Origin of the sequence: Streptomyces sp. NBC_01549 (genome assembly GCF_026339955.1) — a bacterium.
Classification (GTDB): domain Bacteria; phylum Actinomycetota; class Actinomycetes; order Streptomycetales; family Streptomycetaceae; genus Streptomyces.
This window is the reverse complement of sequence record NZ_JAPEPW010000006.1, coordinates 1-55,575: the sequence shown is the minus strand read 5'-3', so window position 1 is coordinate 55,575 and position 55,575 is coordinate 1. Positions and strand designations below refer to the sequence as shown.

Here is a 55,575-nt window from a genome sequence, read left to right as displayed (position 1 = left end):
CTCATCGAGGTCGGCGTCGGCGATCTCCTCGATGTGCGGCTCGACACTGGTGAGCGTGGCCCGGAGAGTCCCGCTTTCCTCGGCCACCTCCACCGGCACGGTGCCCGCGCGCGTCGCGAACAACAACTCTCCGGTTCCTATCCGCTCGGCGAGCGCGACGGCGGTCGCGACGGTGGCGTGTCCGCAGAACGGCACCTCGGCCTTGGGACTGAAGTAGCGGATGGTGTATGCCCGCCCTTCCCGGCCGCCGAGACCCTCCGGGGGTGCGGTCAGGAACGCGGACTCCGAGTATCCGAGGTCGGCGGCGATGGCCAGCATGTCGCTGTCGTCCAGGGTGGTGGCGTCCAGAACAACGCCGGCGGGGTTTCCGCCGTCGGGGGCGCTGGAGAAGGCGGTGTATCGCAGTACCTCGGGCCGGGGCGCATTCGTCGTCATGCTCGTGGCAACGTGGGGTGGCCCCCGGCCATTCCCGGACGCGGGTGGAGGCGGGGACGGGCGCTTGCGACGGGCCCACGCGGCGGAGCCGCACAGCGATACATACCTACCTCGCTCCTCACCGACCTACCTCGCTCCTTCCCGAACTGGGCCTCCTTCGCCGGAAGATGGATGGTTCACGGGTCGACCGGGGATCGTCCGGTGACCTCGCCGCAGCCGGGTGCCTTGGTGATGGAACTGTCGACGGCGATCCGGTCCAGTAGGGCGCTGATGGTGTGGTCACACAGGGGCGATCCGCGGGCCAGCGCGACCGCTCGGGCAGCAGCGCCGCAAAGCGGTCCCACAGCGATTCGTTCAGCCATGATGACAGAGCAGACACAGGTTTTCCCGGTGATCACAGCGCCGCGCAACTCCGTGATTACCACTGGCCTGCCAGGTGTTCTGACTGGTGAGCTGCGGTGACGGTGGACCTGGCCATCCGTTGGTTTGTTGAGCCCCGGCTCAGGAGGGGGTGCGCGCAGTGGTAGACGCCTCGGACGATGCCGTCTCGTTGCCTGGGGGTCGCATCACCAAGAAGGTCGTCCGCATCGCCGACACGGTCCGAAGACCGGCCTCTGCCGCCTCGCCGTTCGTCGCCGACCTTCTGGGCTTGCTGGAGAAGCGGGGATTCACTGGTGCGCCGCGATGTCTCGGTCGGGACGATACGGGCGGGGACATCTTCAGTTATGTGCCGGGCTGGGTGCCGCCAAGGTTCCAACAGTGGACCGACACGCAGGTCGCCGCAGCCGGCGCTCTGGTGCGGGACATGCACGACGCCACCCGGGGCAGCCTCCTCGCCGGGCGACATCAGGTCGTCTGCCACAACGATTTGGGGCCGAACAACACGGTCTTTCAGGACGGCCACCCGGTCGCCTTCATCGATTTCGACACCGCTGCGCCCGGCAGTCCATTGGAGGATCTCGGGTATATGGCCTGGGTGTGGTGCGTCTCCTCAAAGGCCGAGGCGCCGCCAGTGGAGGTCCAGGCCGCTCAGGTGCGTGTGCTCGTCGATGCCTATGGCCTGGGCGGGCCGGAGCGGGAGGTACTGGTGGATGCCATGTTGGAGCGCCAGTCCCGCAACGCCCGCTTCTGGGCAGAAGTGCAGGCCGATCCGGGGGATGTCGAAGTCAGCCGTGAACAGGTCGCCGAGCGCATCGCCTGGTCCCGGCGAGAGCACGCACACACCGTCGGCAATCGCGGCGTTTTCGAGTCGGCCCTGAGCTGAGGCTCCGCGGCATCGTTGCTGAGGCTCGTTTGTTGCGGACGGGCTGTGTGGTCAGCGTTTTGGGTCACCTCCTTCCGTGACTTCGAACAGCCGGCAGCGAGTGGACTGTGTGGGAACGTGGAACGGGCAGCGTGCACAGGTCAGCCGGTGGGGGTACTTGGCGAAGAAGTCGTAGCTGCAGCAGCCGTCTCGCCTGGGTCGTAGTACTTTGAGGGCTGATCGCCACTGGCGGTGCCGCTGGAGCGTCCGGCTCGCTCCCTCTCTGTCAAAGTAGATCGAGTCAGGCATACTGGATGATTCATTGAGTCGAGGGCGGAGAAGGAGTAGTGCCCGGGTGGCCAGCACGAATGACCACGGGACCCCTGATCCGCAGGTAGAAGCCCGTTCGGCCGGTCCGCGCCGGTATACCGCGGAGTACAAGGCGAGGATCCTCGCGGAGTACGAGACGTTGGACAAGAAGGGCAAGGGTGCTCTGCTGCGGCGGGAGGGCCTGTATTCGTCGCTGATCACGACGTGGCGGCAACAGCGGGACAAGGGTGCCCTGGACGCGCTCGCCGCGTCGGCCGGACGGCCGAAGGCGGACCCCAGGGACAAGGAGATCGAGAAGCTCAAGGCGGAGAAAGCCCGCCTGGAAGCCGACCTCGCGAAGGCCCGCACCGTCATCGAGGTCCAGGAAAACTCTCCGCGCTGCTCGACCAGTTCGCCACGGACAGCGCCCCGACCCGGAACGGCGAGAAGAACCAGTGACCGAAGCCCAGCTCGCGGCCGTGGCGTTCAACACCGCCCGCAATCAGGCCCTTGAAGAGCTCAGCGGGCTGGTCGGACGCGTCCAGGCATGCGCCGCTCTCGGCGTGAGCCGTGCCACCTACTACCGCCAACACCGCCGAAGCCCCGCCCCGGCCAAGCCGCGGCCAGAACGGCGCCGACACGCCCGCGCTCTCACACCCGAGGAGGAGATACGGGTCCTCGACGTGCTCCATTCCCTGGAGTTCGCCGACATGGCGCCCGCCGAGATCTACGCGGTGCTCCTGGACCGGGGTGTCTACCTGTGCTCGGAGTCGACGATGTACCGGCTCCTGCGACGGCATGGCGAGGTCCGTGAACGCCGCCGCCAGGCCGTCCACCCGCCCCGGACCGTTCCCGAGCTGGTCGCCGAGGGCCCGAACCGGGTATGGAGCTGGGACATCACGAAGCTGAAGGGGCCGGTCAAGGGCGTCTACTACTGCCTCTACACGATCATCGACATCTTCAGCCGCTACACGGTCGGCTGGATGATCGCCGCCCACGAGAACAAGGACCTCGCCGAGCGGTTCCTGTCCGAGTCGATCGCCAAGTACGGTATCGAACCAGGGCAGTTGACGATCCACTCGGACCGCGGGTCCCCGATGGTCGCGCAGAACGTCGCCCAGATGATGGCCCATCTCGGCGTCACCAAGTCGCATTCGCGGCCGAAGACGTCGAACGACAACCCGTACAGCGAGAGCCAGTACAAGACCCTGAAATACCGGCACGACTTTCCCGAGCGTTTCGGATCCCTCGAGGACGCCCGGGCGTGGTGCACCCAGTTCTTCACCTGGTACAACGAAGAGCATCGGCACTCCGGGATCGGCCTGCACACGCCCTACGACGTGCACTTCGGTCTCGCCGAGCAGCTCCGCGAGATGCGTGCCGACGTCCTCCAGACGGTCTACGCGAAGCACCCCGAACGCTTCGTCCGCAAACCACCCGAGCCTCCCAAGCTCCCCGCAGCGGCCTGGATCAACCAGCCGGCACCAGACGGCCCACTGATCCCAGCACAGCGTTAGAACGATCTACCTGCCTTGATCGCTTTGACAGGTTCCGGCTCGCGTTCGCGCGCTTCGACACCTCGGACCATCCCTCGCTCAAGGCGAACCCCGAGTACCGGGACGGGGTCCATGAAAGAGGTGTTCAGGGCAGGGTCGGCGCTTCGGTTTGGTCGGTCTGCGCGAGTCGGGCGAAAGTACCAGTGACTTCGCGGGCGATGTCCGATGCCGTCAGGCCCGCGGCGGCGAGTACGCGGTGGCGGCTCGCGTGCTCCCAAAACGCGGCGGGCACTCCGAAGTCGCGCACGGGCACCTCGATCTCCGAGTCCCGAGCCGCCCGCTGCGCCGAGCCGACTACCAACCCCTCGTCGCAGCCGCGACGACGCCCGAACACCGCACGACCCTCGCCCTTGTCACCGTCCCGGTATGCGTATGCGCATACCGGATGCGGTGCGGTCGTGGCTCGAAGAAGCCCTGGAGCAGCCGCGGTAGCGAACGGGCACGTTCGCGTGATGCAGCGGCCAGCACCCGTAGCGGCCCGCCGTTCCCGCGGGCCATGGCAGGTTCCTCACACGCTGGTGTCTCTGGAGTACGCCTCGCGGATGCTGGACGGCACATGGCCGCTGCGGCCCCAGTCGAGTGAATAGCCGCCATCGGCAGCCCAGGCACGGATGATGGAGAAATCGGGGTCTGGACCGAGGGCGAGTGTCCCACGGACCGTGCACGCGGTCAGCTGCGCGCGCATCATGCTGTTTCGGGGCGGACACAGGCCGAAGTGCTGCTCGAGAACGCTGAGAGTGCGTCGGCCGTCCACCATGGCTGCCCCGTCTTCCGCGGCTGAGGAGGTTTCGCCGCCGGAGGCAAGGACGCCGCCCGCGACGAGTGCCGGCAGCAGACGGTCGAGCTCCTGCCCCTGCCGATGAGAACTTGGTGGAGTCGGCCGACACCGGCCAGTCGATGTCTCCAGCCGCGTCGGCGTGCGCCTCGGCGGCCGGAGCATGCGCTCGAAGGTGCCCAGCGCCCGTCGGCGAAAGCGGGTGTGCGGCGTGGCCCACGGGACGTACCGCTCCGGCACGTCCCGCCAGGCCGTCCCGGTGCGGAACTTCCCCACGATCCCGTTGAGCACCTCGCGGTCGTCCAGCCGCTTCCGGTCCCGCAGTGACACCGGCAGCAGCGGTCCGACGAACTCCCACTCGGCATCGGACAGTTCACGGCGCCGTATCACCCCACCACGATCCGCCACTCAAGATCCTCTGAAGACACGGCCTAGCAGGCAAGCCGTTCATCGAGTGCGGGCGGAGTGCCGAAGGTCTCTGAAGGTGCGGAAGTCAGGTCTTGTTCGGCCCAGACGACCTTGCCGTCGGATACCGAGCGGGCGCCCCATCTGCGGGACAGCTGGGAGACCATGAAGAGGCCACGGCCGTTCTCGTCGGTGGTGCGTGCGCGGCGTTGACGTGGGTAGCAGTCGCTGGTGTCGGACACTTCGCAGGTCAGGACTTGATGCTTGATCAGACGCAGACCGATCGGGCCGGTGCTGTGGCGGACGGCGTTGGTGACCAGTTCACTGACGATCAGCTTCGTGGAGTCCTCGAGATCTTCCAGGCCCCATTCGGTCAACTGACGGGCTGTCAAGTGCCGGGCACTGCGGACAGCGGTCTGGTCACCCGGCAGCGTCCAGGAGGCGACCTGGGCTGAGCTGAGTGAGCGGGTCCGTACCAGGAGCAGGGTGACGTCGTCGCACGGTGACTGATCCGGGAAGGTCTCCGTCGCGCGGGTGCAGAGGTCTTCCAGGGAGAGATTCGGTTGTGCCAGGGCGGTGCCCAGGCGCTGCATTCCCACCTCGATGTCGTGGTCGCGGGTCTCGATCAGGCCGTCGGTGTACAGGGCGAGGAGACTTCCCTCGGGCACTTCCAGCTCCACGGCCTCGAAGTGGGCACCCAGTACGAAGCCGAGTGGAGCTCCAGTGGGAAGGTCGGGGAAGGTGACCCGGCCCTGCGGGTCGATGATCGCGGGCGGGGGGTGCCCGGCCCCGGCCATGACGCACCGGCGGGTGATCGGGTCGTAGACGGCATACAGGCAGGTGGCGCCCACCATCGCGGAGGTCTGGTTGGGGGTGTCGGCCTCTTGCTCGGCCAGTCGCTGGACCGTGTCATCGAGGCGGGCCAGCAGTTCGTCGGGGGGCAGCTCCATGTCAGCGAGTGTGTGTACGGCGGTGCGCAGCCTGCCCATGGTCGCGGCGGCGTTGATGCCGTGTCCGACCACGTCGCCGACGACGAGGGCCACCCGGGCGCCGGACAGTGGGATCACATCGAACCAGTCGCCTCCGACGCCGGCGTCGATGTCGGCGGGCAGGTAGCGCGAGGCCGCCTCGACCGCCACGCCGCCCCTCAAACGGTGGGGGAGCAGGTTGCGCTGGAGTACGAGGCACGTGGTGTGTTCGCGAGCGTTGTTCAACGACAGTGCGGCGCGACTGACGAGTTCTTCGGCGAGGAGCAGATCGAGCTCCTGGAACGGCACCGCGTCCTCGGTGCGGATGAACAGCGCCACGCCCAACAGGGCGCGCCGCGCGCGGATGGGTACGACCATCACGGAGTGCATGCCGTGCTGGCGGATCTTCTGCGCCCGTATCGGGTCCTCATCGATCCACGTGCCCGGAGCGGTGTCCAGGATCGGCTCCAGGTGGGACCTCCCGGTGCGCAGGACATCGGTGAAGGGTGAGGCGGGGGTCCTGTGGACCCGGTCACCGTGCGCCCAAGCCGATTCCGGGACCCCTTGGTGGATGGAGGCCAGACCGGCACGTCGGAACACGGGGAGACGCCCGTCCGTCGGGCCGATGCGGACCGGGGGCCCCTCGCCGAACGAGACCGACTGCTCCAGGTCGACGGCGGCGAAGTCGGCGAGCAGGGGGACGGCAAGGTCGGCCAGTTCCTGGCCGGTCTGCATCACGTCCAGGGTCCTGCCGAGGCGCGTGCTGGCCTCACTGAGGATGGCGAGGCGCTCGCGCGCCTGCCGGCTCTCGGTGATGTCGACGTTGATGCTGCACACCCCCAGCGCTTGGCCGTCGGCGCCCAGAAGGCAGAAGAACGAAGCCGCCATCTTGTGCTCCTGGCGCGGACTCGTCGGCGGCCACATCCGGTACTGGTGGACCTTGGTGGTGCCGCTGTGGAGTACCTGTCGCATCACTGCCTCGAGTGCCTCGGTCTTGACACCGGGCAGCACGTCGGTGAATCGCCGTCCGAGCCGTCGGTCACGGGAAATGCCGTCGTGGCACCCCATCGTGTCGTTCACCCAGGTGCAGAGCAGTTGCGGGTCACGAACGGCGATGCCGATCGGTGCGCGGGTGAGCAGCGACTCCCGCACCGATCCGTTCATTGCCTGTCGGGAGAGAGTGTCGGTGTCGGTGACGGAGATGAGCCACCGGACTGTTCCGTCCTGTCCCCACAGCGTGGAGATCCGCAGGTTGATGTCGAGCATGCGGCCGTCCTGGTGACGCACCGCCGTCGCGTTCGACCAGCCACTTTGGGTACGGCACTGCTCCACGAACGCCGATATCGTCGGCGCTTCCTCGGAAAGCGGCAGGACGAGTGCGGCAGAGCGTCCCACCACGTCCCCGGCGGAGTACCCGACGAGCCGCTCGGCGGCCTGTGTCCATGCGACCACCGTCCCGTGCTCGTCGAACATCGCGAATGCCGACTCGGACACCTCACGCGTGTTCGCTTGATTACTGAGTATTACATTGCCGGTGCTGCTCATCGAACTGCTGCCCTCAGGTAGGTGGGGGAGGGGGTACGGGTATGGGGTACGGCTGCGGCGACCGGGGCCACGGCGGGGCGGACAGCCTGAGCGGCATGTGTCTCATCTCCGTTCTCGATTCCAGACGTGGATGAAGACGTCATTCCGACCCGATTTACCCTTTGTGCGTAAAAGACCGGATGGTGCTCTGATCTGTGACAGGGCCGCAATCGTGACGGATGTCGGCGCGGTCACGCACAGCGTGCCGACCGGTCGGTCCTGGCCGCCGGCCGCGACCCTGACCGGGTGCCCGTCCACGCTGCCGACCGCGTACCCGACCCAGGATTCGAGCCGGGCGAACGAGTCGCGCTCGGCCTGGTCCGCCAGGTCCAGTCCGGCCTCCTGGGCCGGCTTGTGGAGGGTGCCGACCTGCATCCGGTGCACATCACCGAGCCGGTGCTGCCAACTGCCCTCAATGCAAACGGGCTTGGTTGTATGGTCGGCTGCGGCCTCTCACGGGAGGGGCCAACGCAGGGGGGAGAACTGTGTCAGAGATTTCCCGGCGCACCGTACTGGGCGCCGCCGGCACGACCGCAGCGGCAGCGTTTCTCACCACGGCAGGGGCAGGGCAGGCAGTCGCCACCGCAGACGACAAGAGTGAAGACACCCGGCAGGCCGTGAACCAGGAGACCAATACACCCATGGCTGTCACCACGGAAGAGCAGAAATACGAAGCCTACGTGGCCAATGACGAGGGCGAATGGCTGGCCCACGCCATCTTCGACGCCCATTCCGACACCGGCGACATGTGGGCCTTCGTCGACGCGGCCCTGGTACGCCTGCGGCAGAAGTACCCGAACTGGACATTCACCGGGTTCGTTCGGCGGTACGACCAGGTGATCACCGACATCGCACACCCGTAAGGACTCGCTTCCGGAATGGGCACGACGCGAGCCGGGTCGAGCCTGGCAGTGCCGTACCGACTGCTGGGCGTACTGGCCCCGACAGCCGGCCGGCGGCTGTGTACCGGCGCTGTGGGGACCCAATCCGCCTGATGCGGTCGGTCTCTCATCGCCGGACCGTTCGCGTGGTCAACCCCGATTTCCTCGCGGATTGCCCGGTACCCGTCACGTATTCAAGGGGTGGGGCCTCGCAGGGGTAGCGCTCGGGAACCCGGCCGACCGGCGGCACGGCGGAGCGCATACGCCTGCTTCGTGGGGACAGCCGGAGCCATTGGGTCACACTGCCGGACGGCTGCACCGACTGGATCTGGCGGCAGAAGGCCATCACCGACTTGCTGACCGGCCACGACGCGGGCCACCTCTTCGTGGTCTCGCGTTCGCTCGTGTGGCCCGTCAGCGTGTCGGGAGCTGGTCGTAGGTCCTGAAGGTGTAGGTCGCGTCGTAAGTCATCAGATTCCCGCTCGGCGCCGGGAGCCCGAGGTGCCGGTTGAGCGGTCCAGTCATCGGCCCGCAGTCTTCAGCGGCAGGAACGGTGAAGGTGTCGTCGTATGCCGAGAACTTGATCAACGGCGGGTTCGTGGAGATCCACTGCGATGGGCCCGATCGCTTCAGCTGGAAAGTGACCGGTGCATCGGCGCCGATGATGCAGCTCTGCGGCAGCCGCGGGCTCATCAGCCGAAATCGCAGGCTGAACTGCCCGGTGTAGAAGTCGGATCGACCGCCGTACTCCGGGTGAATTGCCAGCCTCAGCCGCCGTGCGCGCTCACCCGCCGGTGTACCGGGCACCCCGCCCGGAACGGTGGTCGGCGCGCTGTGCATCGCACCCCATACCTGCCCGTTGGTACCGTCCGGGAGCGGACCCTCGGCGTGCGTCATGGTGATCGGAGCGAGGGCCACGGTGACCTTGCCGACCGTCAACCGCGGTGCGGCAGTGTGCACTTCGCATCTCCAGCGGGCCGGGTCGACCCCGGCGGGGAGCGTCGGGCAGTCGCTGAAATCAGCCGCGGACCGCGCGACAGCAGCCGTATCGGCAGAGGCTGTCGGCTCGGCGTACGCGGAGCTTGGCGTGTACACCCCCGCAAGACCTATCAAAGCAGCGGCACCCGCAACGGAAACCACGGCGCGGCTGGCGAGAGGTAAGCGGGGCTGATCGGCAGTGGTGTTCGACATGGCCAACAGCTTGCCGCCCAGCGCCCACCGAGCACCATCGTTGACGACCCTGCCTCCACCCTGATCCGACCCTGACGCCTTGTCGGGGTGCGGTCTTGGACGGAGAGCGGCCGAAGCCCGCAGACACGACGGTCTCCGCGTCGCTGGCAACACCATCACTCAGCAGGCTTCCGCGGTGAGGAGCGGTGCAATAGGCGTATTCCTCGCGGAAGGTGAACTCGTCCAGCCCGGGCGCTGGTGAAGCATGATCCGGCGCCTGAGGGACTGCCACAGCAGCCCGCCAAAGACGGTCGCACGCTCACCTTCCTTGCTGCCCGCAGGTAAGGACCGCCGTCCGTGGGGCTGCCACACCCCGCGCATCAGCGACGCCATGGACTTCGGCCGCCCGCTACCCAATAGCCCACGGCTGAGCTTGGACGCCGGACATGACTACAGCATGGTCCACTTGGATCTGCCGAGGAGGGGGATCATCGGTCAGCTCGCCTAGCGAGGCGCCAAGGCTCTCATCCGGGCCGACGGGCGGGTGGTGGAGCGCACGAGCTCGTGGATGAACGACTTCTCCCAGCTCCGCCGCTGCTCCGAGCGACGAAAGGCTCTGGTCGAGTTCTTCATCGCCGTGGCCGGTGCCATCATCAGTCTCCGTTCCCTCATCCGATGTGCTTGCTCCGTGTACCGCTGGGACATCCGCCCGCGAAGCTCCCGTATCCGAGGACCTGCTGGTGGATGCCCTGGCTGTCCTGCTAACATGCCGGGCATCAAATGAGCCTTCTCGGCGCGGACTCCGATCCGCCGAGGAGGCTTCTTTCATGCCACGGTCCAGCCTGCCCCGGCACTGGTGGACCCGCGTCGAAGGTACTCACCTTCCGAGCGACCTGAACGTGCCGCGCCACCCATCGGTTCCGCGTTCCCAGCCCGCAAGAGGAGATCCATGTCATGAGCCCACGGACGAACACCGCGGCAGCCACCAGAACTTGGCAACTGGGTGACCTGACCGTCAACCGCGTCGGGTTCGGCGCGATGCGGCTAACCGGTACCGCGCCCTTCGACCGCGGCGCGCCGCGCGACCGCGAACGGTCGATTGGTCTGCTCCGGCGGGCCGTCGAGCTCGGCGTGAACCACATCGACACCGCCGCGTTCTACTTCTCGGCGACGCGCTCCGCCAACGAGCTGATCAACCGGGCGCTGGCGCCGTACCCGGAGGATCTGGTCATCACCAGTAAGGTCTGGCCGGGCCGCGATCCCTCGGGCGCGTGGTGGTGGGCCACACCGGGGCAGTTGCGCGGCCAGGTCGAGGAGAACCTGCGTCAACTCGGCCGCGATCACCTGGACGTGGTGAATCTGCGCGTGCCGCCGAGTCGGCGGACCGGCTCGATCGGTGAGCACTTCGGGGCGTTGGCCGAACTGCGCGATGCCGGGCTGATCCGCCACCTCGGTATCTCCAACGTCACGTCCGAGCAACTGGCCGAGGCCCTGGCCATCGCCCCGGTCGTCTGCGTGCAGAACCCTTACGGGATCGGTGCGTTGAGCGAGGACCGGGCTCTCATGCGGCTCTGCGGTGAACTCGGTCTCGCCTTCGTCCCGTTCTTCGCGATCGCCGGTTCCGGGCGCGAGGCGGGTCCGGCTGCCCGTGACAGCGAGGCGGTGTGCGCCGTCGCCCGCGCGCACGGTGTGTCCGTCGCGCAGGTCCGGCTGGCCTGGACCTTGCAGCAGGGGCCGCACGTGCTGGCGATCCCAGGCACCGGTGATCCGGACCACCTCGCGCAGAACATGGCGGCCGACACACTGCGGCTCTCGGCGGAGGAGATGGGACGCCTCACCTCGCTGCGGCCAGCCGCGCACGGAGACGCCGGTTGGGCCCGTGGGTGAGGCCGACGGTATCCGTGACGGCCTTGTCCGCGGAGAAGATCCAGCTCGGGCGCCAGATGTGCTCGTCCACCTCGATGGCCCTCACCATCGATGCGCGCCTTGATGTAGATCGAGGGCACGGCGCGCCGAAGGGCGGGCCTCGTGCACGGCCTGGACGTGCCGGCCGTGGCTGACCGCGCCCACCCCGCAGTCCGCACAGCAGGTCAGATCGGTGTCCAGCACCTCTGGACCCTGTCCACCGCCGACCTCGAGATCGCGGGACGGTCACCGCGAGACGGCTCACCCAGGCTCATTTACGAGAGCCAAGGAATTTTTGGACGGCGATGTCGAGAACCCGTGCCTGGCTCCGTCCCCGCAGTGAACGCGACCACAATGGGTCGCACCAGCACCGAGGAGAAACACGATGGCCAAGTACTTGCTGCTCAAGCACTACCGGGGCGCTCCGGCTGCGGTCAACGACGTGCCCATGGACCAGTGGACGCCGGAGGAGATCTCGGCCCACATGCAGTACATGCACGACTTCGCGGCCCAGCTCGAGGGGACCGGCGAGTTCGTCGACGGTCAGGCGCTTGCCCCCGAGGGGACGTTCGTCCGGTACGACGGTGAGGGTCGCCAGCCGGTCACGGACGGCCCGTTCGCCGAGACCAAGGACCTCATCGCCGGCTGGATGGTGATCGACGTCGACAGCTATGAGCGCGCCGTCGAGCTGGCCGGGGAGCTGTCGGCCGCCCCCGGTGCGGGCGGGAGGCCGATCCACGAGTGGCTCGAGCTGCGCCCGTTCCTGGCCGCGCCGCCCACCATCACGGAGTGACCTCGGAAGTGAACGAGGTCCTGCTCCGGAGCCTCACGCCCAGTGTGCTCGGGATCCTCGTCCGCCGCGGAGTCGACTTCGCGGCGGCCGAGGACGCCGTGCAGGACGCGCTGGTCGAAGCGGTCCGCGTCTGGCCGACCGACCCGCCGCGGGACCCGAAGGGCTGGCTGGTCACCGTGGCCTGGCGCCGGTTCCTCGATGCGACCCGGGCGGACGCCGCCCGCCGTCGGCGTGAGGACCTCGTCGATGAGGAGCCGGCGCCCGGGCCCGCTCCCACGGTGGACGACACGCTCCAGCTCTACTTCCTGTGCGCCCACCCGTCGCTGACACCGTCGTCCGCGGTGGCGCTCACGCTGCGGGCCGTCGGTGGGCTGACCACCCGCCAGATCGCCCAGGCCTACCTGGTGCCCGAGGCGACCATGGCGCAGCGCATCAGCCGGGCCAAGCGCACTGTCACCGGCGTGCGGTTCGACCAGCCCGGCGACGTCGCCACCGTGCTGCGCGTCCTCTACCTGGTCTTCAACGAGGGCTACTCCGGCGACGTCGACCTCGCCGCCGAGGCGATCCGGCTCACCCGGCAACTGGCGGCCGCGATCGACCACCCCGAGGCGGCCGGGCTGCTCGCCCTCATGCTGCTCCACCACGCCCGGCGCGCCGCCCGGACCGCGCCCGACGGCAGCCTGGTGCCGCTCGCCGAGCAGGACCGCGGCCGGTGGGACACGAAGTCGATCGCTGCGGGCGTCGAGATTCTGCAGGCGGCCCTCGTCCGCGACCGGCTGGGCGAGTTCCAGGCTCAGGCGGCCATCGCGGCACTCCACGCTGACGCACCCACGGCCGAGGAGACCGACTGGGTGCAGATCGTCGAGTGGTACGACGAGCTCGCACGCCTGACGGACAGTCCAATCGTCCGGCTCAACCGCGCGGTGGCCGTCGGCGAGGCCGACGGACCGCGCGCCGGCCTGGCGGCGCTCACGGCGCTGGATGACTCACTGCCCCGCCACGCCGCGGTGGCGGCGTACCTCCACGAGCGCGACGGTGACCTGGCGACGGCGGCACGGCTGTACGCCGAGGCGGCCCAAAAGGCACCCAACCTCGCCGAGCGCGACCACCTGACGCGCCAGGCCGCCCGGCTCAACGCCCGCCGATGTCGCTGACGGGGCGCGCTCGGGCACGACGTGTTGCCGGCGGGGAAGCTTTGCGGCGACGACAGGCGCGCTGGAGGCGCCGTGTCTCAATGGACCCGCTCGGTGAAGGTGGTCTGCCGGCGACGGTTCGGCTTTCCGGTGCTTCGGGTCAGTCAGAGTCCTGACGGACCCGCTGTGTTGCGCGTAGGACCGCCCATGCGTCCGCCACGGGGCCCACGTGCCCGAGCTTGTCGGGGTTGCTCACTGTGCGGATCGTCTGGATCCGTCCGTCGAGGATGTCGAGTGTCCAGGTGTTGAGGACTTTGCCGTCCGGGTCGCGGAAGATCGCGCCCGGCTGGCCGTTCACCTGGTGCGGTTCCACGACGCCGCCGATCCGGGTGAACGGCGGGAGGAGGGCGGCGAGCACCCGGGACACCTGGCCGGCGCCGAAGAAGCCCCTGGCCCACTGCGGGGCCTTGCCGCCGCTGTCCGCGACCATCGACACGTCGGTGGCGAGCAGTTCCCGCAGCCCGTCGACGTTCCCCTCCCGGAGGGCGCCGAAGAAGCGCTCGGCGAGTTCCTCGCGCTCCCTCCGGTCGGTCTCGAAGCGGGGCCGGCCCGCATCCATGTGGCGGCGCGCCCGTACCGCGAGTTGGCGGCAGGCCGCCTCCGACCTGCCCACCGCCGAGGCGATCTCCGGGAAGCCGAAGGCGAACACCTCCCGCAGCACGAAGACCGCACGCTCCGGTGGGCTGAGCCGCTCCAGCAGCAACAGGGACGCCATCGACAGCGAGTCGGCCAGCTCCGCCGCGTGCTCTGGGTCCTTGTAGGGGTCGGTGAGCAGTGGTTCGGGGAACCACGACCCCACGTACTCCTCCCGCCGGAGGCGGGCCGAGCGCAGCACGTCGATCGAGATCCGGGTGACCACGGCCGAGAGGAACGCCCTGGCCGACGCGGGCCGGGTCGAGGAGAGTTCGTAGCGCAGCCAGGTCTCCTGCACCGCGTCCTCGGCCTCGCTCACGCTGCTCAGGATGCGGTAGGCGATCGAGAACAGCAACGGCCGCAGCTGTTCGAACTCCTCGGTTCGGGTCACGCCAGCCCCTCCTTGAAGCCCTGCCGCCACGACGGATAGCGCGGCTCCCAGCCGAGCTCCCGCTTGGCCTTGGCGTTGGAGAAGCCGCGCCCTTCTGTCATCATCGTCACCACCACTTCTCCGGCCAGCAGCCGAGCCAGCCACACCGGCACCCACATCGGCCGCTTCGCCCCCGCGCACGCCGCCAGGTAGGGCAGCCATTCACCGGCCGGGGCCGGTTCGTCATCGACGATGTTGAACACGCCCCTCGCTTTCTGCCCGACGGCAAGGACGGTGGCGCTCGCCGCGTCGTCGAGGTGTACCCACGACGCGTAGCCGGTGCCGTCCCCGACCAGCGGGAACTGTCGCTTGCGCACGAGCACGACCTGGTCGTCGGTGGCCCCCGGCCCGTAGAACGCGCCGTATCGCATCACCGCGCCGCCGACCCTGCCGACCGCGTCCTCGACGTGGCGGAGCGCCGCCATCGCCGGGTGCGCAGGCGTCCCCTCGTGCAGGTCCAGCGGGTCCTCCTCGGACTTCACCCAGTCGCCCTCGCGGATCCCGTTCCAGTTGGCGTAGCCCTGCGCGACGAAGTGCGATACGCCGGTCGCCTCGGCGGCGGCCAGCAGGTGATCGGTTCCCTCGGTGCGCAGCCTGGTGGTGGGCAGGGACCACCGGTCGAAGTGCTTCAGGTCGGGTTTGCCGGCGTGAGCCAGGGAGATCCCGGTCATCTGGTGCACGATCACGTCCGGCCGGGCGGCCGCCACCGCTTCACCGACGGACATCGCGTCCAGTCCGTCCATCACGACGCCGTCCGCGCCCAGTTGTTTCGCCAGTCCGAGTTTTGCCGTGCTCGTCGTCGTGGCCGTCACCTGGTGACCTCGAGCCACGAGCTGCGGCACCAGCCGCCGCCCCAGGACCCCGACCCCGCCCGCCACGAAAACCCGCATGCCCATCACCTTCCTGATGCCGAAGTCTGTCTCCGACCATCTGGACGAGACAGCCCTGCCGTTCTGTGACATCGGCAGGGGAGAAGACGGGGAGAAGGTCGTTGGTGCCGCCTGGGCACAGCCTGAGAGGAGGACTGGATCGTCACCCGCCGGGCCCAGGATGTGGCGACCGGGCCGGACAGTTCGCAGGCACCCTGGGTGTGTTTCCTCGGCAAGCGCACGGCAGCGGCTCCCGCCCCGCTGCTGTGGCGTGCCAGTGATCTGCGCGGGCTGGAGGTCTGTGCGCTGTTGGGCATCGGCGACACGGGCTTCGTACGGGTCGGGCATGTCGCGGAGATACGGCGGGCCGGTGCTGGGCGAGTTCCTCATCGAAGCCGCCGGGCGGACGGCCGCTGCCCGCGGCGCGCATGAAGCACGGTGATCGGTGCCGGACGCACGGCAGGGCTTCCTTGCGCCGTGCCCAGGGCCTGAGCCCTGGCCCGGCGTGCACCTGAGGCAGGCGCGGTCACGGCCATCGGGCGTGTTCAGTCGGCCCTTCTCCGGGGCGAGCGGGCCTTCCTCGCAGAGGTTCGCCCGTCGGCGTCGGTCCATGATCACCGTGCCCGCCGTCGCGCGGGGGACGTTGGCGGTCAGCGCAGGACAAGCAGGACGGCCAGCGCGAGGAGCAGCGAATCGATCCTGTCCAACAGGCCGCCGGAGCCAGGTAGCCAGCGGCCGGCATCCTTCGCCTGCGCGCTTCTTTTGATCATGGATTCGAGAAGGTCGCCGGCCGGGCCACCGACCGCCACCGCGACTGCCATCGGCCAGTTCAGCGTGGACAGCACGGCGAGCACGCCGAGACCTGCCGCGGCCCCGGCCAGAGTCCCGCTCCACCGCTTGGCCGGTGACAGTGGTGACAGCCGCGGCCCGCCCAGCTTTCGACCGGCGAAGTACGCCACGATGTCGGCGGTCGAGACCGCCACGAACAGCGCAAGCGCGGTCGCCCCGAGCGGCACCAGCGCGGCCAGCACACTCAGCCAGGCCAGCCCGAGCAGGCCGGCGCCGAGCCTGCGCTGGCCGTGGTCGGCGTCACCGGCCGCGAGCGGCACCGCGGCCACCGCAAGCGCACCGGTCGCGACCACCCGGAGCACCTGTCCGGGCGCCAGCCAGGCGGCCAGCACCACGCCTGCCACCGCCGTGGCCAGCACCGCCCGGTCTGCCCGGCCCAGCCGCATCAGCCCGCCGTACTCCATGACCCCGATCACGCCGGCCGCGATGGCGATGGCCGCGGCGCCCGGGCGGCCCAACCAGAACGCGCCGGTGACCAGTGGCACCGCGGCCGCCCAGGCACACCACCGGATGAACAGCTCACGGCGCCGGGACGCCGCCACCGCGATGCCGCCCAGCACCAGCGCCCCACCGAGGTAGGGCGCCAGGGAGGCCACGGTGATCACTGGGCGGATCCGGCGGCGGGAACGCCCGTAGGTATCGCGACGGGCGAGGCGGAAGCCGACCGCAGCACGTCCAGGGCGGCCTGGCAGGCGGCCGCAATGCGCGCGTTCTCGGCGGTGTCCTTGACCGCGATGCGCACGGTGCGTCCCTGGTACTCCGGGGACAGCGGCGACAGGTCGCGCAGGTATACGTCGTGGCGGCGGCACTCGTTCACCAGCTGCGCCGCACTCGGCCCGCCGGACGGCAGGGTCACGGTGAGAAAGTTCGCCACGCCTTCCTCGACCACCACGGATTCGTCCAGCCCGGCCAGGTCGGTGGCCAGTTGCCGACGCAGCGCGTGGGTGCGAAGCCAGCAGTTGCTGTAGTACGCCGGGTCGCGCAGGGCGGCCACCGCGGCAAGCTGCGCCGGGAGGCTCAGCGGCCAGGGAGGTGTCCGCCGGCGTAGCTGCGCCGCGGTGATCGGCTCGGCCACCAGGTACGCGGCTCGGATACCTGACAGCGCATACATTTTGGACAGTGAGCTGCAGACCACCACCCGCGGGTCGGTGGCGGCGAGGTCGGCGAGTGACTCGCTCAGGCCGGCGTAGCCCAGGTACGCCTCGTCGATCCACCAGCGCGTTTGGGCCGGCGCGGCAGCGATCAGCGAGCGCAGCTCCGCAGCCGGCGCGTGGCGTCCGGTCGGGTTGTTCGGGTTCACCAGCACCACGAGGTCGTAGTGACCGTCCCTGACGGCAGCGGACAGCCGGGCCGGGTCGATCCGCCAGTCGTCTTCGCGGCGCAACCGGAACCGGTCCACCCGGCATCCGATCACCCGCTCCGTGACGTGGGCGTACTCGCCATAGCCGGGGTCGGTGAGAAGCACCTTGCTGTCCGGCGTCAGCCACTGGCCGAACGCCCTGAAGATCAAGTCAGATGAACCGGCGCCGACCGCGAGCGTCTCCGTCGGCAGCGACCGGGCCGTGGCGATTTCCGCCAGCAGGCCCTCGGCGTCGGCGGGCGGCGAGGTCCTCGCGGTCCAGGCCGGATCCTCCGCGAGTGCCGCGCGCACCCCGGGGGCCGGCGGGAACCAGGCGTCCAGCACATCGGCCGCAACTACCTGATGGCGCCGGTGCAGACTGCGGAAGTCCGTGCCGATGGCAGTGAACGAGGCGCCACCGTGTTCGCAGCCGTCCGGCCGGGGTGCGAACGTCACATCCAGCCGCCAGTCCACCTCGGACCCCAGACGCTCGAGCGTGGTGTGGTAACGATCCATGGTGACCTTCGTCAGCTCGGTCACACTGCCGGTCAGCACCTCGAACGTCAACGCACCGCTGTGGACGGTATGGCCGACCGGGCGCAGACCGACGGCCAGGTACATGGCGAGCAGTTCGGTACGCCCCATCGCCACCACCTGACGGCCGCCCCGGGCGGCGATCCAGCGCAGCGCCGCGTACATCAGCAGTGGTGCCGCTGCGGTGGCCCGCCAGCGTGGTTCAACCGTGAGGATGCGCACCTCGAACAGATCGCTCTCGGTCAGCAGCGGCAGCTCGTCGCGGCTCAGATACTTCTCCAACGCATACCGCCCCAACCAGGGCGGGGTCAGGCTGACAAACCCGATCCGGGTCGCTCCTCGCGCCGCGACCAGGTAGACGTTGTCGCCGTCCAGCCCGTCGCGAAGCCGCCCGGCGGGATCCGGCACATGCTGTCCCAACTCCTGGGCGTACACCCGGTGACGCAGTTCGTAGATCCACTCGAGATCCTCCGGAGCAGCAACACGCAGCTGCAGGTCACGACCCATAAGCACCTCTCTCGACGCAGGGGGCACTCCATCGTGGGGAACACGGAGCGGCGGCGTCAGAGCGAAGTGACGCAGTCGCCTGAGTACGCGTACTCAGGCGCAGCCGTCCCCCGCGTACACCGTCCGCGGAGGATTGCGACAGCGATTGCCGAGGATGAGCGTGGTTGTCCACGGCACCATCGGCCGGATGGATAACGCCGCGGGAGGAGGGGGCAGTTGTGTCTGCGGTTGCTTGGATTGCCAGGGAGGGGAGGAGAGGAGGGGGCGTTGCGGCGGGGTCTGGCCCGCCGTGGCGGGCGGAGCGGCCGGGGCGGCGACGGCCATACGGACTGCGTGAGCATGCTCAGGCGCCAGATGTTCGGCCGTGTCTGTTTCGGCCTCCTGCGCAAAGGGCCGGTTTGCCACGTGGCGCTGGTGTCAGACGCCTTCCGCTTACCGTGCGATGGTGTTGATCCGTCGAACAGGGTTCCTGTTCGGGTGATCGTGCGGGTCCTGGTGCAGGAGAGTGGGGCCTCTTGGTAGCTGGAGGTGGAGGTTGCGAAGCCGATCCGGGCACCAGAGGCCCTGTTGTCGCAGTCCGTCGTGCTCGCGCCCGTGGAGTCCAACTCGCTGTCACCGTCGTGTGACTGCCTCGCGCACAGCTTCGGCAACACGGCGGACGGACCAGACCGCACCTCGTGTTACGGCTCCGAATGGCGGAGGCGGCATGGCAGGTCGTCCGGCCGTTGTTGCCTGTGCCGGCATGGCTTCAGGGGAGGGTCGGGCGGCTGCTGCCACCGCGTGATGCTCGATGCGATCCGGTACGTCGTCGACAACGGCGTCAAGTGGGCGAACCTGCCTGCGGACTTACCGCCGTATCGGCGCGTGCCTGCCTTCGCCCGGCGCGGGCAACTGAATAGCCCGCTCGCCGAGTTCCACGACCGGCTGCGCGACCGCGTCCGGGAAAGGAGGCCCGGCCAGCACCTCGGTCACCGTCACCCGGGCATCCACCAGCCGCTCAAGCGTGCGTTCGGCGTCGCCGAGCGCGGTCGGCTCCCGCTCGGCCTCCTCCCGCAACCGCGCAAGCTCTTCGCGGACCCGCTTCTCCCGGGCCTCCAGCAGACCGAGCACCGACGGGAGCAGCCACCCCCACGAGCGAGACGAGCGGACGAACCACACCCGCTCAGTAGCACCTCGTACGTGGTGATCACCACCTCGTATCAGGCGTTGAGCTGTTGGATCGCCGTCGCCCAATTCTCGATGTGGTAGCCCTTCGCCAGCCTTCCATCGCGGACGGTGAATACGTCAATCGCCATCGTCCTGAAGGACTTTCCGGTCGGAGCAGCGCCCCAAAATTCTTTGACCGGCGTCCCCGTTGCTTCTCCACGCACGATCATCGTGTCGTCGACCACATGGATGTCGACCACCTCCCACGCCAGATCGGGCACGGTCTCTCCCATGGCCTCGAATACGTCGGCCAACTGGTCGCGCGTCAGGAATTCCTGATTTGTGTGGTACGAGTGATAGTCATCGTTGCATGCCTGGGCCAGAAGTTCCGACACGTTCTTCTCACTCGGTTTGTTCAGCGCTTCGTACAGCGGGGCAGAGATCCTGCGCGCTTCTTCGACGGTCATGAACGATTCGTCACTCTTAGTCATCTGGCCTTGCCCCTTGTCGCAGACGGTGTCGTACCGAGCCAATCGGCACCGGACAGCCCGAGATTATCTCGGGCGTCGATTCCGGTTTCTCACCTAAATGCGTGAGGGGTATATCGGGCGAGGACGCCCAACAGAGTCGGGCCGGAGCAACCGGCGGCCGGTTCGGGCTTGGCTGCCGCGTCGGTTGTGTGACCAGTGCAGCACTACCGGATCCTCGCCGCGCTGGACGAGTTCGGGGTGGCCGGCCAGACCGAGCTCGGCCGCCGGTGCAGCATGGACCGCAGCGACGTCGTGGCGGCGATCAACGAACTGGCCGAGCAGGGTTGCGTCGAGCGGACGCCGGACCCGGTTGACCGAAGGCGCAACAGGGTGACCATCACTACGCACGCGACCGGCCCGGCGAGGTCCAGCTCCTCGATGCCGACGCCGAGGATCTCCTCCGCTCGGGCGGTGGTCTCGTAGAGCATCCGCCGCAGCCCCTTCTCCCGCACGTGCACCTCGCGCCCCGCGATGAGCCGGCCGACGGCCATCTTCGAGCGGACCGGGTTCTCAGTGTCGGGCACCGCCAGCCTCTTCGCCCAAGTCGGGACGGCAGGGCCCTCGTAACCGTGGTCGCGGCACCAGCCGAGCCAGGACAGCACAGCCGCCCGGTGGGTGTTCCAGGTGTTCACCGCCGCGGAGCCACATAGCAGTTCCAGGGCTTCCCCAAGCTCTTCGTCCGCGACCGACGGCAGTGGTCGGTTCTCGCCCAGGCGCTCGGCCGTCTTGCCGACCCCGACCCCGTAATTGCGGACGTGTTCGGATTGCCCAGTGAGTCGAGGAACACGTCGACGGCCATCCGGACGGTCAACGCCTTCCCGGTCGGCAACTGCACGATGGAGGGCATCACTTCCCCATTGCCCCAGATGGCAGGGCTGTTTCATGTAGCGGCCGGAGAGTGTTACCGCAGTTGGCGGATCAAGCTGACGCAGATATTGGGGTGTTATCTGTAGGTCGAATTCAGGCCGGTCCCGTGACCGCCGCCCCGTCAGCCGCCCACCAGGGCCGACGGAGGCTTGGCGCCGGATTGTGTTCCGATGTTGCTCAACCCCCGCTGATCCTCACGGGTTCACGGAAACGGAAGGGCGTTGAACGCGAACTCGTGGGTGGGATCGGCCGTCCTCCGGGGGTGTTTCCGTGGGTTCGTGGTGAACAGGCGGGTTGCACGGAGCCGCGACGTACGGCTGCAAGTGTCTTCGTTCCGATCAGGGCAGGGTCAGGACGCGTGGGCCTTCTTCGGTGATCGCGACGGTGTGCTCGATGTGGGCTGCCCGGCTGCCGTCGGTGGTAAGGAGGGTCCAGCCGTCGAGTGCGGTGTAGTAGTCGTCGTGTCCGCCGGCCATGAGCATGGGTTCGATGGCGAGGGCCAGGCCGGGCCGGAGGGGAAAGCCGCGGCCGGGGCGTCCTCGGTTGGGGACGTGGGGGTCTTCGTGCATGCGGCGGCCGATACCGTGACCGCCGAAGTCGGCGGGCATGCCGCAGCGGGCTGCTTCGGCGATGGTGCCGATGGCGTGTGAGATGTCGCCGATGCGGTTGCCGGGGGTGGCGGCGGCGATGCCGGCGTCGAGAGCCTGCTGGGTGGCGTTGATCAGGCTCAGGTCGGCGGGCCGAGGGGTGCCGACAGTGAAGGTGATGGCGGCGTCTCCGGTCCAGCCGTCGAGCTCGGCGCCACAGTCGACGCTGACCAGGTCGCCGTCGCGCAGGCGGTAGCCGGTGGGGATGCCGTGGACGATGGCGTCGTTGACCGAGGTGCAGATCACTGCGGGGAAAGGGGTGGGGGCGAAGGAGGGTCGGTAGCCGAGGAAGGGCGAGCGGGCCCCGGCCTTGGTCAGCACCGTGCGGGCCGCTTCGTCCAGTTCTTGCAGGGATACCCCGACGCCTGCCGCTTCCCGCGCGGCGGCGAGGGCCTGGGCCACGACGCGCCCGGCTTCCCGCATTGCGTCCAGCGCCGTGTCGGTCTTGATCTCCACCATGTCCTGCGACTCCTCGTCTCACGCTTCGGTGCCCAATTTTTATACCGGTATTAGTATCACGGTCATGGTGAGAACTCCTTTGACTTTGTGGGAACGACAGCGCGGAGAACGGTTCGGCGCGTTGCTGCGCCAGGCGCGCGGTGACCGCAGCATGGTGGAAGTGGCCGCGGCGGCAGGGGTATCGGCGGAGACGCTGCGCAAGATCGAGACAGGGCGGGCGCCCACCCCTGCCTTCTTCACCGTCGCGGCACTGGCCGCCGCGCTGGGGGTGTCCCTGAACGAATTGGCCACCGCGTGCTTGCCGGATGGTGACTGCGATGACCAGGCACTTTCGGCGTGATTCTCAGCGTTGGCCCAGGTTCCTCCAGGTCAGCCGTCGGTCGCCGAGGTCGACGTCGTCGAGCATGAGGGTGGCGATCTGGGCGGCGTCGTTGGCGGCGAGGGCGAGGATGAGCTGTGTCGCCGCGGTGGTGGCCGCCGTTCCTCCACGCCACCGACAATGCGGCATAGACGCCACGTGAGGGTCAGGCGTTTCGCTCCTGGTACCGCGCGTGGCTCCACCGCCGCGCTGGCCAGTAGCTTCAGGCTGTCGAGCGGTCATGACCGCAGCCGGACAACCAGCGATGCTGCGGGCACCGTGCCCAGGGAGACGTAGCCGCGCTTGTCATACCGCGTCGCACATCGTCCTCCAGCGGGCGCAGCCAGGGATCGAGTGGGCCGACGAGCCGCTCGTCGGCGTGATCGCGGACGCGGAGGTCCAGCCACGTGTCGACGAAGGCCAGTTCCCCCTCCCGGCCTCACACCGGTTCCTCGGCCGGTTGGCGCAGTCGGAGTGGTCAGCCCAGCTTGGTACCGGTGAGGTGTTCCAAGTCCTGGATGAGGCGGGTTTGGAAGTCGGTCTGCCGGGCTGCGGAGTGTGGGGTCTGAAGCTGCTGGTGGTACCAGTAGCCGCCGGTGGACGGGGTCACATCTGCGTGGGTCGCGAGCCACGTTTGTGTCTGGTGTCCGGCGGAGAGGTCGTCATTGGCGCCAGGCCCGCCCATGCGGGTGGGAACCCATCCAGGGTCGACCGCGTGGCTGGTGGTGCCCTCCCACCGCGTCGCGCACGCGAGCGCGAGGGCGGTGACCCACAGTTTGGTGTCGTTGTAGGTGGCGGCTCCTGAGGTCAGGCGCCCCAGGTCGGTGGATCCGCTGCGGTGCATGGAACTGCTGAGGTAGATGAGCCGTGCAGGTTTGTTGATGAGGGCGGTTACTGAGCTTTTCGGCTTGCCTTCGGGTGATGACGTTGGGTGATCCCTGCGGTATGTCGGTGTTATGCGGTATGCGGATGGTGGGGGGCCTGACTGCTGAGCGGCGGGCTGAGCGTGAGGTGCTCCGGCTGGAGGCCGGAGAGAGGTTCGCACGTGGTGACAGAACCTCGGATATCGCCAAGGACCTGCGGGTGGGTGAGCGTTCAGCGGAGCGCTGGCGCCATGACTGGCGTGAAGGCGGGATAGCGGGCCTGAAGTCGAAGGGTCCGGCGAAGTTGCCGAAGTTGTCGGATGAACGCTTCGCCAGACTGGAGGAAGAGCTGGCCAAAGGTCCGGCGGCGCATCGCTGGCAAGATCAGCGGTGGACGTTGGAACGCGTCCGACCGGCGATCGGCCGCCAGTTCCAGATCAGCTGTTCCCTTGCAGGAGTGTGGCGGCTCCTGCACCGCCACGGCTGGTCCTGGCAGAGCCCGGCCCGCCGCGCGCTGGAACGCGACGAACATGCAGTCGAGCTCTGGAAGAAAGACGTGTGGCCGCAGGTGGAAGGACCGCGGCGGCGCTCGGGTCCTACATCGTCTTCGAGGACGAGGCCGGCTTCGCGATGACGCCGCCACGCGCACGCACCTGGAGCCGGCGTGGCCACACACCCGTGGTCAGGGTCCGGGGCCGTTCCCGACGCCGGATCTCGGTGGCGGCGGTGATCGTCTGGGACCATCTGAACACCCACAGGACGGCCGGACTGCGTCAGTACGCGGCTGACCACGCCTGGCTCACTGTCTTCCAACTCCCGTCCTGTGCACCCGATCTGAACCCTGTCGAAGGCGTCTGGTCACTGCTGCGGCGAGGGCCCATGGCCAACACCGCGTTCACCGATCCCGAACACCTCGAGCGCACCCTCCGTCGCGGACTGGCCCACATCCAACGACACCCCGACCTCATCAACGGCTGCCTCACCGAAACCGGCCTGCACATCACCACACCCCCGACACCAACCCGAAAGGGTCAGTAGCAGGTAGGGCGCGACAGTGTTGACGATGACGGTGTCGGGCCCGCTGAGGACGGCGGCGTTGTGGATGACGGTGTCGAAGCGGCCGAACTGAGCAGCCTGTTGGGCGACGTCATGAATCTCGTCCTGGTCGGCAAGATCGCCGGTGATGACGCCCGTGTAGCGGGCCGCAGTCGTGCGGGTGATACGCGTGGAGTCGCGGGCGTGCAGGACGACGTCGTGGCCTCCGCCCACAGGTGTGTTCGCTGTGTCAGCGCCGAGGCCGCTGGATGCTCCGGTCACCAGAATCAGTGCCATGTGGGCGGCAACTCGGTGCCGAGCGCATCATCGCCATGAGCCGGCACGACGCGCGGCAGAAGCTCGCCCTGGAATTCGGCGCCACCGACATCGTCACCGAACGCGGCGACGAAGGCGTGGCGAAGATCAAGGAAATGACCGGCGGGTTCGGCGCCCACAATGTGAGCGAAGTCGTCGGCACGCAGGAGTCGATGCTCCAGGCCATCCGCTCCGCCCGACCCGGCGGGCACGTCGGCCACGTCGGCGTCTCCCACGACGTACAGGTCAACGGCGAGGACCTGTTCTTCTCCCACGTCCACCTGCACGGCGGGCCCGCCCCGGTACGCCGGTACCTGCCCGAGTTGATCGACCTGGTCTGGGAGCGGGAGATCAACCCGGGCAAGGTCTCCGATCTCACCCTGCCGCTGGATCGGTCCGCCGACGCCTACCAGGCGATGGACGAGCGCCGCGCGATCACGGTCTTGCTCAGCCCTTGACTTGGACCCGCGGCCGGCACGGACGTGGCCCTGGGGCGGCCTCTGACCTTCCTGCGCGGTCGCGTCCGGGGCCGATCCTCGCCCGAAAACCATCTGACCGAGACCACCCGCCAACTGTGACCGTTGGTTGTCGTCCGACGCGGGCCGCTCCGTCCTGCTCTTGAAGACCCTCATACCTCGCGACAAGGAAGTCCCCATGCCCACACCATCCGACCCGTCCTCCCTGCCCGACACGTACCAGCGCACCGCCCTGATCGGCCCCGAGCAGTCTGCTTTCGTGCCCGCACCGCTTCCGGTCTGTGACGTCGGGCAGGTGCTACTGCGCATCCAGCGCGTCGGGGTCTGCGCCAGCGAACTGTCCGTCTGGCAGAACGGGCCCGCCGACGAACCCGCATTCCTGGGGCACGAGCCCGTCGGTGAGATCGCCGCCGTGGGACCGGGCGTCACGGACGTGACCGTCGGTGACCTCGCCACCGGCAGAATCGAACACTCCTACGGCCAGTACGCGCTGGCCGACGCGCACGACGTCGTGATCGTCCCGCCGGGGGTATCCGCCGACAACGCGCTGGGGGAACCGCTCGGCTGCGTCGTGGAGGGCCTGCGCCGCACCCCACTCGACGTCGGGGACCGGGTAGCGGTAGTCGGTGCCGGCTTCATGGGCCTGTGCCTGTTGCAACTGCTGCGCCACAGTCCCACCAGCCAGCTCATCGCCATCGACCCGCGCCAGGACGCCCAAGAACACGCGGCCCGCAACGGCGCGGACGAGGCCGTCACGCCACAGCAGGCACCTGACCTGGCGGCCCGCAACGGCACGGACGGCTTCGATGTCGTCTTCGAGGCATCCGGCACCCAGGCGGGCCTCGACCTTGCCACCCAACTGGTACGCCAGCACGGCACACTGTCGATCCTCGGCTACCACCAGCAGATGCGTAGCGTGGACATGCAGCAGTGGAACTTCAAGGCGATCGACGTCATCAACGCACACGTCCGCGACCCGCAACGGATCCGCGAATCCACTCGCCGCGGCCTGGACCTTGTGGCCGCAGGCCGCGTCGACCTGGGCCCGCTCATCACCCACCGATACCGACTGGCCGACCTCGATCGCGCCTTCACCGACCTCAGCGGCAAGCCCGACGGCTTCATCAAGGCCGTCGTCGAGATCACCCACTGAAATCAACCCGCCCGCGGCCAACCCGCCGCCGAGACCGGTGGCCGGTCCCGCTCTCCGTCATGCCCAGCGGAGAGCCCGCTACGAGGCGACCGTGCTGGTCGCAGTCATTGACGAGTGGCTGTGACCAGCACCGCAATGATGGAAGTGAGGCGAGTAACCGGACTCAGGCCGCAGACGGCTGCTGCTCAGCGCGGGCGGACCGCTTGCCCAGGTTTCACCAGCCGATAGCGCCCAGAACGGGGCACAGGACCAGGATGACCAGCCAGCTCACCTTGGGCAGCATTCGAATACGGGCCGGGGGTGTCCTGATGCAGTCGACCAGGGCACACACGTACAACGCCGCGACCAATACTTTAGGTAAATCGCGTAGACCAGCAGCGACGTCATCCGGCCACCTCATGTGCAAGGGCACCTGCCCGTTTGCGTGCGGCACGGTCTGACCCCACTGGCCGGCCACGCTAACGGGTAAGTCAAAGATCGCTGAAGAGGCACCCTGACTGCCGTGACCTACGGCCGCGACAGGGGCCGCGAAAGTAAGCACCGGCAAAGACATCTGGACTGCCCCGCCCACGGCGCGATCATCCGCAACTGAGATCACTTTCACAATAGGCCCTCGCCCCCACATGCCCGCGTTCCTTGACAGCGCAGGGGTGGGAAGCCACTATCGAAACCATGGAAACGGGATCGGTTTCTGAAGTTTCCGAGCGTGACGGGCGACGTGCCGACATGATCGTGGAGGCGGCTGGCCGGCTGTTCTTCGCGTCGGGTTTCGCGCGGGTGAGTATGGACGATCTCGCTCGTGAGCTCGGGATGAGCAAGAAGACGATCTACCGTCATTTCCCCGACAAGCGCAGCCTGGTGGCCGCGGTGCTGGATCAGAAGTTCGCCGCGGTGGAGCGCACGCTGACGGCGGCGGCCGAAGACGCGGATGGGCAGCCGTTCGGTGTGCGGGTCCAGCGGTTTCTGATCGCGGCGGGCGGTGAGCTCGGGCGGATCGGCGCGGCCCAGCTCGCGACGGGGCGGGGCGATGTGATGCTGCGCGAGTACGTGGAACAGCGTGTGGACGCGGTGATCTACCGGCGGGTCGACGAACTGTTCCGGGACGGACACCGGCAGGGACTGCTGTCGGCGCCGCCCGAGCTGCTGAGTGAGATCACCCGCGGCGCGTTGGAGCGGCTGCTCACCTCGCAGTTGCCGCACGAACTCGACTCGACCGCGGCGGATCTGCTGCGGGCGACCGTCGACATCGTGCTCTACGGAGCGATCCGCTCGGTGGACCCCGGTATCGGTGATGAACAACCCCGGGTAGTCATGCTGACGGCCGGCGCTGACGAGCAGGAGGTGGGCCCATGACCGGGACAGCCGGCAGGGTGGCATTGGTGACAGGGGCCTGCAGTGGAATCCGTGCGGCCACTGGACCGCCGGCGAAGACCGTGTCGCCGAACAGCTCAACGGGATCACTCCCTTGCCGGTGAGGCCTCCGGTCGGCCAGGGCACCGAGCCCGGCCCCGCGCAGCTCGGCACACAGCCTGTCGTGCCGGCCAGCGGTGATCGTGATCTGCGAGGAGCGGCCCGGCGAGCCTGCGAGATCGACGAGAATCAGGCTCCGAGAAGAAGGCCCGGTTTCGGGTTTTCCCCACCGTGGGAGGGGCTGGCACCACGCACAGTACGGGTGGTAAGGCCATGGGTTTTGGGTTCGGGGTCCGGTTGACTGGTTGGCGTCAGCAGACGCTGGCCCATCAGCGCGTACCGGAGGTTCGAACCATGCGTTCTCCCGAGACCGACACGAAGCGCACAACAACCAAAGCAGGCAAGAAGAAGGCCTCAGCCGCCGCCCTCGCGGCGGCCGCGCTGCTGCCGGAAGCGGCTTCCGCAGCCTCCGGACACCGCGCCGCACGCGCCGACTACAACCAGACCGAGCTCCGCCGCGACCTGGCCGCCGTGCGCAGGGCGGGTGGTGGGGACGTGAACGTGCTGGCCAGGGTCGACGGCCTGCCCGGAGGACGGTTACAGGCCCGCCTCGGCACCGTGTCGGTCGGCTCCCACGCCCCCGTGCCGTGGGGCTCGCACTTCCGGGCGGCCTCCACCACCAAGGCGTTCGTCGCCACTGTGGTGCTGCAACTCGCCGCTGAGAAGCAGCTTTCACTGGACGACACCGTTGAGCACTGGCTGCCCGGCGTGGTCTCCGGCCACGGCAACGACGGTTCCCGGATCACCGTACGCGACCTGCTTCGCCAGACCAGCGGGCTGTTCGACTACGTGGACGACCCGGACCTCCAGCAGAAGCTCCGCGAGCACTTCGACGAGAACCGCTACAACGACACCTCTCCTGCCGACCTGGTGATGACGGCCGTGGCTCACAAGCCGCTGTTCGTGCCAGAGGCCGGCCGCACCCGCTGGGCATACTCCAACACCAACTACCTGCTGGCCGGGATGATCGCCGAGAAGGCAAGCGGCACCGGTTGGAGGGAGTTGGTCGAGCACCGCATCATCGCCAGACTGGGCCTGCGCCAGACCTCGGTGCCCGGTCTTGACCCGTTCCTGCCCACGCCGTACGTGAGCACCTACCTGACCGGCACGGACGGCACCAGGCTCGACGTCACCACCAACAGCTATCTGCACACCGCCGACTCCGGGGTGGTGAGCACCACCGCCGACCTCAACACCTTCTTCCGCGCACTGGCCGACGGCCGCCTGCTGCCCGCCGAGCAGTGGCGACGGATGCGGCGGACCGTACAGCGCACCGACGACCCGGACGATGTCGCGGAGCTGCCCGAGGGTACGTACGGCCTGGGCCTACGCGAGATCCCGCTGTCCTGCGGCGGTCACTACTACATGCACGAGGGCGACGGGTACGGCACCTACACCCGCCCCGCAGTGAGCTCGGACGGGCGGAGCGCGGTCACCATCTCCGTCACCACCACCTCCGCGATGCCCGACCTCTCCACGCTCAACCGGGCCACCGGCACCCTGATCGACCACGTGCTGTGCGCCGTCGGCCAGTAGGCGGGGCGGAGCGCCACGCAACGGCAGGAGTTTGTCAACCGACTTCGTCGTTGCCGGCGCCGTGCCCCGCTCCGCTACAGGCTCTTGGTACGCAGCTCCTCCAGTGACTCCGCCGTCAACCGGTGTGGTGTCCGACCGGGTTCGACCAGGACGACGTTGCAGGCCGCGGCGTGGGTCAGCGCGGCGGTGGAACTGCCGTCGGTGAACTGTGCCACCGGTCCGCGCGGGGATCGGTCGACCGCGATCGTGTGTGCTTCGACGTCGGCGGCGTGCTGGGCGAGGACCCTGCCGGCTGTGGCGTGGTCGCCGATGCTGGTGAGTACCTGGCCGGTGGCGGTGATGCCGTGTACGGCCAGGCGGTTGAGGTGGGCGAGCACCGCGGCGCGTGCGTGGTCGGCGGCCGTGTCGACGATCAGGCCCGCGTCCTTGGTGGCCCCGACTGCCACGATGAGCGGGCGGAACCCGGTCTCCGGGGTGGCACCGACACGCTCGAGGGTCGGGCGTACCGTCTCGCCGTGGGCCTCGTTCTTCTCCGCAGCGCTGATCAGCTTGTGGCCTGAGGCGAGGACGAAGACCGCGAGGATGAAGGCGGCGCCGCCGAGGCAGAACGGGACGCTGAGGCTGGTGGCGTCGGCGAACTTGCCGGCGACGAACGGGGCCATGCCGCCTCCGATGAACCGGACGAAGCCGTAGGTCGAGGAGGCGACCGATGGCTCGACGGGGGAGTCGAGTATGACGGCTTTGGGGAAGACGTACCCGGTGTTGCCACCGACCTGGTTGTCACAGCGGTTGGCGAAAGTCGTGTCCCTCCACTGGTTGTTCGCCGTGGTCGAGGTACCCGGAGAGCTCCAGATGGTGTTCCAGTTCAGGCCGAGCGTGGCCTGGCCGCCGGCCACCTTGTTCCAGCTGTAGGTGTCGGTCCGGCCGGCGGTGTGCTGGTCCCCTTCTGTCCAGGTGGTGAACTGCTCCGAGTTCGGTTCGAGCTTGATCTCCGGGACGGTCTTGACGTTTCCGCCGCCGATCACGTCACCGTTGTCGTCCTTGACGTAGAGGGCGTAGCCGCCGCGCAGACATCCCTGGGTGCGGGTGTACTGGACGGATCCGAGCGTGGTCTTGCACCAGGTAACCGGCTCGGAGCTCGGCGCGAGGCTGCCGGCGGGTTTCGGTGAGGCCGCTGCGGCCGAGTCCTTCGACAACTCGCTCTTCGACAACTCGCTCCACGGCTTGTAGGGGCCCTCGCAGAGCTGGACTCCGTCGCTGTTCGTGGAGCACCCGTCCGCGGCGCCGTTGCTGTTCCGGTGGTCCCCGAGGCCGGCTCAGGTGCCGTCTATCCGACGGCAGTTCCCCGAACTCGCCGAAGGCGCCGCTCGTGATCAGATGTCGTATCCGGCCTTCCTCGCGGAGCTGCTGATGGCGGAGTGCGACGACCGGGCCCGCCGCCGCTCCGGGCGCCGGATCAAGGCCGCAGCCTTCCCCCGGGACGAGTCGCTGCGGGCCTGTGATTTCGAGGTCAACGCGAACGTCTACGGCCGTGCCGATCTTTCATGCATCAGTGAGCTGGGGCTACATGGAACTCGACCGGAGCGGCGCCGAGCTGCTGTTCCAGGTTCCGACCGAACGCGAGGAGAAGAACAGCGTCGTCATCGCCTCTGATGAGTCGTTCTCCAAAGCGCTCAAATTCCGTCGAACCTGCGCCAGGCGGCACCGAAAGCCAGCGGGTTCGGCCTCACTGGCTGCTGTGGTCAGTCGTCGAAGAAGCAGAGACAGACCGCGGCTGGCCCCAAGATCACCTGGTTCTGGGTATAGCAGTCCGCTTGCCAGGTGGCGACCTCGGCTCCGCAGTCCTGGCAGAGCAGGTTCAGGCCACCGCCCTCCGCCGTAGGGCCCTGGCAGCAACCAATTGATCGCATGAGGTCGGGATGCCGTTCGGTGCCGATCATGTCGTCAGGGTGCACGGTGAAGCCGGGGACGTCGTTGCTGAACTCGCTCAGCCGTAAGTTCGGGGCATAGGTGCCGCAGGGCATGCGGGCCGGACGTGTCCGGACACCCGGGATCTCCGACATCGGGACCGGCGGCGGCATTTTCATCGTGGTGACCGATTCGGTGAGGGAGTGTCGGCAGTGGTCACAATCGCGGTGACCACGGATTCGGCAGGCGGGTCGAGTCAATGTGGCAGTTGAGGCCGGGCTCCGCCCGACCTTTGTTCCTTCGGTGACATCGACATGAGGGTTCTCGGTCCGTGAGGCATGTTGCAGCACCGCCCAGGAGGCAGGGGCCAGAAGAGCCGCCGCAGCACGGTCAATCACCGTTTGTGGCCCTGGGCAACGTATTCAGGAAGGCTTCGACATCGTGGACGTCAATGAGGGACTAGCGGTGTTCGCCTCGGTCAGTCCAGGCAGAACTCGTTGCCCTCGGGGTCAGTCATCACGATGAAGCCGGCGCTCAGCGGGGGAGCGGGCTCGTCGCGACGTACCCGCGTCGCTCCCAGCGCGACGAGCCGGTCGCACTCGACCTCCAGCGCCGCCATCCGCTCCTCTCCCTGCAGTCCGGGAGCCGCACGGACGTCGAGGTGGACGCGGTTCTTGGCGACCTTCTCCTCCGGTACCTGCTGGAAGAACAGCCGTGGGCCGTGCTCGTCCGGGTCCTCGATGGCCGATCTCGTGTTGCGCTGCTCCTCCGGTACGCCGATCCGCGCGAGGAAGTCGTCCCACGCGGCCAGCGGATCGGCGCCCTCGGGCAGGTCGATTCCGGGCGGGCCGGGGTGGACATAGCCCAGTACGTCGCGCCAGAAGGACGACAGCGCCCGCGGGTCGTGAGCGTCGAAGGTGACCTGGATGTGGCGGCTCATCGGGCTGCTCCGTTCGTAGCGGGATTCGTATGCAGGTAGAGGTCGCGCAGCCGCACGCTCCAGGCGTCCTGCACCGGCGACCAGAAGTACTCGTCGTCGGTGAGGCCCTCGAGCCGGGCTCGGAGCTGATGTCTCCAATGGACCGCCCACTGCTCGCGCAGCGTCCGGTTCCAGTCGAGTTCGCCTGCATCCATGGAGCCCACCCTGACACCCCTGGCGGACAGGATCGGTCCGCTGTCTATGGAAGGGGGCGCCATGGACGTGGCAAGCGGTGACGAGCGGGGTACGACGGAGCGGGTGCTCACCCTGCTCGGGCTGCCGCAGCAGTGCCGGCTCTGGACCGCCCCCGAGCCCGCCGACCGGCTCGGGGGCGCGCCGCGTACGGTACGGCGTTATGTGGAGCGGCTGAGCGCCCTCGGGTACCCGGTGCATGCCATCCGCAACCGCAGCAGTGCGCGGAATCGGCAAGCGCACCCCTGAGGGGCCCGATGGCCGCACCTGCCGTTCGGCCTGGTCGCACCGCGCCGGCGCAGGGAATCAAACGCGGCCGTCGGATGGTTTGACCTCGTGTGAAGAAGATAGGTTTCCTCTCGTTCGGCCACTGGTCGCCGAGTCCGCACTCCAAGACCCGGTCCGCGGCCGACTTCCTGCACCAGTCCATCGACCTGGCGGTCGCCGCGGAGGAGCTCGGCGTGGACGGTGCGTACTTTCGTGTGCACCACTTCGCTCAGCAGGCGGCCAGCCCGTTCCCGCTCCTCTCGGCCATCGGTGCACGGACCTCGAAGATCGAGATCGGCACCGGCGTGATCGACATGCGCTATGAGAACCCGCTGTACATGGCGGAGGACGCCGGCGCCGCCGACCTCATCTCCGGCGGACGGCTGCAGCTCGGCATCAGCCGCGGATCACCGGAGCAGGTGATCGACGGCTGGCGTTACTTCGGATATTCGCCTGCGGAGGGCGAGACCGGCACGGACATGGCCCGGCGGCACACAGAGGCCTTCCTCAAGGTTCTCGAGGGCGAGGGCTTCGCGCAGCCGAACCCGCGGCCGATGTTCCCCAACCCGCCGGGGCTGCTGCGCATCGAGCCGCACTCCGAGGGGCTGCGCGAGCGGATCTGGTGGGGCTCCGGCTCGAACGCGACCGCCGTCTGGGCCGCGAAGTTGGGCACGAACCTGCAGAGTTCCACACTGAAGGACGACGAGACGGGCGAGCCGTTGCACGTCCAGCAGCGCAAGCAGATCGAGGCGTACCGCGAGGCGTACAAGGAGGCAGGCCATACGCGAGAGCCGCGTGTGTCGGTCAGCCGTAGCGTCTTTGCCCTGACCAACGACCTGGACCGGGCCTACTTCGGCCACGACCGCAACTCGCGGGACCAGGTCGGCATGATCGACGACACGACCAGGGCGATCTTCGGACGCTCGTACGCTGCCGAGCCGGACGTACTGGTGAAGCAACTCCAGGAAGACGAGGCCATCCAGGCCGCGGACACCCTGCTGCTGACCATCCCGAACCAGCTCGGCGTCGACTACAACGCCCATGTGCTGGAGAGCATCCTCACCCACGTGGCGCCGGAGCTCGGCTGGCGCTGAGTGAGAGGTCGTTTTCTCTCGTTGTTTCCTCCCGGAATCTGCGATGGGTGCGGCTTTACAGGGGTGCGCCAGGAGATGGTGCTCTCACTGGTGAGTCGGCGGGCCATGAGGTCGCTCATGGCGAGGTGGATCATGGGTTCGGAGCGGTGAGGGCGGGTTTCGTCGTAGCGGACCAGACGGCGGTTGAGCATCAGCCGGCCGTAGGTCCGCTCTACCGTCCAGCGTTTCGGGATGGGTGTGAATCCCCTGGTCCCGGGGGTACGTTGGACGATTTTCAGGTCGGCGCCGAGGGCGGCGGCGTGCCCGGTGAAGTGTGTGTCCCAGCGACCTGTCCGATGCGCACTGGGAGTTGATCGGGGCCCGGGAAAGCCTCTTGCGTCGAGGCGGGACGACCGGCCGTCTGGCCCCTGGGGAGTTCGCCGGACGGGAGCGATATCGCACCCTGCAGGTTTTCAAGCGCTCGCTGACCGGGGGCGTGTGACACTCTGTCGGTTCCTCCGTATGAGCCGGCCGAGTCGCCCACGGTGCAGTCGGTGCCGGAGCCCGCCGTCGTCATGGACCTTCGCCGCCCGGCAACGTACGCGGTGGGATGTCCAGGGGGCTTCGGTAGATACAACTCCCGTTCCATCAAGGCATCAAGGACCGGTCGTGGCTGGTCGCGCGCGAGGCGGACAGCCGGATCCGACACGTGTCGATCTTTCGCGAGGTGCCGGTGTACTGCCGACCGATCCCAGTGGGCGGTGCCGTTCCTGATGAACTCCGTGTCGTCGGTGATCAGTACTCCGCTCCGAGCCGACACGCTCACCGAGCTGAGCACCGTCGTCGTGTGTCGTCGCGCGGTCGGCCGAGGAGCTGACGACACTGGCATCCCGAGCGTCCAGGGCGACATCGGCCTGATTGGCTTTCGGCCCGTACCGTCTCAGACGTGTGGGGGCACCAAAGATCTAGAAGCGTGCCACCGGCTGACGGAAGGTCTGCCCATTCGGCGCCGGCAGAGGATCAGGGAGGCGACCGCCACATGGTTCGCCGTCGCGCCGAGGGATGAGATGGCTGCGCAGTAGCCGTAGGATGGTCCCTCGTCGCGTGACATGAGAAGCGACGAGGGCCACGGACATCGAAAGAAGGGAGTGTGTGCCATCGCCGAGCAGGATCCACCCCGCCGTGTACTTGACGAGCGGAGGGGCTTTACCGACGGCCCGTTCGCTGTACTTGATGCGTTCCGGTCTCAACGCCGCCGGTTCATCAAGACCGTCACCGCCTTCGATGCGTCTGCCCTGGCGGGCAGAAACACGCTGCACGGAGTGGTCGGTACACGACGTCGTGCGTCACGTACGTGACGCGACCTCCCTCCATGTGTCGAGCCTGGGTGGCCGAACGGCTCCGTTCTCCGCGCACGGGCCGTTCCACCCCTCTACGACGCCTGCTGTGTGGCTCGCTGCGTCGGCTGGTCAGAGTCCTGAAGAAACCTTGCGCGAACTGGTTGTCCTGAGCGAGGAAGAGGATCGTCTGCTTGAGCGCAAGGCAGAGTTGAATCCATCCGAGGCCAGGCCGGGACCACTGCGCCGAACACTGCACTGGTCCGTTGCCTCGGCGCACTTCTTCTGGGACGCCTGGCTGCACGAACGGGACATCGCTCTGTGTATCGGCCTGAAGATGTCGTACCCGGCTGCGGAATTGCGTCTCGCCACCATGTACGGGCTGCTCGTAGCGGCGACCCCGGCCGACTGGTCCGGCGAGTACGTCCAGACGAAGGCGTCGCTCGGAGGGAGTCCGGACCACGGCTATGAGATCACCCACGCCGATGACACGGTCATGGTGGCCACCGTTTCGCCGGAACTCAGTGCGGAACTGACCGGAGAGACCGGCGAAATACTGGACAGCCTCGCGGGTCGCGGTCCGGAGCCCAGCGAACTCTTCGGCATGTCCAGCACCGCGGTCTCCCGACTGACCCTTCTGCGCCAAGTGGCCACCTGATCGCACGGGATCTGCCTTGGACGCGGGCGGTCTGCGTCGACTTCGGCCAGGCGGTCCCCGTCGGTCATGAGAGACCTTGGGGACCAGATGGCCTCATAGGGATGTTGACCTCAGCATCGCGCGGAACCACGGAACGTCGATCGACGGCCTGCTGCTCATCCGGTCGGGGGACGTAGCGTTCGGGTGGGATCCGGAGTCATGATGGTGGGGGGAACGTGGGGACTGGTACCCGGAAAGTATCCGCGAAGGGCTGTGCCCAGATGTGCCGTCTGCTGCGGGCCGCGGTGGCCGCTGTAGTGATCGCTTGGGTTTGTGGGCTGTAGGTGACCGCTGAGAGTGAGTCCCGCTATGGCTGGTGGGTGCCAAGGAAACGGTCCGGAGAGAAAACGGCCCTGAGGGATCACTCAAACTGTTGGCTTCAGGCCCGGCGTTGGCTGACATCGACGGGAACGTCACGGAGCGGACTGCAGGTTGCCGGTCGTGCCGTAATTGGCCGGTGGGTATTCAAAGGGCGCCGGGGTCTCGGCGATGGCGCTCTCAGCTGACGGCAGGGAGCTGCCGAGCGAAGCGGCGGACGGCATCGGTGAAGGCGTCTGGGGCGTCGAAGTTCGCTAGATGTCTTGCCCGCGGGATCAACTCGACGCGAGCGTGGGGATGTGCGCGGGCGAAGTCCGCCTCGTCGGCCCGGAAGACGGTGTCCTTCTCGCCGTTGAGGATCAGTGCCGGAGCTTCCACAAAACGCATCGCACCCGCATCGAATCGTCCCAGCACCTCACCCCAGGCTGCGGGCAAGGTATGGAAGGCGTAGCCGGCATGGATCGTTGCGTCCACCACTTATCGCAGATCGAGCCGCCGCAGTAACCAGTCGTTCCACTGGGCCAGCCGATCTGCCGGTATACGAGGGACCAGCCTGGCGACCCATCGATATGGCACCGTCCAGAGGCCGCGGGTGGAGGCGCTGGCTCCCGCGAGGATCAGCCCGCGCAGTTGTTCTGGATGATGCCGTGCGAACTCCAGCGAGGCGTATCCGCCCCTCTCTGTCAAAGTAGATCGAGTCAGGCATACTGGATGATTCATTGAGTCGAGGGCGGAGAAGGAGTAGTGCCCGGGTGGCCAGCACGAATGACCACGGGACCCCTGATCCGCAGGTAGAAGCCCGTTCGGCCGGTCCGCGCCGGTATACCGCGGAGTACAAGGCGAGGATCCTCGCGGAGTACGAGACGTTGGACAAGAAGGGCAAGGGTGCTCTGCTGCGGCGGGAGGGCCTGTATTCGTCGCTGATCACGACGTGGCGGCAACAGCGGGACAAGGGTGCCCTGGACGCGCTCGCCGCGTCGGCCGGACGGCCGAAGGCGGACCCCAGGGACAAGGAGATCGAGAAGCTCAAGGCGGAGAAAGCCCGCCTGGAAGCCGACCTCGCGAAGGCCCGCACCGTCATCGAGGTCCAGGGAAAACTCTCCGCGCTGCTCGACCAGTTCGCCACGGACAGCGCCCCGACCCGGAACGGCGAGAAGAACCAGTGACCGAAGCCCAGCTCGCGGCCGTGGCGTTCAACACCGCCCGCAATCAGGCCCTTGAAGAGCTCAGCGGGCTGGTCGGACGCGTCCAGGCATGCGCCGCTCTCGGCGTGAGCCGTGCCACCTACTACCGCCAACACCGCCGAAGCCCCGCCCCGGCCAAGCCGCGGCCAGAACGGCGCCGACACGCCCGCGCTCTCACACCCGAGGAGGAGATACGGGTCCTCGACGTGCTCCATTCCCTGGAGTTCGCCGACATGGCGCCCGCCGAGATCTACGCGGTGCTCCTGGACCGGGGTGTCTACCTGTGCTCGGAGTCGACGATGTACCGGCTCCTGCGACGGCATGGCGAGGTCCGTGAACGCCGCCGCCAGGCCGTCCACCCGCCCCGGACCGTTCCCGAGCTGGTCGCCGAGGGCCCGAACCGGGTATGGAGCTGGGACATCACGAAGCTGAAGGGGCCGGTCAAGGGCGTCTACTACTGCCTCTACACGATCATCGACATCTTCAGCCGCTACACGGTCGGCTGGATGATCGCCGCCCACGAGAACAAGGACCTCGCCGAGCGGTTCCTGTCCGAGTCGATCGCCAAGTACGGTATCGAACCAGGGCAGTTGACGATCCACTCGGACCGCGGGTCCCCGATGGTCGCGCAGAACGTCGCCCAGATGATGGCCCATCTCGGCGTCACCAAGTCGCATTCGCGGCCGAAGACGTCGAACGACAACCCGTACAGCGAGAGCCAGTACAAGACCCTGAAATACCGGCACGACTTTCCCGAGCGTTTCGGATCCCTCGAGGACGCCCGGGCGTGGTGCACCCAGTTCTTCACCTGGTACAACGAAGAGCATCGGCACTCCGGGATCGGCCTGCACACGCCCTACGACGTGCACTTCGGTCTCGCCGAGCAGCTCCGCGAGATGCGTGCCGACGTCCTCCAGACGGTCTACGCGAAGCACCCCGAACGCTTCGTCCGCAAACCACCCGAGCCTCCCAAGCTCCCCGCAGCGGCCTGGATCAACCAGCCGGCACCAGACGGCCCACTGATCCCAGCACAGCGTTAGAACGATCTACCTGCCTTGATCGCTTTGACAGGTTCCGCGCCGAGCGAGTGCCCGACGACCAGAGCCGGCCCACGGTCGAGCGAGTCCACCGCGGATGCGATGATCTCTGTCGCAGTGCTCAGGCTCCAGGGTTGAGCCGAGCGCTCTCCATGGCCGGGGAGGTCGACGGCGGCTACCGGGAATTCGTCCCGGAGTGCAGCAAGGAGCATGCTCCACTGCCCGCGCTAAAGCGCGTCCCGTGAACGAAGACTATGGGCACTGCATCCGCTGCCGTCATCAGTTCCTCCGGTGGTACTGTCCAGCCGACTCCATCGGCCGTGGTCTCCCTCACGATCAAGGAAGATGCCAGTAGGGCTTTCCTTTAGGTCTTCCTCTTGGTCCTGTTCGGGAGCGTGTTGGGGGTGTGGACGTATGCGAAGTAGACCGTGCCCGGGCGAAGTTGGCGCTATTCGTGGCTGATGCGTTCGCGTTGGTGCCGCGCAAGGATCAGAGGGCGAAGGGCGACTGCTATTTGGGGCACGGCCCCGGCGTTGTTCGGTTGTGTCCGGCTTCGTGGTAGTTGATCAGATGCCGTAGACGGCGAAGGCGTCGTTGTGGTTGAGGAGATCGCGGCGGGCGTGGGCGATGTTGGCTCGTCCGGCCAGGCGGAGCGTGCTGATGCCCAGGTTGCGGAAGCTGGCCAGTGCTCGGGGTGCGGTGCCGGTCCTGACCTGGGAGTTGTCCTCATGGAAGGTGACGTCCCGCACCCAGTGGATCTTGTTTTCTATGGACCAGTGGACCCTCTCGTAGTGGTTGAGGTGAGCGGGGCCTGCGAGGTGGGCGGGCAGGCTGGTGACGCCGAAGACGATCTCCTTCCCGGTCCAGGTTCCGTCGAGGCCGCCGGTGTCACGGCGCAGGCGGAAGACCTGTCCCGCGCCGGGGAAGAGGGCGTCGTCGGCTTGGGCGGTGCGGATCGTGCGACGCTCGGTGCGCCCGTGCCCACGGTCGTCCTCGGCCTCGGTGGTCTCGGTCCACTCGGCGTCGGTACCGGCCAGCAGCGCCTGGGCGGCGGCGCGGGCCAGCGGCTGGTTCCCCTTCAGGATCAGGACGTAGTGGGCGTCGAGCCGGTCCGTGATCAGGTGGGCGGTCTTCTTCGTGGTGTGCAGGGCGTCCAGGGTGAACACCCGGCCGGACAAGGCGAGTTGGGCCAGCAGCATGCGGGCCGCCTCGCCCTCGCCGCGCTTGTCCGGAACCTGCCTCTGGCCGAGGACCGCGCCGCTGGCGTGGTCGACCGCCCCGACCAGGAAGACCCGCCCCGATTCGGTGCGGGCGCCGGTCAGGGCCTTGCCGTCGAGAGCCGCAGCGGGCAGCAGCCCGGCCGGCGCCGGGTGTTCCACGGCCCGCTGGGCGGCGCGGCGCTGTTCGCGCTCGATGGGCCCCGGGGTGTCCGGGACCTCGGGCGTCGGTGCCTTTCCGGTCGCGACGTCGGTGACGTATGCGCAGGTCGCCGCGTCCAGCACGTCGGCATCCAGGTCGGCGAGCACGCGGCGGAAGGTGCGCTCGCTGGGCACAAGGTACTGGCCGGCCAGCGGGTCGTACCGGGCGCCGAGGCGGGCCAGTTTGACCTGCGGGGCGCGGGCGGACCACTGCCAGATCGCGGTCATGGAGTCACCACCGACCACCAGCGTCGCGCACGCGGCCAGCACCAGGATCACCACCAGGGGATGCCGCCGCCCACGCTCCGCACGCCGGTCAGGGGCCTGCCGCAACCTGCTGACCAGCGCGGATTCCACTGCCACAGGGTCGGCGGCGAGCTCGGCCTCCCACAGCGCGAGATCGGTGAGCTGGCCAAGGACAGGGCTGATCAGGGAGGATGCGGACACGAGCGCGGCTCCTGAGACGATCTTCTGGCGTAGGAACCTGAAAGATCATCAGAGGCCGCGCTCGTCTGGCAACTCGCACCCCTCCCCCTGGGCAAACGACCCAAAACCCATCAAAGATCAACTACGCCGGGGCCGTGCTATTTGGGGGGGGTGCCTCTATGTCCTTCGTCAAGGCACCCCTGTCGGGTTTGGGATGGTTCGGTCTTGCTGGGGTCATGCGGCGAGCTCGACGTCCGCGGGCGTGCGGGATTCGTAGAAGGTGCCGTCGCGGAGCATGGCGAACAGGACGCTGATGCGTTGGCGGGCGAGGCGGAGGAGGGCCTGGGTGTGGGTTTTGCCGCGGGCTCGCTGGCGGTCGTAGTAGGTGCGGGAGGCGGGATCGGCGTTCATGCAGGCGAAGGCGGAGAGGAACATGGCGCGCTTGAGCTGGCGGTTTCCGCCTCGGGGTGCGTGTTCGCCGTGGATCGAGGTTCCCGACGACTTCGTGGTCGGGGCGAGTCCGGCGTAGGAGGCCAGGTGGGCGGCGCTCGGGAAGCTGGTGCCGTCGCCGACGGTGACGAGCAGGACTGCGGCGGTCCTGACGCCGACGCCAGGCATCGACGTCAGGACGGGGGAAAGAGGGTGGGCCTCCAGCAGGGCGTTGATCTGGGCTTCCAGGGCCCGGCGCTGTTCGTGGACGGCGGCCAGGGAGTGGGCCAGGGACGGGATCACGATGTCGAGGGTGCCGGTCCCGGGCACGACCACGGTCTGCTCGTCGAGGGCGTCGAAGACCTCGTCGATCAGCCGCGCGGCCATGCGCGGGGCCTTGGGCCGGATGACCTCGACGAGTCTGCGGCGGCCGGCCTTGCGCAGTGCGGCGGGGGAACCGTAGCGCTCCAGCAGCCAGGTGACGGCCTGGTGGTCGAGGCGAGGGCCCAGGACGCGCTCCAGGCTGGGGTGGAACTGGGTGAGCAGGCCGCGTATCCGGTTGGACGTGCGGGTGGCCTCGGCCGCGAGGTCCTGGTCGAAGCCGACGAGGACCGTGAGTTCGGCGGTGATCGCGTCGGTGAGTTCCAGCGAGCGCAGGGTGTGCGGCATGGTGCGGGCCGCATCCGCGATGACCGCAGCGTCCTTCGCATCGGTCTTGGCCTCGCCCGGATACAGGTCGGCGATCCGCCGCATTGCGAGTCCGGGCAGGTAGGCAACCTTGCAGCCCGCGTCCCGGGCGACCGTGAGCGGGAGGGCTCCGATGGATGCGGGCTGGTCCACGATCACCAGTACGGTGCCGAACTTCGCGGCCAGTTTGTCGAACACGGCCCGCAGTTTCGGCTCGCTGTTGGGCAGCTGCTTGTCGAAGACCTTCTTGCCGGCCGGAGTCAGCCCGTGCCCGTGATGAGAGCTCTTTCCGACGTCCAGGCCGAGGAACACGCCCACGTCTTCGGTGTCGAACATCGCGCCCTTCCAGGAGAGTTGAACGTGCCGGCCTCGGCGGTGGTGTCGTACGCGCGCATCCACGTTATGCAGACCTGCCGCCCGCGAGCTGTCCGGCATTGCGCCGGACCGGGTGGTGGCCGGACCTCTCATCAGCGTCTCCGACGGCACCTCCCGGGCCCGGTGACACCACCCCCCAGGTCATGCCTTCGACAGGGGGACACAGTCATGCCGGGCCCGGAGGCCAGCGGCCCTCTTGCAGGACCGCGGAAAACATAACGGGGGCTGATGCTGGACTGGCGGCGGAGGTCGATCCAGCCGATGGCAGAGCGGCTGCCGGATGGCAACGAGCAGAACCTGCAGGCCGAGTGGCCCGAACGCGCCGAAGCACCCACCGACTACTGGCTGTCCAGCCGGCCCGCCGCCACAGCGCTGGCTGAACTGGTTCGCCTGGCCAAGATCCGCTGGCGCATCGAGCACGACTACCGCGAACTCAAGCACGGCTTCGGCCTGGACCACTTCGAAGGACGTTCGAAGAGTACTGGCCTGTATCCGTATGTCCGCGTCCAGGGCGACGCCGTTGGGGCCGTCACTCAGGCGGGCAGGGTGCTGCTGGTCGAAACAGTCCGCAAGGCCGGCCTGGATCACGCGATAATGATCAGGAGCCGCATGTACGTATTACTTGGGGAGGTCTTGTGAGTCTGAGTCCGCGTGAGGTGTTTCTCCGGCTTGTTCATGGGGTCGCCGACGGGAACTTCGACGAGTTGCCTGACCTGTATGGCGAAGTCACCGATGTCCGGCATCCGATGGCGACGCCGGAGTCCGAGCCGTTGACGAGTAGGCGTGCGCTCCAGGCGCACTTCACAGTGCCGCCGGAAGTTCGGGGGTCTTTGCCGAAGAGGCGGGTCGTCGATGTCGTCGTTCACGAGACCGCCGATCCTGAAGTGATCGTTGCCGAGTTCGGCTATGAGTTCACGTTGCCAGACGACTCCATGACCAAGGTGCCCTGCGTCTTCGTCATGCGTGTCCGGGACGGTCAGATTATCGAGTCACGCGACTACATCGACCCGATCCGTACGTACACGGCACGCGGGGACCTTGACCGCCTCATCGCGTCGTTGCGGAAGGATGTTTTCTAAGGTCCCAGTTTCGCGCTTTCATCAACGAGCCTGTCTGAAGCGTGATCACTCGGCCGGCGTCCCGCTCCGAGCCGGTCTCAAGAACCTCTACTCGGTCCCCTGCCCCGAAGGCCACAGCCCGCTGCGCACCCACCGAACTCGACAGCGAGACTGGCGCTCGTCTCAGTGCGTTGTGGCAAAGGGAGTCCCTGTTCGATGAGCAGGGACTATTCCGTGTGCGGAGCATGATTGCGGAGGGATAGGGGCAGGCAGCGGACGGCTTGTTGTGGATCGAGGAGGGTGCGATGCCGTCGGTGCTGGGGTTGATGGAACAGCGTGAGGCGCGGGCGAGGCGGGATCTGGAGTCTTGGACGGAGGTTCTGGAGCAGGCTCAGGCGGAGGTGGATGCCGCGCGGGAGCGGGTCGAGCGGGCCCGGGTGGGGCGTGAGGAGCTCGTGTCGGTGCTGGCCGAGGAGAGCGACGTTGATACGCCGGTTTCCGTGTCGTCTGGCGGTGAGACGGCTGCCGGTGTGGGATCGAGCGGCCCCGGCGCGGGGCAGGGCGAGCGGCCGCCGGTGTGGCGGTCGGGCATGGGCGAGGAAGCGCTCAGGGGCTTGTACCGGGAGGTGTTCGCCGCGGTGGTGGCTGCGTCGGGGCCGGTGAACGGAGTGGAGCTGACGCGGGCGGTGGGCCGGGAGGCGGAGATCAAGAACGAGGTGGAGAAGATCCGTCACCGTGCCTATGTGCTGGAGAAGCGGGGCTGGCTGGTGCGGGCGGGGGACGGACGGTTCATGCCCGCGCCCGCAGCAGTCGGCCGGGGCGCCTCTCCGGCCAGCGCGGAGCGTCCCCGGCCAGGCGCCTCGACAGCCTGATCACAGCGGCCCACCACACCATCTGGGTGTGGTGGTCGGGGCGGCGTTCGTGGTCGCGGTTGAGGCGGCGTGAGCGGGAGAGCCAGCTCAGCGTGCGCTCCACCACCCACCTGCGGGCCAGTACGACAAATCCGCGCCTGCCGTCGGAGCGGCGCACGACCTCGATCCGCACTCCGTGGCGGGCAAACGCCTTCGCCAGTGCCGGACCCTGGTAGGCGCTGTCGACCCACACCAACTTCAGCAGCCGGCCCGGCTGGTCCATGAACGTCTCCAGCAGCGCGGGGGCGGCCTTGGAGTCGTGCACGTCGGCCGTGGTCACGGTGACCTCCAGGAGCAGGCCCTCGGTATCGGTCAGGATGTGACGCTTGCGCCCGTCACGTGACTTCCCGCCGTCGTATCCGCGGCTGTCCTCGCCGACGGTCTCGGAGGCGTCCACCGACTGACTGTCGATGATTCCCGCGCTGGGCTCGGTGTTGCGGCCTGCGCGTTCCCTCGCCACGCAGCGCAGGCGTTCGTGCAGCTCACGCACGTAGTCGCAGGCCCGCCAGCGGCGGAAGAAGTCGTAAACCGCCCGCCAGTACGGGAAGTCGACCGGCAGGGCCATCCACTTCACGCCGTTGTCGACCAGGTAGCGCACAGCGTCGAGCATCTCGCGGTGGCAATACGCCTCCGGACGCCCGCCCTGCTTGAGGAGCCAGGCCGGTACCGGCATCGCCGCGCGGACCTCGGCCCACTCCGCGTCCGTCATGTCACTGGGATAGCAGCCTGCCCGCCGTCCCGGAGCGATCGAACCGAACCTGTGCGCGTAGCAGTCGCACTCCGGGGTGACCGCGGTGGACGCGGGTACAGCAGAGATGGTCAACTGGTCGGACAACGGGTCTCCTTGCTCGTGACCGGCCTCAACAACCACGTCACTACCAAGGGGCCCGTTTCTTCATGCCCGCGACCACACCGGCAACTCTGTCCGAACGATCACCCGCGCCGCAGGCTTCGAACGAGATCCGGTTTGCCACAACGCACTCAAAGGCATTGCACCGCAATTGGGCAACTTGCAGAGCAGAGGCGACCTGCTGTCGACATCACCTGTTCGGATGAACCCGTTGCGGCGAACAGTTACCTCGGCCTACTTCCCGCCGCCAGGGCCGTCGACAACCAGGTGCGCCAGTTACTCGACCTCAGCGTCCGCCATGTCTCCCGCCTCACTCGCGAGCAGAAGGGCCGCTTCGTCGCCGCCTGCTGGACCGCCCACATGCACTGGAGCTGAAGCCCACCTCCACCCCTACCCCCAGATACAGCATGCACTCGTGCGCTACCTGCGCAAGACCGTGCGCGAGCGTCCCGAACTGCAGATCGTGCTCTCCAGGCATGCCACCGACATCATCACCTCCTGTGACCCCGAACAGTTGGTGTGAAAGAGCTTGGCGTGCGGATGCCGTGGCGGAAGACCGGAACTGCGCGACGCCTTCCTGTCTCGCTGCTGACGGAGTACGTCAACGAGCCGCATGTGACGCCGAGGGCGAACCTGACGCCGGTTCTCCCGGTGATGATTCGTCCGACCCTGGGACGATCGTCTCTTGCTTGAATCCGCCGAAAGGACGGGCCCTACTGGGTGATCACGGGGCCCGCCAGGAGCGGAGACGATCCGCGATGTCGAAGGTGTCCAGACGCAGGGCCTTGATGTCCTCGATGAGCTGGATCCACTGCTCTTCACTCGCGGTTACGGTCTCGCCGGACGCCTCGATGTAAGCCACGGCGACGCCGTAGCCGTACAGCTCGTTCCTTGCGGGCAGTGGCCGCTGCAGCACGATCGTGTCGAGCAGCGCGGCCGCCCGCCAGTAGGCATCCGGTTCGCCCACATCCAGGTGCGGCGTGTTCACCCGGTGCCGGGCAACGGCTGCGACCAGCGCCGAGTAGTCGCGGATCTGCAGGTCCTTGCCGAGCACGCGCTCTTGCCGGTCGAGGAGCCACCGGACGTCGACGAACAGTTCCAAGATCAGGCCGCCCGGCTACTGGCGGGCGCTGCGGGGAGGCCACCGAATGCCTTGTCGAAGGCATCGACGAAGCCCGGACGGTCGATCGCGGCGTCGAACGCGGCGCTCGCTCGCCCAAGCAGCGCCTGGTGCTCCTCCTGCTGGGAGAGGTCGTCGAGGTAGGCGGCCAGACTCATGCCGCGGGCCTTCGCGAGGGCCGCGAGGCGATCCCTCGTGGTGGTGCTGATCCGTACGCTGGTGTCAGGCATGCATCCAGTATGCACCCGCGCATGCGTTTACGCATACACCCGTGCCTCTGGCCTGCGCCCTTACGTGGCCTCCGAGGACTCCTTGAATCTCCCGAAGATCGGGACGGCGTCCAGCGGGTCGGTCTCGGCGGCGCCCACTGTGTCGTCGGGCCGGTTGTCGTGGGAGTCGGGGAACGGAGACTTCCCGCCCCAGTCGCCGGCCCCACGCTGGTCAGCGAGGGGCACCTCGACACTGTTTCGTGTCGGAGTTCGGGCCAGCCCGCAGGGCGTGGCTGGTGCCCTTCAGGCTGTCGACGTACTTCACCTTGCCGACGGCCGCGCGCTTCTTCTAGGACGAGGAGGCGAACGTGAAGATCCCAGCTATCGGCCGGACAGTCGCGCCGCGCGCATCCGGTTGCTGAGGGGCGGAGTGGGGCCCGGCAAGTCGGAGTGCGGCGCGGCCGGGCGGTCGCCTGCTGGCAGGGAACGAAGCTGCCGATGCCCTGACCCTGATCGGGCCCGCACTTCTGCGTACCCTGTCTCCGTGTCAGCCTCCCGCCTGCGTCGCGTCGCCGTTCTCGTGCTCGAGGGTGCGAAGCCGCTCGATGTCGGAATCCCCGCGCAGGTGTTCACAACGCGCGCGAGCATGCCTTACGAGGTGCGGCTGTGCGGCGCGGCACCTGGTCTGGTGACCGGCGGCGACGGCCTTTCGTACCACGTCGCCCATGGCCTTGACGCACTCGAGTGGGCTGACATCGTCTTCATCCCCGGCTATCGGTTCCCGGACCGTGACGACCCGCCGCAGGCCGTCGTCGACGCGCTGATCGCTGCCCACGACCGTGGCGCGCGGCTCGCCGCCATCTCGACGGGCGCCTTCGCGCTCGCCGCGACGGGCCTGCTCGACGGCAGGCGCGCCACGACGCACTGGCACTACGCACGGGTGCTGGCGGCGAGGCACCCGCTCGTTCAGGTCGACGAGAACGTTCTGTTCGTCGACGAGGGCAGCGTGCTGACGTCGGCCGGCGCCGCCTCGGGCATCGACCTGTGCCTGCACATTCTGCGCGGCGACCTCGGGGTGGCTGCATCGAACCACGCGGCCCGGCGATTGGTCGCAGCCCCCTACCGCAGTGGCGGTCAGGCGCAGTATGTGCCGCGCAGTGTGCCTGAGCCGCTCGGTGAGCGGTTCGCAGATACCCGCGAGTGGGCGCTGCACCGGCTCGACGAGCCCCTCACCCTCGAGGTACTGGCGCGGCAGGCAGCGGTCTCGCCGCGCACGTTCTCGCGGCGCTTCGTGGCGGAGACCGGGTACACGCCGATGCAGTGGGTCATGAGAGCCCGCATCGACATGGCTCGCGAACTGCTCGAGCGTTCGCAGCGCAGCGTCGAACAGATCGCCGCCGACGTCGGTCTCGGCACCGGTGCGAATCTGCGGCTGCACTTCCAGCGCATCCTCGGCACCACGCCGAGCGAGTACCGGCGCACCTTCGCCCAGGGCGAGTAGCCCCGCCAACGGCGCACCTGGCGCGATCCTTTTGAACCGTGGCGATCCCGCCACTGTCGCCGGTGACTGCCGCGGGCGAGCCTTGGTGGCGAACCGAAGGGACAGCACTTATGACTCGCATCGCCATCAACGGATTCGGCCGCATCGGACGCAACGTGCTGCGCGCACTGCTCGAACGCGACAGCACCCTCGAGGTCGTCGCCGTCAACGACCTCACGGAGCCCGTTGCCCTCGCACGACTGCTCGCCTACGACACGACGGCCGGCCGGCTCGGTCGCCCGGTGACCGTCGACGGGGACGCCCTCGTCGTCGACGGCCGTCGCATCAAGGTGCTCGCCGAGCGTGAACCGGCGCAGCTGCCGTGGGCCGAACTCGGTGTCGACATCGTCCTCGAAGCGACCGGTCGCTTCACGTCGGCCAAGGCCGCCCGTGCCCACCTCGATGCGGGCGCGAAGAAGGTGCTGGTCAGCGCGCCGTCGGACGGGGCTGATGTCACGCTGGCTTTCGGGGTCAACAGCGACACGTACGACCCGACCGCGCACACGATCGTCTCGAACGCCTCGTGCACGACCAACGCGCTCGCACCGCTGGCCGCGGTACTCGACCAGCTCGCCGGCATTGAGCACGGCTTCATGACGACGGTGCACGCCTACACGCAGGAGCAGAACCTGCTGGACGGTCCGCACCGCGACGCCCGTCGCGCCCGAGCTGCCGCCGTCAACATCGTGCCGACCACGACGGGCGCGGCCAAGGCTATCGGCCTCGTGCTGCCGAACCTGGCAGGGAAGCTGTCGGGCGACTCGATCCGCGTGCCGGTTCCGGTGGGCTCGATTGTCGAGCTCAACACGACCGTCGCCCGTGACGTGACGCGCGACGACGTGCTGACCGCGTACCGCGCCGCGGCGGACGGGCCGCTCGCCGGCATCCTCGAGTACTCGGACTTCCCGCTCGTGTCCTCCGACATCACGGGCAATCCGGCCTCGTCGATCTTCGACTCGGCCCTCACCCGGGTCGACGGCCGGCACGTGAAGGTCGTCGCCTGGTACGACAACGAGTGGGGCTTCTCGAACCGCGTGATCGACACGCTCGAGCTACTCGCCACGCGCTGACCGGAGCGTGTCCGGCTGCCGCGGGACAGGAGCGCGTCGGTACCCGACCGGTCAAGACGCGCTCCGCACGCGGACCTGCACAGTGCCGGACCGCCTTGGGGCTGGCTCCCATGGGCGATGACAAGACCGGCCGACTGGGTTCAACCGACCGGCTGGATTCAACCGGCCGACTGGGTTCAAGGGGTGCGATGACGGCGGTCATGCCACTGGATTCGGTGTCATGACTGCCATCACTCCGCAGTTTCCCGACACCTTGGACAACTTACTGATCTCGCGATTTAGAGGTCGGCTCGCCCCCGACCCGCAGGCCAGACTCACCGTCTGGCTGGAGGAGCGGCCGGCCGCGTACGGCTGGACGGGCGACCAGGTGTGGACCCCTGCGAGGGTACGCATGCCGATCGGACGGAAGTTCCACATCTCCTACAGCGTCTCCGGGGTCACCCGGCTGCCGCACCCGATGGGCTGCGGTGTGCAGATGCCCGGCCGGTGCACAGCCTCATTTCGAAGCGCTGTTCGGGGCCATTCCACACTGCCCGATGCCCGAATGCGTCGGGCTTGAAATCGGCGTCCAGCGGGGCGGGGTGCCTTCCCAGCGTGGGTGGTGGGTGGTTGTGGCGGGCTGGGTCGGTCCTTGGGCTTACCGCACCGTGGCGGTCGCTCGGTATGTGCTCTGAGGCCCTCGCATCTGGACATGATCGCCAGTGCTGCTCCGGCCCGGCCATAGGTTGGGGGCCATGAATTCGTCTTGGTCTGCTCGTCCTTTGCCGCCTGCTGCAGACGCAACGCCGCGTGCGGTGTTCGGTCCGAGTTGGTTCGCGGGTGTGATGGGTACGGGCATCGTTGCCAATGCGGCGGTCACGCTGCCCCGGAGCTGTTCCGGGCTGCGGACTTTCGCCGTGGTGGTGTGGGTGGGTGCCGCGCTGCTGTTGATCCTGCTGGCTGTCGCTTACCTGAGGCAGCGGGCGCTGCGGGTACACGCGGCCGATCCGGTGGCGGCCCAGTTCTTCGGTGCGCCGCCGGTGGCGCTGCTCACGGTGGGCGCGGGCACGCTGTTGCTGGGCCGGCGGCTGATCGGGTTTGAGGCAGCGCTGGGTGTGGACTGGGTGCTGTGGTCGTTTGGTACCGTGCTCGGTCTGGTCACAGCGTGCATGGTGCCGTATCTGATGGTCACCCGGCACCGCTTCGCGCCGGACGCGGCGTTCGGCGGCTGGCTGTTGCCGGTGGTGCCGCCGATGGTCTCCGCCGCGACGGGCGCGCTGCTTGTGCCCCATGCACCGGCCGGGCAACTGCGGCTCGCTCTGCTGCTGGGCTGCTACGCGATGCTCGGGCTTGGCTTCGTTGCGGCGCTGCTGGTGCTGGCCATGATCTACGGCCGCCTGGTGCACCACGACATACCTCCCGCAACGGTGGTGCCCACGGTGTGGATCGGCCTGGGGGCGTTGGGCCAGGCGGTGACGGCGCTCGGGGCGCTGGCCGGGGTCGCGCCGGGCGTGCTGGCTGCGACCTACGCGCGGGGTGCGGCGGTCGCCGCATTGCTGGGGGGAGTTGCGGTGTGGGGCTTCGCCATGTTGTGGCTGGTGCTCGCCGCGGGGCTGACCGTACGGACGGTTCGGAGCGGGCTGTCCTTCGCGCCCACGTGGTGGTCTTTCATCTTTCCGGTGGGCGCTTATGTGACGGCCACCAGCGCTCTCGCGGCGCGGACCGGTTCGCAGTTGTTCGTATGGGTGGCTGTCGTGCTCTATGTGCTGGTGGTCATCGCCTGGGTGGTGGTGGTCAGCCGCTCCCTGCACCACGCCGCCGGGCACCTACGCGGCTGGTCCGTTGCTAAGCACGCGCGCCGACGGCCCGTCGAGCTGGAGGCGCAACTTGGCGCGGCGCCCGTGCTCAGGGGCACCGTCCGCGGGAGTTCTGGTGGCGGGCGTCCGGTTTCGGAGGCGCGTGTGACTGTTTTGGATTTGGCCGGTGATGTTGTGGGTGTGGCGGTTACTGCTGAGGATGGTTCGTATGTCTTTACGGGCCTTGAGGCGGACCGTTACACGGTTGTGGCTGCGGGGTATCCGGCCCGGGCGGCTTCGCTCACTCTTGATGCGGCGGGTGAGGATGCCTTTGATCTGACGCTGGTGCATGAGGAGGGGTGAACGGTTCCTCGTTAGTGACGGGTCCGCTCCGGGTGTTCGGAGCGGACCTGTTGTGCTTCTGGGGTGATGGTGGGTGCTGTGGCCGGGGCGGGGTGGTCCGTCCCGGCGTCTGGCGTTGCGTGGCGCGGTCGTGGGGGACGCCGGCCGTGTCGCGGAGTCGCTTGCTGGCAGGTGGCTGCGTTGCTGTCGGTCCGCCGTCGCTGCGCTGCACCGCCGCCCGCCACCAGCGCTGCCGTGCAGCTGTGCTGCGCAGGGCTGGTACTGGTGCCGTGGCTGGGGTGGGGTTGTTTTCGGGTTGCGGCGTGGGGCGTTACGTGTGTTGCGGGATGTATTTCTTGCGCAGTTGGGCGAGTCGGGCCATTTGTTCGCCCATGCCGCGTGTTCCGGTGAGGGGTGCGTGGGCGTAGGGCCAGAGCGTGCGGACGAGGCTGGTGTGGTGTGCGCTGCCGAGGGCGATGACGGGGTCGAGGTGGAGGATGCTTCGGGTGGTGGCTTGTGCGAGGAGAGTTTGGGGTGTGATGGCATCGTTGGTGCCGTGGGGGGTGTCGTAGGGGTCGATGACGTCGTCGAGGTCGAGCAGGCCATGGCGTGCGGAGAGGATGAGCAGCCGGTCGGGTTGTAGTGCGTCGGCTGTTGTGCGGCAGGCGCGGTGGTAGGAGCCGGTGTAGAGGTCTCCGGCCGGTGCGCGGTGGTCCAGTTTGCGGCTGCCGCATGGGATGACGATGAGTTCTGGCCGGTAGCAGTCGTGAGGGTCGTTGGCTGTCATGTGTGTTGCCCTGTCTGTTCGTGTGTGAGGTCAGTGGTGCCGGTGCTGTATGGCTCGGGCATGGCTCTTCTCCGGGCCGGGGTCGCGGCGTCGGTGGGTTCGGGGTGCGGGTGGTTGTCCGCGGGGGTTGGGGAGGGAGCTTTTCATGTGGGGGTGGTGTTGGTGTGGAGGTGTCTCGATGTGTGGGTGTTATGGCGTGGTGGGGGGGGTTGGTCGGTTTGGTTGATGTCTTAGCGTGGGCGGTGGGACATAGCTGATTGGCTGGTTGTGTCGGTCTTGGGTGGTTTTGAGTGAGGGAAGAAGGCGATCGCCATGGTGGCGTCGCGATCACGTGCCGGGCAGCCGGGGTTTGACGGGCTGGGTTTCGGTATCAATGAGTGGCTTGTGGATGAGCAGTATGAGCGGTATTTGCGGGATCCCGGCTCGGTGGAGGTGACGTGGAGGGAGTTCTTCGGTTCGTCGGTGCCCGCGGCCCGCCGGCCGGCGGGTGGTGAGGGGTTGGCGGGGGAGATTGGGCAGGACGCGGCGGTCAGGGCGGTGCGTGTTGCGGCGCTGATCGACGCGTACCGGGTGCGGGGGCATCTGGTCGCTGAGACGGATCCGCTCGGGGTGGGGCGAGCGCCGGGGGATGCGGAGCTTGATGTCGCGACGTTCGGGCTGGGGGAGGGGGATCTGGATACGGAGTTCGTCGTGGACGGGTTTGCCGGGCGGGCCGCAATGACTCTTCGTGAGGTGCTGGCTGCGCTGCGCGAGTTTTACTGCGGGAGCGTGGGCAGCGAGTACATGCATATTCACAGCTCGCGGGAACGTCGGTGGGTGCAGCAGCGGGTCGAGTCGCCGCGGGTGGGGCCGGATGTGGGCGAGCAACTGCAGATTCTCTACCGGCTGGGTGCGGCGGAGGCGTTCGAGACGTTTCTGCAGACGAAGTATGTGGGCCACAAGCGCTATTCGCTCGAGGGCGGTGAGGCGGCGGTGGTGCTGCTGGACGCGCTGCTGGTGCGTGCTATCGGGCAGGGGGTGGGGGAGGCTGTCATCGGTATGGCGCACCGGGGGCGGCTGAATGTTCTGGCCAACATCATCGGCAAGTCGTATGCGGAGATTTTCGGTGAGTTCGAGGATGCGGCGGATGTGCGGTCGGTCCAGGGGTCGGGTGATGTGAAGTACCACCTGGGTGCGGAAGGGACCTACCGTGCTCTGGACGGCCGTTCGATCGCCGTGTGTGTGGTGGCGAATCCCTCGCATCTGGAGCTTGTGGGGCCGGTGGCCCAGGGGGTGGTGCGCGCCAAGCAGGACGGGGCCGCGGACGGTGGCGAAGCCTTCCCCGTCCTGCCGATCGCCGTCCACGGCGATGCCGCGTTCGCCGGTCAAGGCGTGGTCTTTGAGACGCTGAACATGTCCCAGCTACCCGGCTACCGCACCGGTGGGACGGTCCACATCGTCATCAACAACCAGCTCGGTTTCACCACCTTGCCCGCCAACGGCCGTTCGAGCGCATACGCCACCGACGTGGCGCGGACGGTCCAGGCGCCCATCTTCCACGTCAACGCAGACGACCCCGAGGCCGTGGTCCGGGTCGCACGCCTGGCGTTCGATTACCGTCAGGCGTTCCACAAGGACGTCGTCGTCGATCTCATCTGCTACCGGCGCCACGGGCACAGCGAGGTCGATGATCCCTCCATCACGCAGCCGGCGATGTACGACCGCATCGACGCCAGGGCTTCGGTGCGGGGGCTGTACGCCGAGGCGCTCCTGCGCCGGGGGGACATCGCCGAGCGGCAGGTGGAAGGCGCCTTGCGGGACTATAAGGGGCACCTCGAGCGGGCCTTCACCCAGACCCGGGGGCTGCCGGTGCCTCCTTCCCCGAAGCCTGTGAACCCCGTGGACGCTCAGCAAGCGGTCGCCCCCGGGGCGGCGACCGCGATCACGGAGGCCGCCGCCCGGCACGTGATTGCTTCCCAGACCGCTGTGCCGGGAGGTTTCACCGTGCACGCGCGCGTGCTTCCGCAGCTCCAGAGGCGCACCACGATGCTGGATACGGGAACGATCGACTGGGCCACCGCGGAGACCCTGGCCATCGGCTCCCTGTTGTTGGACGGGGTTGCGGTGCGGCTGGCCGGGCAGGACTCCCGCCGTGGCACGTTCGGCCAACGGCACGCTGTGCTCACCGACCGGCGCACCGGCGCGGAGCACACGCCGCTGAGCTCCGTCGGCTCGGTGGCGGCCGGCTTCGCACCCTATGACTCGATGCTGTCCGAACTGGGAGCGCTGGGCTTCGAGTACGGCTACTCACTGGCACGGCCCGACGCTCTGGTGCTGTGGGAGGCCCAGTTCGGCGACTTCGCCAACGGGGCGCAGGCCGTGATCGACGAGTACATCGCGTCGTCCGAACAGAAATGGGGCCAGCGCTCCGGGGTGACGCTGTTGCTGCCGCACGGCCTGGAAGGGCAGGGGCCCGATCACTCCTCCGGCAGGATCGAGCGGTTCCTCCAGCTCTGTGCGCAGGGGAACATGACCGTCGCCATGCCCTCCCTGCCGGGCAACTACTTCCATCTGCTCAGGCAGCAAGCGCTCAGCGAGCGTAGAAGGCCACTGGTCGTCTTTACGCCGAAGTCGATGCTGCGCTCGAAGGCGGCTACCTCCGGGCTGACGGAGCTCACCACGGGCGCGTTCCGTGCGGTCATACCGGATGAGACGGCGGACACCGCCCGGATCAGGCGCGTGCTGGTGTGCTCGGGCAAGGTCTTCTACGACCTGGACGCCCATCGGCGCAGCGCCGACCTGTCGGACACCGCGATCGTCCGCGTGGAGCGTCTCTACCCGTTCCCGACGGAGGAGCTCGGTGCAGAACTTGCCCGTTTTACGGCCGGGGCCGAGGTGCGGTGGGTGCAGGAGGAGCCGGAGAACCAAGGGGCATGGTCCTTCGTGGGGCCCCGTATGCACCGGCTGGCGGGCCGTCCCGTCGCATGCGTCAGCCGGCCGCAGGCGTCGGCCCCGGCCGTGGGCTCTGCCCGCCGGCACGCCGGCGAACAAAAGGATCTCGTGCTGTCGGCCTTCCACTGAGCGTGCCGCCCACAGCGGCGCGGAAGACGGACCCTGCGCACTACGCCCGTGGCCTTCCGCGGTCTCTTGTTCCGGACACCTCTCGGACCGGATCCCAGGGGTGCCCGGCGGCATGGGGTCTGTACGTCGGCACCGGGCTGGAGTTGGGCGGCCTGGGCTGGGGGAGTGGCGGCTTGAGGAAGTCCTGCTGGCTGTCCGGGCGCTCGGTGGTGTCAGCCGGGATCTCGAGGTGATCACTGTGCTGGTGCGGGAGGTGGTGGGGGCTGGGATTGGCCTGGCCGTCCTGGCTGATCCTGCACGGTGAGTCCGGCGGGCGGGTACTGTGCCGGGCGTGGTTGTTGATGGCCGCTGTGCCTCAACGAGCCTGTCCTGTCAGTGGGTCGGGGGCTGCGGCTGCTGGTCCGGCGGCTGTTTTCCCACGCGTTCACGGTGCTGCGCAGGGCCGTGGTGCCCGGCGTGCTGCCGCGGCAGGTATGGGTCACTTCTGTTGAAGGTGCGAACCGGTTTGCTCGGGTCGCCGATCGGGGGGCGCCGACCTAACCTCGGTTGAGGCCGGCAGTGACCAATGGGGCAGTTGTTCAAGATGGGAGAACATCATGAATGACACAATCCGCAGCCACTGGGGGCGCACCTTCGCCGTGGGAACTCTGACAGCGGTCCTGCTGTCCGGGGGAGCAGCGGGCGGTATCGCGGTAGCGGCCACCGGGTCTCAGCAGCACCCGGCCGCACCCGCGGCGACACCATCGGCATCGGTATCGCCGTCGAAGACCGACAAGCATTCGCCGAAGCCGTCGCCGTCGAAGACCGACAAGCGTTCGCCGAAGCCGTCGCCGTCGAAGAGCAGCAAGCGTTCGCCGAAGCCGTCGCCGTCGAAGACCGACAAGCGTTCGCCGAAGCCGTCGCCGTCGAAGAGCAGCAAGCATTCGCCGAAGCCGTCGCCGTCGAAGAGCAGGAAGTATTCGCCGAAGCCGTCGCCGTCGAAGAGCAGCAAGCATTCGCCGAAGCCGTCGCCGTCGAAGAGCAGGAAGTATTCGCCCAAGCCGTCGCCGTCGAAGAGCAGGAAGAATTCGCCGAAGCCGAGCTCGTTGAAGACGGCGACGGCGCCGCCGACCGTGACCGCCACGTCGGCCAAGAGTCCCTAGTCCTGGCAGCCGGGGCAGGCGGCCATGCCCGCGCCCCTGAGGCGTGGGCGTGGCTGCACGAGTGAGACGGCGGTATGCGGCCGTGGTGTGTGCGGTGGTGCTGGCGGTGGCCGGGGCAGGTGCCGTCGTCCTGACGGCCGATCACCGGGTG

The 55,575-nt window shown here is 68.1% G+C and carries 52 protein-coding genes and 12 pseudogenes (1 of these 64 only partly in view); 30 read left to right on the top strand and 34 right to left on the bottom strand.

All coding sequences use genetic code 11. The features are described from left to right. Both OG819_RS56410 and OG819_RS56405 read right to left on the bottom strand, forming a co-directional pair. On the bottom strand, positions 1–435 hold the 5' end (the start) of the coding sequence (locus tag OG819_RS56410) for a PhzF family phenazine biosynthesis protein (protein WP_266638344.1). 441 nt of this gene lie to the left of the window's left edge; the window shows 435 of its 876 coding nt (coding positions 1–435); its start codon is at positions 433–435; the stop codon falls past the left edge of the window. Positions 436–617: 182 nt separating this feature from the next. Beyond that, a pseudogene (locus OG819_RS56405) lies at positions 618–814 on the bottom strand (hypothetical protein); the annotation flags it as partial. A 132-nt stretch (positions 815–946) separates the two neighbouring features. Between OG819_RS56405 and OG819_RS56400 the strand changes: the two are divergent. The 3 genes from OG819_RS56400 (at position 947) to OG819_RS56390 (ending at position 3,504) form a co-directional block, all read left to right on the top strand. Continuing rightward, entirely contained in the window at positions 947–1,699 is a 753-nt protein-coding gene (locus OG819_RS56400) for a phosphotransferase family protein (protein ID WP_266638342.1), read from the top strand. A 334-nt stretch (positions 1,700–2,033) separates the two neighbouring features. After that, positions 2,034–2,501 carry a transposase gene (locus OG819_RS56395; RefSeq protein ID WP_266625405.1) on the top strand — a complete coding sequence of 156 codons (468 nt, stop codon included), beginning with the start codon at positions 2,034–2,036 and terminating at the stop codon, positions 2,499–2,501. After that, the gene (locus tag OG819_RS56390) at positions 2,443–3,504 is read left to right on the top strand and encodes an IS3 family transposase (protein WP_266623315.1); all 1,062 of its coding nucleotides are present in this window, start codon (positions 2,443–2,445) and stop codon (positions 3,502–3,504) included. Before OG819_RS56395 ends, OG819_RS56390 begins: the two co-directional genes overlap by 59 nt. 124 nt (positions 3,505–3,628) lie before the next feature. On the opposite strand, the pseudogene OG819_RS56385 reads toward OG819_RS56390, so the two are convergent. The 4 genes and pseudogenes from OG819_RS56385 to OG819_RS56370 form a co-directional block, all read right to left on the bottom strand. Next, positions 3,629–3,823, bottom strand: a pseudogene (locus OG819_RS56385) (hypothetical protein); the annotation flags it as partial. A 228-nt stretch (positions 3,824–4,051) separates the two neighbouring features. Next, positions 4,052–4,726, bottom strand: coding sequence for a transposase (locus OG819_RS56380; protein ID WP_266657988.1), 675 nt, complete (start codon positions 4,724–4,726; stop codon positions 4,052–4,054). A gap of 23 nt (positions 4,727–4,749) precedes the next feature. Further along, on the bottom strand, positions 4,750–7,185 hold the full coding sequence (locus OG819_RS56375) for a SpoIIE family protein phosphatase (protein ID WP_323138072.1): 2,436 nt from the start codon (positions 7,183–7,185) through the stop codon (positions 4,750–4,752). 153 nt (positions 7,186–7,338) lie between these two features. After that, positions 7,339–7,650: a hypothetical protein gene (locus tag OG819_RS56370; RefSeq protein ID WP_266638339.1), complete on the bottom strand. Its 312-nt coding sequence runs from the start codon at positions 7,648–7,650 to the stop codon at positions 7,339–7,341. A 110-nt stretch (positions 7,651–7,760) separates the two neighbouring features. Between OG819_RS56370 and OG819_RS56365 the strand changes: the two genes are divergently transcribed. Beyond that, entirely contained in the window at positions 7,761–8,138 is a 378-nt protein-coding gene (locus OG819_RS56365; RefSeq protein ID WP_266657986.1) for a hypothetical protein, read from the top strand. A 432-nt stretch (positions 8,139–8,570) separates the two neighbouring features. Here OG819_RS56365 and OG819_RS56360 read toward each other — a convergent pair whose 3' ends face one another. Continuing rightward, the gene (locus OG819_RS56360; RefSeq protein ID WP_266657984.1) at positions 8,571–9,347 is read right to left on the bottom strand and encodes a hypothetical protein; all 777 of its coding nucleotides are present in this window, start codon (positions 9,345–9,347) and stop codon (positions 8,571–8,573) included. Positions 9,348–9,732: 385 nt separating this feature from the next. On the opposite strand from OG819_RS56360, the pseudogene OG819_RS56355 reads away from it, so the two are divergent. The 4 genes and pseudogenes from OG819_RS56355 to OG819_RS56340 form a co-directional block, all read left to right on the top strand. Then, positions 9,733–10,110, top strand: a pseudogene (locus OG819_RS56355) (hypothetical protein); the annotation flags it as partial. Between the two features lie 170 nt (positions 10,111–10,280). After that, positions 10,281–11,213 carry an aldo/keto reductase gene (locus OG819_RS56350; RefSeq protein WP_266638336.1) on the top strand — a complete coding sequence of 311 codons (933 nt, stop codon included), beginning with the start codon at positions 10,281–10,283 and terminating at the stop codon, positions 11,211–11,213. Positions 11,214–11,616: 403 nt separating this feature from the next. Further along, positions 11,617–12,024, top strand: coding sequence for a YciI family protein (locus OG819_RS56345; RefSeq protein WP_266657982.1), 408 nt, complete (start codon positions 11,617–11,619; stop codon positions 12,022–12,024). An 8-nt stretch (positions 12,025–12,032) separates the two neighbouring features. After that, positions 12,033–13,178, top strand: a complete 1,146-nt coding sequence (locus tag OG819_RS56340) for an RNA polymerase sigma factor (protein WP_266638758.1) — start codon at positions 12,033–12,035, stop codon at positions 13,176–13,178. A gap of 139 nt (positions 13,179–13,317) precedes the next feature. Here the strand turns inward: OG819_RS56340 and OG819_RS56335 are convergent, their stop codons facing one another. The 6 genes from OG819_RS56335 to OG819_RS56310 all read right to left on the bottom strand — a co-directional run bounded on the left by OG819_RS56335 (position 13,318) and on the right by OG819_RS56310 (position 20,015). Then, positions 13,318–14,241 carry an RNA polymerase sigma-70 factor gene (locus tag OG819_RS56335; RefSeq protein WP_266638334.1) on the bottom strand — a complete coding sequence of 308 codons (924 nt, stop codon included), beginning with the start codon at positions 14,239–14,241 and terminating at the stop codon, positions 13,318–13,320. Then, positions 14,238–15,170: an NAD(P)-dependent oxidoreductase gene (locus OG819_RS56330; protein WP_323139498.1), complete on the bottom strand. Its 933-nt coding sequence runs from the start codon at positions 15,168–15,170 to the stop codon at positions 14,238–14,240. Before OG819_RS56330 ends, OG819_RS56335 begins: the two co-directional genes overlap by 4 nt. A gap of 629 nt (positions 15,171–15,799) precedes the next feature. Beyond that, entirely contained in the window at positions 15,800–16,603 is an 804-nt protein-coding gene (locus OG819_RS56325) for a phosphatidate cytidylyltransferase (protein WP_266638332.1), read from the bottom strand. After that, on the bottom strand, positions 16,600–18,378 hold the full coding sequence (locus OG819_RS56320; protein WP_266657978.1) for a histidinol-phosphate transaminase: 1,779 nt from the start codon (positions 18,376–18,378) through the stop codon (positions 16,600–16,602). The genes OG819_RS56325 and OG819_RS56320 overlap by 4 nt, the downstream gene beginning before the upstream one ends. 846 nt (positions 18,379–19,224) lie before the next feature. Then, positions 19,225–19,488 (bottom strand): hypothetical protein, encoded by a 264-nt coding sequence (locus OG819_RS56315; RefSeq protein ID WP_266638330.1) that lies wholly within the window; start codon positions 19,486–19,488, stop codon positions 19,225–19,227. A gap of 89 nt (positions 19,489–19,577) precedes the next feature. After that, on the bottom strand, positions 19,578–20,015 hold the full coding sequence (locus tag OG819_RS56310; RefSeq protein ID WP_266657976.1) for an ester cyclase: 438 nt from the start codon (positions 20,013–20,015) through the stop codon (positions 19,578–19,580). A gap of 195 nt (positions 20,016–20,210) precedes the next feature. On the opposite strand from OG819_RS56310, the gene OG819_RS56305 reads away from it, so the two are divergent. Then, positions 20,211–20,477 (top strand): MarR family winged helix-turn-helix transcriptional regulator, encoded by a 267-nt coding sequence (locus OG819_RS56305; RefSeq protein WP_323139501.1) that lies wholly within the window; start codon positions 20,211–20,213, stop codon positions 20,475–20,477. Here the strand turns inward: OG819_RS56305 and OG819_RS56300 are convergent. After that, positions 20,414–20,901, bottom strand: a pseudogene (locus tag OG819_RS56300) (site-specific integrase); the annotation flags it as partial. The gene OG819_RS56305 and the pseudogene OG819_RS56300 sit on opposite strands and share 64 nt — an antisense overlap. Positions 20,902–21,259: 358 nt before the next feature. Next, positions 21,260–22,027 carry a type I methionyl aminopeptidase gene (map, locus tag OG819_RS56295; RefSeq protein WP_266657974.1) on the bottom strand — a complete coding sequence of 256 codons (768 nt, stop codon included), beginning with the start codon at positions 22,025–22,027 and terminating at the stop codon, positions 21,260–21,262. 64 nt (positions 22,028–22,091) lie between these two features. Between map and OG819_RS56290 the strand changes: the two genes are divergently transcribed. Then, entirely contained in the window at positions 22,092–22,367 is a 276-nt protein-coding gene (locus tag OG819_RS56290; RefSeq protein ID WP_266635426.1) for a helix-turn-helix domain-containing protein, read from the top strand. 3 nt (positions 22,368–22,370) lie between these two features. On the opposite strand, the gene OG819_RS56285 is transcribed toward OG819_RS56290, so the two are convergent. Together OG819_RS56285 and OG819_RS56280 are read right to left on the bottom strand one after the other, a co-directional pair. Then, positions 22,371–22,535 carry a hypothetical protein gene (locus tag OG819_RS56285; RefSeq protein WP_266635424.1) on the bottom strand — a complete coding sequence of 55 codons (165 nt, stop codon included), beginning with the start codon at positions 22,533–22,535 and terminating at the stop codon, positions 22,371–22,373. A gap of 328 nt (positions 22,536–22,863) precedes the next feature. Next, positions 22,864–23,229 (bottom strand): hypothetical protein, encoded by a 366-nt coding sequence (locus OG819_RS56280; RefSeq protein WP_266635423.1) that lies wholly within the window; start codon positions 23,227–23,229, stop codon positions 22,864–22,866. 119 nt (positions 23,230–23,348) lie between these two features. Here OG819_RS56280 and OG819_RS56275 point away from each other — a divergent pair, with 119 nt between their 5' ends. Further along, entirely contained in the window at positions 23,349–23,882 is a 534-nt protein-coding gene (locus OG819_RS56275; protein WP_266637268.1) for a winged helix-turn-helix domain-containing protein, read from the top strand. Next, positions 23,879–24,286 (top strand): transposase, encoded by a 408-nt coding sequence (locus OG819_RS56270; RefSeq protein WP_266637266.1) that lies wholly within the window; start codon positions 23,879–23,881, stop codon positions 24,284–24,286. Before OG819_RS56275 ends, OG819_RS56270 begins: the two co-directional genes overlap by 4 nt. Before the next feature lie 42 nt (positions 24,287–24,328). On the opposite strand, the pseudogene OG819_RS56265 reads toward OG819_RS56270, so the two are convergent. After that, positions 24,329–24,580 (bottom strand): annotated as a pseudogene (locus tag OG819_RS56265) (SDR family NAD(P)-dependent oxidoreductase); the annotation flags it as partial. A gap of 5 nt (positions 24,581–24,585) precedes the next feature. Between OG819_RS56265 and OG819_RS56260 the strand changes: the two are divergent. Continuing rightward, positions 24,586–25,056 (top strand): annotated as a pseudogene (locus OG819_RS56260) (zinc-binding dehydrogenase); the annotation flags it as partial. A 196-nt stretch (positions 25,057–25,252) separates the two neighbouring features. After that, entirely contained in the window at positions 25,253–26,227 is a 975-nt protein-coding gene (locus OG819_RS56255; RefSeq protein WP_266635422.1) for a zinc-binding dehydrogenase, read from the top strand. A gap of 214 nt (positions 26,228–26,441) precedes the next feature. Here the strand turns inward: OG819_RS56255 and OG819_RS59465 are convergent, their stop codons facing one another. Further along, complete coding sequence (locus OG819_RS59465) at positions 26,442–26,627, bottom strand: PLDc N-terminal domain-containing protein (RefSeq protein ID WP_353963280.1); 186 nt, start codon at positions 26,625–26,627, stop codon at positions 26,442–26,444. Positions 26,628–26,863: 236 nt separating this feature from the next. Here OG819_RS59465 and OG819_RS56250 point away from each other — a divergent pair, with 236 nt between their 5' ends. Further along, positions 26,864–27,580 (top strand): TetR/AcrR family transcriptional regulator, encoded by a 717-nt coding sequence (locus OG819_RS56250; protein WP_266635420.1) that lies wholly within the window; start codon positions 26,864–26,866, stop codon positions 27,578–27,580. Positions 27,581–27,991: 411 nt separating this feature from the next. After that, positions 27,992–29,233 (top strand): serine hydrolase domain-containing protein, encoded by a 1,242-nt coding sequence (locus OG819_RS56245; protein WP_266657972.1) that lies wholly within the window; start codon positions 27,992–27,994, stop codon positions 29,231–29,233. 74 nt (positions 29,234–29,307) lie between these two features. Here OG819_RS56245 and OG819_RS59010 read toward each other — a convergent pair whose 3' ends face one another. Continuing rightward, positions 29,308–30,444, bottom strand: a complete 1,137-nt coding sequence (locus OG819_RS59010) for a hypothetical protein (RefSeq protein ID WP_323139497.1) — start codon at positions 30,442–30,444, stop codon at positions 29,308–29,310. Positions 30,445–30,490: 46 nt separating this feature from the next. Here OG819_RS59010 and OG819_RS56235 point away from each other — a divergent pair. Then, positions 30,491–30,896: pseudogene (locus OG819_RS56235) on the top strand (ATP-binding protein); the annotation flags it as partial. Positions 30,897–30,975: 79 nt separating this feature from the next. Here the strand turns inward: OG819_RS56235 and OG819_RS56230 are convergent. The 3 genes from OG819_RS56230 to OG819_RS56220 form a co-directional block, all read right to left on the bottom strand. Next, a complete protein-coding gene (locus tag OG819_RS56230; RefSeq protein WP_266658127.1) occupies positions 30,976–31,314 on the bottom strand; it encodes a hypothetical protein in 339 nt (112 codons plus the stop codon). Positions 31,315–31,619: 305 nt separating this feature from the next. Then, positions 31,620–32,081 (bottom strand): VOC family protein, encoded by a 462-nt coding sequence (locus OG819_RS56225; protein ID WP_266635416.1) that lies wholly within the window; start codon positions 32,079–32,081, stop codon positions 31,620–31,622. Beyond that, positions 32,078–32,275: a hypothetical protein gene (locus OG819_RS56220; RefSeq protein WP_266635414.1), complete on the bottom strand. Its 198-nt coding sequence runs from the start codon at positions 32,273–32,275 to the stop codon at positions 32,078–32,080. The genes OG819_RS56225 and OG819_RS56220 overlap by 4 nt, the downstream gene beginning before the upstream one ends. A gap of 61 nt (positions 32,276–32,336) precedes the next feature. Between OG819_RS56220 and OG819_RS56215 the strand changes: the two are divergent. Together OG819_RS56215 and OG819_RS56210 are read left to right on the top strand one after the other, a co-directional pair. Further along, positions 32,337–32,516: pseudogene (locus tag OG819_RS56215) on the top strand (transcriptional regulator); the annotation flags it as partial. 134 nt (positions 32,517–32,650) lie between these two features. Beyond that, the gene (locus OG819_RS56210; protein WP_266635412.1) at positions 32,651–33,673 is read left to right on the top strand and encodes an LLM class flavin-dependent oxidoreductase; all 1,023 of its coding nucleotides are present in this window, start codon (positions 32,651–32,653) and stop codon (positions 33,671–33,673) included. A gap of 59 nt (positions 33,674–33,732) precedes the next feature. Here the strand turns inward: OG819_RS56210 and OG819_RS56205 are convergent. Continuing rightward, positions 33,733–33,975, bottom strand: a pseudogene (locus OG819_RS56205) (IS5/IS1182 family transposase); the annotation flags it as partial. A 1,123-nt stretch (positions 33,976–35,098) separates the two neighbouring features. Here OG819_RS56205 and OG819_RS56200 point away from each other — a divergent pair. Next, positions 35,099–35,647, top strand: a complete 549-nt coding sequence (locus OG819_RS56200) for a hypothetical protein (protein ID WP_266657970.1) — start codon at positions 35,099–35,101, stop codon at positions 35,645–35,647. Positions 35,648–36,184: 537 nt separating this feature from the next. Here the strand turns inward: OG819_RS56200 and OG819_RS56195 are convergent. Next, positions 36,185–36,679: pseudogene (locus OG819_RS56195) on the bottom strand (alpha/beta fold hydrolase); the annotation flags it as partial. A 77-nt stretch (positions 36,680–36,756) separates the two neighbouring features. Here OG819_RS56195 and OG819_RS56190 point away from each other — a divergent pair. Together OG819_RS56190 and OG819_RS56185 are read left to right on the top strand one after the other, a co-directional pair. Beyond that, a complete protein-coding gene (locus OG819_RS56190) occupies positions 36,757–37,170 on the top strand; it encodes a transposase (protein ID WP_266623313.1) in 414 nt (137 codons plus the stop codon). Next, a complete protein-coding gene (locus tag OG819_RS56185; protein WP_266623315.1) occupies positions 37,167–38,228 on the top strand; it encodes an IS3 family transposase in 1,062 nt (353 codons plus the stop codon). The genes OG819_RS56190 and OG819_RS56185 overlap by 4 nt, the downstream gene beginning before the upstream one ends. 38 nt (positions 38,229–38,266) lie before the next feature. Here the strand turns inward: OG819_RS56185 and OG819_RS56180 are convergent. The 3 genes and pseudogenes from OG819_RS56180 to OG819_RS56170 form a co-directional block, all read right to left on the bottom strand. After that, a pseudogene (locus OG819_RS56180) lies at positions 38,267–38,505 on the bottom strand (alpha/beta fold hydrolase); the annotation flags it as partial. 286 nt (positions 38,506–38,791) lie between these two features. Beyond that, positions 38,792–40,090: an ISAs1 family transposase gene (locus OG819_RS56175; RefSeq protein ID WP_266647931.1), complete on the bottom strand. Its 1,299-nt coding sequence runs from the start codon at positions 40,088–40,090 to the stop codon at positions 38,792–38,794. A 213-nt stretch (positions 40,091–40,303) separates the two neighbouring features. Then, the gene (locus OG819_RS56170) at positions 40,304–41,521 is read right to left on the bottom strand and encodes an IS110 family transposase (protein WP_266655822.1); all 1,218 of its coding nucleotides are present in this window, start codon (positions 41,519–41,521) and stop codon (positions 40,304–40,306) included. A gap of 345 nt (positions 41,522–41,866) precedes the next feature. Here OG819_RS56170 and OG819_RS56165 point away from each other — a divergent pair. The 3 genes and pseudogenes from OG819_RS56165 to OG819_RS56155 all read left to right on the top strand — a co-directional run. Beyond that, a pseudogene (locus OG819_RS56165) lies at positions 41,867–42,067 on the top strand (transposase); the annotation flags it as partial. Positions 42,068–42,195: 128 nt separating this feature from the next. Further along, on the top strand, positions 42,196–42,639 hold the full coding sequence (locus tag OG819_RS56160) for a nuclear transport factor 2 family protein (protein WP_266635403.1): 444 nt from the start codon (positions 42,196–42,198) through the stop codon (positions 42,637–42,639). Positions 42,640–42,923: 284 nt separating this feature from the next. Further along, a complete protein-coding gene (locus tag OG819_RS56155; RefSeq protein WP_266647764.1) occupies positions 42,924–43,490 on the top strand; it encodes a hypothetical protein in 567 nt (188 codons plus the stop codon). Here the strand turns inward: OG819_RS56155 and OG819_RS56150 are convergent. The 4 genes from OG819_RS56150 to OG819_RS56135 all read right to left on the bottom strand — a co-directional run bounded on the left by OG819_RS56150 (position 43,408) and on the right by OG819_RS56135 (position 45,954). Further along, positions 43,408–44,364 (bottom strand): IS5 family transposase, encoded by a 957-nt coding sequence (locus OG819_RS56150; protein ID WP_266647766.1) that lies wholly within the window; start codon positions 44,362–44,364, stop codon positions 43,408–43,410. The genes OG819_RS56155 and OG819_RS56150 overlap by 83 nt on opposite strands. Positions 44,365–45,103: 739 nt before the next feature. Further along, positions 45,104–45,481, bottom strand: coding sequence for a toxin Doc (locus OG819_RS56145; protein ID WP_266635401.1), 378 nt, complete (start codon positions 45,479–45,481; stop codon positions 45,104–45,106). 2 nt (positions 45,482–45,483) lie between these two features. After that, entirely contained in the window at positions 45,484–45,729 is a 246-nt protein-coding gene (locus tag OG819_RS56140) for an antitoxin MazE7 (RefSeq protein ID WP_266419642.1), read from the bottom strand. 60 nt (positions 45,730–45,789) lie between these two features. Further along, positions 45,790–45,954 carry a hypothetical protein gene (locus tag OG819_RS56135; protein ID WP_266635398.1) on the bottom strand — a complete coding sequence of 55 codons (165 nt, stop codon included), beginning with the start codon at positions 45,952–45,954 and terminating at the stop codon, positions 45,790–45,792. A gap of 298 nt (positions 45,955–46,252) precedes the next feature. Here OG819_RS56135 and OG819_RS56130 point away from each other — a divergent pair, with 298 nt between their 5' ends. From OG819_RS56130 to OG819_RS56115, 4 genes are all read left to right on the top strand, one after another. Further along, positions 46,253–47,209 carry a GlxA family transcriptional regulator gene (locus tag OG819_RS56130; RefSeq protein ID WP_266635396.1) on the top strand — a complete coding sequence of 319 codons (957 nt, stop codon included), beginning with the start codon at positions 46,253–46,255 and terminating at the stop codon, positions 47,207–47,209. A gap of 110 nt (positions 47,210–47,319) precedes the next feature. After that, on the top strand, positions 47,320–48,318 hold the full coding sequence (gene gap, locus OG819_RS56125; RefSeq protein WP_266657967.1) for a type I glyceraldehyde-3-phosphate dehydrogenase: 999 nt from the start codon (positions 47,320–47,322) through the stop codon (positions 48,316–48,318). Positions 48,319–48,538: 220 nt separating this feature from the next. After that, the gene (locus OG819_RS56120) at positions 48,539–48,877 is read left to right on the top strand and encodes a winged helix-turn-helix domain-containing protein (RefSeq protein WP_266635392.1); all 339 of its coding nucleotides are present in this window, start codon (positions 48,539–48,541) and stop codon (positions 48,875–48,877) included. Positions 48,878–49,052: 175 nt separating this feature from the next. Next, complete coding sequence (locus tag OG819_RS56115) at positions 49,053–50,456, top strand: carboxypeptidase regulatory-like domain-containing protein (RefSeq protein ID WP_266657965.1); 1,404 nt, start codon at positions 49,053–49,055, stop codon at positions 50,454–50,456. A 310-nt stretch (positions 50,457–50,766) separates the two neighbouring features. On the opposite strand, the gene OG819_RS56110 is transcribed toward OG819_RS56115, so the two are convergent. Then, positions 50,767–51,222: a DUF6884 domain-containing protein gene (locus OG819_RS56110; protein ID WP_266635388.1), complete on the bottom strand. Its 456-nt coding sequence runs from the start codon at positions 51,220–51,222 to the stop codon at positions 50,767–50,769. Positions 51,223–51,534: 312 nt separating this feature from the next. Between OG819_RS56110 and OG819_RS56105 the strand changes: the two genes are divergently transcribed. Beyond that, the gene (locus tag OG819_RS56105) at positions 51,535–54,282 is read left to right on the top strand and encodes a multifunctional oxoglutarate decarboxylase/oxoglutarate dehydrogenase thiamine pyrophosphate-binding subunit/dihydrolipoyllysine-residue succinyltransferase subunit (protein ID WP_266657963.1); all 2,748 of its coding nucleotides are present in this window, start codon (positions 51,535–51,537) and stop codon (positions 54,280–54,282) included. A 709-nt stretch (positions 54,283–54,991) separates the two neighbouring features. On the opposite strand, the gene OG819_RS56100 is transcribed toward OG819_RS56105, so the two are convergent. Beyond that, on the bottom strand, positions 54,992–55,414 hold the full coding sequence (locus OG819_RS56100; protein ID WP_266657961.1) for a hypothetical protein: 423 nt from the start codon (positions 55,412–55,414) through the stop codon (positions 54,992–54,994). Positions 55,415–55,575 lie beyond the last annotated feature (161 nt).

Bases quoted from the DNA above. Each gene is read 5' to 3' on its own strand.
- OG819_RS56370 (WP_266638339.1), bottom strand. From the start codon at position 7,650: ATGCAGGTCGGCACCCTCCACAAGCCGGCCCAGGAGGCCGGACTGGAC.
- OG819_RS56360 (WP_266657984.1), bottom strand. From the start codon at position 9,347: ATGTCGAACACCACTGCCGATCAGCCCCGCTTACCTCTCGCCAGCCGC.
- OG819_RS56350 (WP_266638336.1), top strand. From the start codon at position 10,281: ATGAGCCCACGGACGAACACCGCGGCAGCCACCAGAACTTGGCAACTG.
- OG819_RS56345 (WP_266657982.1), top strand. From the start codon at position 11,617: ATGGCCAAGTACTTGCTGCTCAAGCACTACCGGGGCGCTCCGGCTGCG.
- OG819_RS56330 (WP_323139498.1), bottom strand. From the start codon at position 15,170: ATGCGGGTTTTCGTGGCGGGCGGGGTCGGGGTCCTGGGGCGGCGGCTG.
- OG819_RS56320 (WP_266657978.1), bottom strand. From the start codon at position 18,378: ATGGGTCGTGACCTGCAGCTGCGTGTTGCTGCTCCGGAGGATCTCGAG.
- OG819_RS56310 (WP_266657976.1), bottom strand. From the start codon at position 20,015: ATGACTAAGAGTGACGAATCGTTCATGACCGTCGAAGAAGCGCGCAGG.
- map (WP_266657974.1), bottom strand. From the start codon at position 22,027: ATGGTGGAGATCAAGACCGACACGGCGCTGGACGCAATGCGGGAAGCC.
- OG819_RS56290 (WP_266635426.1), top strand. From the start codon at position 22,092: ATGGTGAGAACTCCTTTGACTTTGTGGGAACGACAGCGCGGAGAACGG.
- OG819_RS56285 (WP_266635424.1), bottom strand. From the start codon at position 22,535: ATGCCGCATTGTCGGTGGCGTGGAGGAACGGCGGCCACCACCGCGGCG.
- OG819_RS56280 (WP_266635423.1), bottom strand. From the start codon at position 23,229: ATGCACCGCAGCGGATCCACCGACCTGGGGCGCCTGACCTCAGGAGCC.
- OG819_RS56275 (WP_266637268.1), top strand. From the start codon at position 23,349: ATGCGGATGGTGGGGGGCCTGACTGCTGAGCGGCGGGCTGAGCGTGAG.
- OG819_RS56270 (WP_266637266.1), top strand. From the start codon at position 23,879: ATGACGCCGCCACGCGCACGCACCTGGAGCCGGCGTGGCCACACACCC.
- OG819_RS56255 (WP_266635422.1), top strand. From the start codon at position 25,253: ATGCCCACACCATCCGACCCGTCCTCCCTGCCCGACACGTACCAGCGC.
- OG819_RS59465 (WP_353963280.1), bottom strand. From the start codon at position 26,627: ATGAGGTGGCCGGATGACGTCGCTGCTGGTCTACGCGATTTACCTAAA.
- OG819_RS56245 (WP_266657972.1), top strand. From the start codon at position 27,992: ATGCGTTCTCCCGAGACCGACACGAAGCGCACAACAACCAAAGCAGGC.
- OG819_RS56230 (WP_266658127.1), bottom strand. From the start codon at position 31,314: ATGCCGCCGCCGGTCCCGATGTCGGAGATCCCGGGTGTCCGGACACGT.
- OG819_RS56225 (WP_266635416.1), bottom strand. From the start codon at position 32,081: ATGAGCCGCCACATCCAGGTCACCTTCGACGCTCACGACCCGCGGGCG.
- OG819_RS56220 (WP_266635414.1), bottom strand. From the start codon at position 32,275: ATGGATGCAGGCGAACTCGACTGGAACCGGACGCTGCGCGAGCAGTGG.
- OG819_RS56170 (WP_266655822.1), bottom strand. From the start codon at position 41,521: ATGTTCGACACCGAAGACGTGGGCGTGTTCCTCGGCCTGGACGTCGGA.
- OG819_RS56155 (WP_266647764.1), top strand. From the start codon at position 42,924: ATGCCGTCGGTGCTGGGGTTGATGGAACAGCGTGAGGCGCGGGCGAGG.
- OG819_RS56140 (WP_266419642.1), bottom strand. From the start codon at position 45,729: ATGCCTGACACCAGCGTACGGATCAGCACCACCACGAGGGATCGCCTC.
- gap (WP_266657967.1), top strand. From the start codon at position 47,320: ATGACTCGCATCGCCATCAACGGATTCGGCCGCATCGGACGCAACGTG.
- OG819_RS56120 (WP_266635392.1), top strand. From the start codon at position 48,539: ATGACTGCCATCACTCCGCAGTTTCCCGACACCTTGGACAACTTACTG.
- OG819_RS56115 (WP_266657965.1), top strand. From the start codon at position 49,053: ATGAATTCGTCTTGGTCTGCTCGTCCTTTGCCGCCTGCTGCAGACGCA.
- OG819_RS56110 (WP_266635388.1), bottom strand. From the start codon at position 51,222: ATGACAGCCAACGACCCTCACGACTGCTACCGGCCAGAACTCATCGTC.
- OG819_RS56105 (WP_266657963.1), top strand. From the start codon at position 51,535: ATGGTGGCGTCGCGATCACGTGCCGGGCAGCCGGGGTTTGACGGGCTG.